The 56,257-nt window shown below is 60.9% G+C and carries 52 protein-coding genes and 4 tRNA genes (2 of these 56 cut by a window edge); 44 read left to right on the plus strand and 12 right to left on the minus strand.

Going from position 1 to position 56,257, the window contains the following annotated elements:
• Window positions 1–573: the start of an isovaleryl-CoA dehydrogenase gene (locus OJHNALOF_RS04320; RefSeq protein ID WP_165661265.1), read on the minus strand. 591 nt of this gene lie to the left of the window's left edge; only the first 573 of its 1,164 coding nucleotides appear in the window; the start codon lies at window positions 571–573; its stop codon lies beyond the left edge, outside the window.
• 111 nt (window positions 574–684) lie between these two features.
• Here OJHNALOF_RS04320 and OJHNALOF_RS04325 point away from each other — a divergent pair, with 111 nt between their 5' ends.
• From OJHNALOF_RS04325 to OJHNALOF_RS04355, 7 genes are all read left to right on the plus strand, one after another.
• Window positions 685–1,872: an acetyl-CoA C-acyltransferase gene (locus OJHNALOF_RS04325; RefSeq protein ID WP_165661266.1), complete on the plus strand. Its 1,188-nt coding sequence runs from the start codon at window positions 685–687 to the stop codon at window positions 1,870–1,872.
• A gap of 8 nt (window positions 1,873–1,880) precedes the next feature.
• Window positions 1,881–3,374 (plus strand): CoA-acylating methylmalonate-semialdehyde dehydrogenase, encoded by a 1,494-nt coding sequence (locus OJHNALOF_RS04330; RefSeq protein WP_165661267.1) that lies wholly within the window; start codon window positions 1,881–1,883, stop codon window positions 3,372–3,374.
• A gap of 435 nt (window positions 3,375–3,809) precedes the next feature.
• A complete protein-coding gene (locus tag OJHNALOF_RS04335) occupies window positions 3,810–4,961 on the plus strand; it encodes an acyl-CoA dehydrogenase family protein (protein WP_165661268.1) in 1,152 nt (383 codons plus the stop codon).
• Window positions 4,962–5,159: 198 nt separating this feature from the next.
• Window positions 5,160–5,939, plus strand: coding sequence for an enoyl-CoA hydratase (locus tag OJHNALOF_RS04340; RefSeq protein WP_165661269.1), 780 nt, complete (start codon window positions 5,160–5,162; stop codon window positions 5,937–5,939).
• A gap of 8 nt (window positions 5,940–5,947) precedes the next feature.
• Window positions 5,948–7,060 (plus strand): enoyl-CoA hydratase/isomerase family protein, encoded by a 1,113-nt coding sequence (locus OJHNALOF_RS04345; RefSeq protein WP_165661270.1) that lies wholly within the window; start codon window positions 5,948–5,950, stop codon window positions 7,058–7,060.
• Between the two features lie 10 nt (window positions 7,061–7,070).
• Complete coding sequence (gene mmsB / locus OJHNALOF_RS04350) at window positions 7,071–7,970, plus strand: 3-hydroxyisobutyrate dehydrogenase (protein WP_094200324.1); 900 nt, start codon at window positions 7,071–7,073, stop codon at window positions 7,968–7,970.
• Window positions 7,971–8,732 (plus strand): SDR family NAD(P)-dependent oxidoreductase, encoded by a 762-nt coding sequence (locus OJHNALOF_RS04355; RefSeq protein ID WP_165661271.1) that lies wholly within the window; start codon window positions 7,971–7,973, stop codon window positions 8,730–8,732.
• Between the two features lie 209 nt (window positions 8,733–8,941).
• Here OJHNALOF_RS04355 and OJHNALOF_RS04360 read toward each other — a convergent pair whose 3' ends face one another.
• On the minus strand, window positions 8,942–10,585 hold the full coding sequence (locus OJHNALOF_RS04360; RefSeq protein ID WP_165661272.1) for an electron transfer flavoprotein-ubiquinone oxidoreductase: 1,644 nt from the start codon (window positions 10,583–10,585) through the stop codon (window positions 8,942–8,944).
• 131 nt (window positions 10,586–10,716) lie between these two features.
• On the opposite strand from OJHNALOF_RS04360, the gene OJHNALOF_RS04365 reads away from it, so the two are divergent.
• Together OJHNALOF_RS04365 and OJHNALOF_RS04370 are read left to right on the plus strand one after the other, a co-directional pair.
• On the plus strand, window positions 10,717–11,469 hold the full coding sequence (locus tag OJHNALOF_RS04365) for an electron transfer flavoprotein subunit beta/FixA family protein (RefSeq protein WP_165661273.1): 753 nt from the start codon (window positions 10,717–10,719) through the stop codon (window positions 11,467–11,469).
• Window positions 11,466–12,395 carry an electron transfer flavoprotein subunit alpha/FixB family protein gene (locus OJHNALOF_RS04370; RefSeq protein WP_165661274.1) on the plus strand — a complete coding sequence of 310 codons (930 nt, stop codon included), beginning with the start codon at window positions 11,466–11,468 and terminating at the stop codon, window positions 12,393–12,395. The genes OJHNALOF_RS04365 and OJHNALOF_RS04370 overlap by 4 nt, the downstream gene beginning before the upstream one ends.
• Window positions 12,396–12,550: 155 nt before the next feature.
• Here OJHNALOF_RS04370 and tenA read toward each other — a convergent pair whose 3' ends face one another.
• Window positions 12,551–13,219 carry a thiaminase II gene (gene tenA / locus OJHNALOF_RS04375; protein WP_094200319.1) on the minus strand — a complete coding sequence of 223 codons (669 nt, stop codon included), beginning with the start codon at window positions 13,217–13,219 and terminating at the stop codon, window positions 12,551–12,553.
• Between the two features lie 307 nt (window positions 13,220–13,526).
• Here tenA and pyrG point away from each other — a divergent pair, with 307 nt between their 5' ends.
• The 11 genes from pyrG to rpoS all read left to right on the plus strand — a co-directional run bounded on the left by pyrG (window position 13,527) and on the right by rpoS (window position 23,286).
• Complete coding sequence (gene pyrG, locus OJHNALOF_RS04380; protein ID WP_094200318.1) at window positions 13,527–15,164, plus strand: glutamine hydrolyzing CTP synthase; 1,638 nt, start codon at window positions 13,527–13,529, stop codon at window positions 15,162–15,164.
• An 87-nt stretch (window positions 15,165–15,251) separates the two neighbouring features.
• Window positions 15,252–16,547: a phosphopyruvate hydratase gene (eno, locus tag OJHNALOF_RS04385; RefSeq protein ID WP_094200317.1), complete on the plus strand. Its 1,296-nt coding sequence runs from the start codon at window positions 15,252–15,254 to the stop codon at window positions 16,545–16,547.
• Window positions 16,548–16,876: 329 nt separating this feature from the next.
• Window positions 16,877–17,161, plus strand: coding sequence for a cell division protein FtsB (gene ftsB / locus OJHNALOF_RS04390; protein ID WP_094200316.1), 285 nt, complete (start codon window positions 16,877–16,879; stop codon window positions 17,159–17,161).
• Entirely contained in the window at window positions 17,158–17,850 is a 693-nt protein-coding gene (gene ispD / locus OJHNALOF_RS04395) for a 2-C-methyl-D-erythritol 4-phosphate cytidylyltransferase (protein WP_165661275.1), read from the plus strand. The genes ftsB and ispD overlap by 4 nt, the downstream gene beginning before the upstream one ends.
• Window positions 17,847–18,323 carry a 2-C-methyl-D-erythritol 2,4-cyclodiphosphate synthase gene (gene ispF / locus OJHNALOF_RS04400; protein ID WP_165661276.1) on the plus strand — a complete coding sequence of 159 codons (477 nt, stop codon included), beginning with the start codon at window positions 17,847–17,849 and terminating at the stop codon, window positions 18,321–18,323. Before ispD ends, ispF begins: the two co-directional genes overlap by 4 nt.
• Complete coding sequence (gene truD / locus OJHNALOF_RS04405; protein ID WP_165661277.1) at window positions 18,320–19,363, plus strand: tRNA pseudouridine(13) synthase TruD; 1,044 nt, start codon at window positions 18,320–18,322, stop codon at window positions 19,361–19,363. The genes ispF and truD overlap by 4 nt, the downstream gene beginning before the upstream one ends.
• Window positions 19,344–20,090, plus strand: a complete 747-nt coding sequence (surE, locus tag OJHNALOF_RS04410) for a 5'/3'-nucleotidase SurE (protein WP_094200312.1) — start codon at window positions 19,344–19,346, stop codon at window positions 20,088–20,090. The genes truD and surE overlap by 20 nt, the downstream gene beginning before the upstream one ends.
• 3 nt (window positions 20,091–20,093) lie before the next feature.
• Window positions 20,094–20,723, plus strand: a complete 630-nt coding sequence (locus OJHNALOF_RS04415) for a protein-L-isoaspartate(D-aspartate) O-methyltransferase (RefSeq protein WP_094200311.1) — start codon at window positions 20,094–20,096, stop codon at window positions 20,721–20,723.
• Window positions 20,720–21,301 (plus strand): YqaA family protein, encoded by a 582-nt coding sequence (locus tag OJHNALOF_RS04420; RefSeq protein WP_094200310.1) that lies wholly within the window; start codon window positions 20,720–20,722, stop codon window positions 21,299–21,301. The genes OJHNALOF_RS04415 and OJHNALOF_RS04420 overlap by 4 nt, the downstream gene beginning before the upstream one ends.
• Complete coding sequence (locus tag OJHNALOF_RS04425) at window positions 21,301–22,284, plus strand: peptidoglycan DD-metalloendopeptidase family protein (RefSeq protein WP_165661278.1); 984 nt, start codon at window positions 21,301–21,303, stop codon at window positions 22,282–22,284. Before OJHNALOF_RS04420 ends, OJHNALOF_RS04425 begins: the two co-directional genes overlap by 1 nt.
• A 42-nt stretch (window positions 22,285–22,326) precedes the next feature.
• Window positions 22,327–23,286, plus strand: coding sequence for an RNA polymerase sigma factor RpoS (rpoS, locus tag OJHNALOF_RS04430; protein ID WP_165661279.1), 960 nt, complete (start codon window positions 22,327–22,329; stop codon window positions 23,284–23,286).
• A 90-nt stretch (window positions 23,287–23,376) separates the two neighbouring features.
• On the opposite strand, the gene mutS is transcribed toward rpoS, so the two are convergent.
• From mutS to OJHNALOF_RS04455, 5 genes are all read right to left on the minus strand, one after another.
• A complete protein-coding gene (mutS, locus tag OJHNALOF_RS04435) occupies window positions 23,377–26,016 on the minus strand; it encodes a DNA mismatch repair protein MutS (RefSeq protein ID WP_370462292.1) in 2,640 nt (879 codons plus the stop codon).
• Between the two features lie 108 nt (window positions 26,017–26,124).
• Window positions 26,125–26,499 (minus strand): RidA family protein, encoded by a 375-nt coding sequence (locus OJHNALOF_RS04440; protein ID WP_094200306.1) that lies wholly within the window; start codon window positions 26,497–26,499, stop codon window positions 26,125–26,127.
• 96 nt (window positions 26,500–26,595) lie between these two features.
• The gene (locus tag OJHNALOF_RS04445; RefSeq protein ID WP_094200305.1) at window positions 26,596–28,158 is read right to left on the minus strand and encodes a BCCT family transporter; all 1,563 of its coding nucleotides are present in this window, start codon (window positions 28,156–28,158) and stop codon (window positions 26,596–26,598) included.
• 54 nt (window positions 28,159–28,212) lie between these two features.
• Entirely contained in the window at window positions 28,213–29,223 is a 1,011-nt protein-coding gene (locus OJHNALOF_RS04450) for a dipeptidase (RefSeq protein WP_206063559.1), read from the minus strand.
• 13 nt (window positions 29,224–29,236) lie between these two features.
• A complete protein-coding gene (locus OJHNALOF_RS04455; protein ID WP_094200304.1) occupies window positions 29,237–30,679 on the minus strand; it encodes an aldehyde dehydrogenase family protein in 1,443 nt (480 codons plus the stop codon).
• Between the two features lie 94 nt (window positions 30,680–30,773).
• Between OJHNALOF_RS04455 and OJHNALOF_RS04460 the strand changes: the two genes are divergently transcribed.
• The 16 genes from OJHNALOF_RS04460 to OJHNALOF_RS04535 all read left to right on the plus strand — a co-directional run bounded on the left by OJHNALOF_RS04460 (window position 30,774) and on the right by OJHNALOF_RS04535 (window position 44,566).
• Entirely contained in the window at window positions 30,774–31,664 is an 891-nt protein-coding gene (locus OJHNALOF_RS04460) for a LysR family transcriptional regulator (protein WP_165661281.1), read from the plus strand.
• Window positions 31,665–32,011: 347 nt separating this feature from the next.
• Window positions 32,012–33,733, plus strand: coding sequence for a hypothetical protein (locus OJHNALOF_RS04465; protein WP_165661282.1), 1,722 nt, complete (start codon window positions 32,012–32,014; stop codon window positions 33,731–33,733).
• Complete coding sequence (locus OJHNALOF_RS04470; RefSeq protein WP_094200301.1) at window positions 33,733–34,482, plus strand: DUF3726 domain-containing protein; 750 nt, start codon at window positions 33,733–33,735, stop codon at window positions 34,480–34,482. The genes OJHNALOF_RS04465 and OJHNALOF_RS04470 overlap by 1 nt, the downstream gene beginning before the upstream one ends.
• A 78-nt stretch (window positions 34,483–34,560) precedes the next feature.
• The gene (locus tag OJHNALOF_RS04475) at window positions 34,561–35,295 is read left to right on the plus strand and encodes a TSUP family transporter (RefSeq protein ID WP_165661283.1); all 735 of its coding nucleotides are present in this window, start codon (window positions 34,561–34,563) and stop codon (window positions 35,293–35,295) included.
• 66 nt (window positions 35,296–35,361) lie between these two features.
• Window positions 35,362–35,856: a CinA family protein gene (locus OJHNALOF_RS04480; protein WP_165661284.1), complete on the plus strand. Its 495-nt coding sequence runs from the start codon at window positions 35,362–35,364 to the stop codon at window positions 35,854–35,856.
• A gap of 74 nt (window positions 35,857–35,930) precedes the next feature.
• The gene (gene recA / locus OJHNALOF_RS04485; protein ID WP_094200298.1) at window positions 35,931–36,998 is read left to right on the plus strand and encodes a recombinase RecA; all 1,068 of its coding nucleotides are present in this window, start codon (window positions 35,931–35,933) and stop codon (window positions 36,996–36,998) included.
• Between the two features lie 46 nt (window positions 36,999–37,044).
• A complete protein-coding gene (locus OJHNALOF_RS04490; protein ID WP_094200297.1) occupies window positions 37,045–37,509 on the plus strand; it encodes a regulatory protein RecX in 465 nt (154 codons plus the stop codon).
• 102 nt (window positions 37,510–37,611) lie between these two features.
• Window positions 37,612–40,239 (plus strand): alanine--tRNA ligase, encoded by a 2,628-nt coding sequence (gene alaS / locus OJHNALOF_RS04495; RefSeq protein ID WP_165661285.1) that lies wholly within the window; start codon window positions 37,612–37,614, stop codon window positions 40,237–40,239.
• Window positions 40,240–40,441: 202 nt separating this feature from the next.
• Window positions 40,442–40,633: a carbon storage regulator CsrA gene (gene csrA, locus OJHNALOF_RS04500; protein WP_094200295.1), complete on the plus strand. Its 192-nt coding sequence runs from the start codon at window positions 40,442–40,444 to the stop codon at window positions 40,631–40,633.
• Between the two features lie 140 nt (window positions 40,634–40,773).
• Window positions 40,774–40,866: transfer RNA gene (locus OJHNALOF_RS04505), tRNA-Ser, on the plus strand.
• A gap of 9 nt (window positions 40,867–40,875) precedes the next feature.
• Window positions 40,876–40,952: transfer RNA gene (locus OJHNALOF_RS04510), tRNA-Arg, on the plus strand.
• 25 nt (window positions 40,953–40,977) lie between these two features.
• Window positions 40,978–41,054 (plus strand) — tRNA-Arg (locus tag OJHNALOF_RS04515).
• A 25-nt stretch (window positions 41,055–41,079) separates the two neighbouring features.
• Window positions 41,080–41,156 (plus strand) — tRNA-Arg (locus OJHNALOF_RS04520).
• A 200-nt stretch (window positions 41,157–41,356) separates the two neighbouring features.
• The gene (locus OJHNALOF_RS04525; RefSeq protein WP_094200294.1) at window positions 41,357–41,602 is read left to right on the plus strand and encodes an OadG family protein; all 246 of its coding nucleotides are present in this window, start codon (window positions 41,357–41,359) and stop codon (window positions 41,600–41,602) included.
• 53 nt (window positions 41,603–41,655) lie between these two features.
• Complete coding sequence (oadA, locus tag OJHNALOF_RS04530) at window positions 41,656–43,425, plus strand: sodium-extruding oxaloacetate decarboxylase subunit alpha (RefSeq protein WP_165661286.1); 1,770 nt, start codon at window positions 41,656–41,658, stop codon at window positions 43,423–43,425.
• 10 nt (window positions 43,426–43,435) lie between these two features.
• Window positions 43,436–44,566 (plus strand): sodium ion-translocating decarboxylase subunit beta, encoded by a 1,131-nt coding sequence (locus OJHNALOF_RS04535; RefSeq protein WP_094200292.1) that lies wholly within the window; start codon window positions 43,436–43,438, stop codon window positions 44,564–44,566.
• Window positions 44,567–44,951: 385 nt separating this feature from the next.
• On the opposite strand, the gene OJHNALOF_RS04540 is transcribed toward OJHNALOF_RS04535, so the two are convergent.
• Window positions 44,952–45,803 (minus strand): Tim44 domain-containing protein, encoded by an 852-nt coding sequence (locus OJHNALOF_RS04540; RefSeq protein WP_165661287.1) that lies wholly within the window; start codon window positions 45,801–45,803, stop codon window positions 44,952–44,954.
• A gap of 168 nt (window positions 45,804–45,971) precedes the next feature.
• Between OJHNALOF_RS04540 and dnaB the strand changes: the two genes are divergently transcribed.
• Both dnaB and alr read left to right on the plus strand, forming a co-directional pair.
• Complete coding sequence (dnaB, locus tag OJHNALOF_RS04545) at window positions 45,972–47,366, plus strand: replicative DNA helicase (protein ID WP_094200290.1); 1,395 nt, start codon at window positions 45,972–45,974, stop codon at window positions 47,364–47,366.
• 9 nt (window positions 47,367–47,375) lie between these two features.
• Window positions 47,376–48,464 carry an alanine racemase gene (gene alr, locus OJHNALOF_RS04550; RefSeq protein ID WP_165661288.1) on the plus strand — a complete coding sequence of 363 codons (1,089 nt, stop codon included), beginning with the start codon at window positions 47,376–47,378 and terminating at the stop codon, window positions 48,462–48,464.
• A gap of 90 nt (window positions 48,465–48,554) precedes the next feature.
• Here alr and OJHNALOF_RS04555 read toward each other — a convergent pair whose 3' ends face one another.
• Together OJHNALOF_RS04555 and zur are read right to left on the minus strand one after the other, a co-directional pair.
• Window positions 48,555–48,767 (minus strand): hypothetical protein, encoded by a 213-nt coding sequence (locus OJHNALOF_RS04555; RefSeq protein ID WP_165661289.1) that lies wholly within the window; start codon window positions 48,765–48,767, stop codon window positions 48,555–48,557.
• Window positions 48,768–48,805: 38 nt separating this feature from the next.
• Window positions 48,806–49,255, minus strand: a complete 450-nt coding sequence (gene zur, locus OJHNALOF_RS04560; RefSeq protein WP_094200287.1) for a zinc uptake transcriptional repressor Zur — start codon at window positions 49,253–49,255, stop codon at window positions 48,806–48,808.
• A 131-nt stretch (window positions 49,256–49,386) separates the two neighbouring features.
• Here zur and dusA point away from each other — a divergent pair, with 131 nt between their 5' ends.
• The 4 genes from dusA (at window position 49,387) to oxyR (ending at window position 52,595) form a co-directional block, all read left to right on the plus strand.
• Window positions 49,387–50,376, plus strand: a complete 990-nt coding sequence (gene dusA / locus OJHNALOF_RS04565) for a tRNA dihydrouridine(20/20a) synthase DusA (protein ID WP_165661290.1) — start codon at window positions 49,387–49,389, stop codon at window positions 50,374–50,376.
• Between the two features lie 30 nt (window positions 50,377–50,406).
• The gene (locus tag OJHNALOF_RS04570) at window positions 50,407–50,643 is read left to right on the plus strand and encodes a YdcH family protein (protein WP_094200268.1); all 237 of its coding nucleotides are present in this window, start codon (window positions 50,407–50,409) and stop codon (window positions 50,641–50,643) included.
• A 147-nt stretch (window positions 50,644–50,790) separates the two neighbouring features.
• On the plus strand, window positions 50,791–51,519 hold the full coding sequence (locus OJHNALOF_RS04575; protein ID WP_165661291.1) for a glutathione peroxidase: 729 nt from the start codon (window positions 50,791–50,793) through the stop codon (window positions 51,517–51,519).
• 182 nt (window positions 51,520–51,701) lie between these two features.
• Window positions 51,702–52,595, plus strand: a complete 894-nt coding sequence (gene oxyR / locus OJHNALOF_RS04580; RefSeq protein WP_094200266.1) for a DNA-binding transcriptional regulator OxyR — start codon at window positions 51,702–51,704, stop codon at window positions 52,593–52,595.
• Window positions 52,596–52,643: 48 nt separating this feature from the next.
• On the opposite strand, the gene OJHNALOF_RS04585 is transcribed toward oxyR, so the two are convergent.
• Window positions 52,644–55,025, minus strand: a complete 2,382-nt coding sequence (locus OJHNALOF_RS04585; protein WP_094200265.1) for a penicillin-binding protein 1A — start codon at window positions 55,023–55,025, stop codon at window positions 52,644–52,646.
• 210 nt (window positions 55,026–55,235) lie between these two features.
• On the opposite strand from OJHNALOF_RS04585, the gene pilM reads away from it, so the two are divergent.
• Entirely contained in the window at window positions 55,236–56,252 is a 1,017-nt protein-coding gene (gene pilM / locus OJHNALOF_RS04590) for a type IV pilus assembly protein PilM (RefSeq protein ID WP_165661292.1), read from the plus strand.
• Window positions 56,240–56,257: the beginning of a PilN domain-containing protein gene (locus OJHNALOF_RS04595; protein ID WP_094200264.1), read on the plus strand. Its footprint extends 537 nt past the window's final position; only the first 18 of its 555 coding nucleotides appear in the window; it begins with the start codon at window positions 56,240–56,242; its stop codon lies off the right edge, out of view. Before pilM ends, OJHNALOF_RS04595 begins: the two co-directional genes overlap by 13 nt.

Raw genomic sequence — 56,257 nt, forward strand, 5'->3', positions numbered from 1 at the left:
AATAAAGGCGCTGATGCCCCTGGCTCCGGCCTGCGGATTGGTCTTGGCATACACCACAAACACTCGGGCATCTGGACCGTTGGTGATCCACATCTTGTTACCGTTCAGCACAAAGTGATCGCCGTCTTGTCTGGCGCTGAGTTTCATGGCCACCACGTCGGAGCCGGCCCCGGGCTCGGACATGGCCAGGGCGCCGATATGTTCTCCGCTGAGCAGGGCGGGCAGGTAGCTGTGTTGCTGCTCCTCACTGCCATGGCGGTGAATTTGATTCACACACAGATTGGAGTGGGCACCGTAAGACAGTCCCACCGAAGCCGAGGCCCGGCTGATCTCTTCCATGGCCAGCACATGAGCCAGATAGCCCATGTTCACGCCGCCCATTTCCTCTGACACGGTAATGCCAAACAGCCCCATGTCGCCCAGCCTGGGCCATAGCTCGGCAGGAAAGCGGTTGTCCCGGTCGATGGCCTCGGCCAGGGGGGCAATTTCCTTACCGGCAAAGGCGGCTACCTGCTCCCTGAGCAAGGTATGCATTCCGCCAAGATCAAGATCCAGGGTGGGGTAAGGGGCCATGTCACCTCCTGAGCGCCAGGCAAGCTGGGGTTCGTTTGAATGCATTAACTATAGTCAGCGGGAGCCAGCTAAGCTTTAACCGACAAAGGCATTTTCAGCAAAGAGGCCAGCATGAGCACAGGAAATCAGATTGTGATTGTTGCCGCCGCCCGTACCCCCATGGGCGGACTGATGGGCGCGCTGGGTAATGAACCCGCCCACCGGCTGGGCGCCGTCGCCATTGGCGCCGCGCTGGCGCGAAGCGGAGTAAATGCCGGGCAAGTGGACGAGGTGGTGATGGGCTGTGTGCTGCCTGCCGGTCAGGGCCAGGCTCCGGCACGACAGGCAGCGCTGGGAGCGGGGCTGCCGGTGTCGGCGCCCTGCACTACGGTCAACAAGATGTGCGGCTCGGGCATGAAGGCGTTGATGCTGGCTTATGACCAGTTAATGGCGGGCTCCGCTTCGGTCATGGTGGCTGGCGGCATGGAGAGCATGAGCCTGGCCCCTTATCTGCTTCCCAAGGCCCGGGCCGGGTTGCGCCTGGGTCACGGTCAGTTGCAGGATCACATGTTTCTCGATGGCCTGGAAGATGCCTTCGAGGGCGACCTGATGGGCTGCTTTGCTCAGCGCACCGCCGACGATTTTGGTATCACCCGGCAACAAATGGATGACTTTGCCATCGCCTCATTGCATCGGGCGCAACGGGCCATTCTCGAGGGAGACTTTCGCGAGGAAATCGCCCCGGTCACCGTGGCTGGGCGCAAAGGCGACACGCTGGTCGACACCGACGAGCAACCAGGCAATGCAGACCTGAAAAAAATACCCACCCTCAAACCCGCCTTTGCCAAAGACGGCACCGTGACCGCCGCCAACTCCAGCTCCATTTCCGACGGTGCCGCCGCCCTGATACTGACCACGAAAGACAAAGCGGAAGAACTGGGCCTGAAGCCGCTGGCTCGCGTGTTGGGCCATGCCACCCACGCACAATTGCCCGCCGAATTTACCCTGGCGCCCATCGGTGCCATTCAGAAGCTACTGAAGCAACAGGGCTGGAATGCGAAGGAAGTGGATCTATTTGAAATCAATGAAGCCTTTGCGGTGGTTACCCTGCTGGCCATGAAGGAGCTGGGCCTGGGGGCGGACAAGGTGAACGTTAACGGCGGTGCCTGCGCCCTCGGTCACCCCATCGGCGCCAGCGGCGCCCGCATTGTGGTAACCCTGCTCCATGCCCTGCGCCGGCGCGGGTTGAGCAAGGGCGTGGCGGCCCTGTGTATTGGCGGTGGCGAAGCCACGGCGCTGGCGATTGAACTGTGTGAATGAGGTGACCCATGGCCTATCAGGTTCCGCTGCTGATAAACGGCAGCATGGTGCAGAGCCAGACTCAAACCTGGTTGGAAGTAACCAACCCGGCCAGCCAGAAGCTGATTGCGCGTCTGCCCTGCGCCACCGACGACGAAGTTATCGAGGCGGTAGCGGCGGCGAAGGCCGCCTTTGCGCAGTGGCGGCGAGTGCCGGTGCCGGAGCGGGCCCGGCTGATGCTGCGCTACCAGGCCCTGCTCAAGGAACGGCATGACGAGCTGGCGCAGTTGCTCAGCCAGGACACGGGTAAAACCCTCGAAGATGCCAAAGGTGATGTCTGGCGGGGTATAGAAGTGGTGGAGCAGGCCGCCAATGTGAGCTCTCTGACCCTGGGGGAAACCCAGGCCGATGTGGCGTCCGGGGTGGACTGTTACAGCTTCAGCCAGCCCCTGGGGGTGTGCCTGGGCATCACTCCCTTTAATTTTCCGGCCATGATCCCGCTGTGGATGTTTCCCCTGGCCATCGCCTGTGGCAATACCTTTGTGCTGAAACCGTCCGAACAGGATCCCTTGGTGCCCATGGAGCTGGCCAAGCTGTTTCGAGAAGCGGGAGCTCCGGATGGCCTGCTCAATATTGTGCATGGCGGCGCCGAGGTGGTGGATCGGCTGCTGACCCATGATGATATTGCCGCCGTGTCTTTTGTGGGCTCGGTGGCGGTGGGCCGGCATGTGTATCGCACCGCCACCGACCGGTTAAAGCGAGCGCAGGTGTTTGCCGGCGCCAAAAACCACATGGTGGTGATGCCTGATGCCAACAAGCAGCAGGCCATCAACAATCTGGTGGGCGCGTCCGTAGGCGCCGCCGGCCAGCGCTGCATGGCCATTTCGGTGGGGGTGCTGGTGGGAGAGGCGCAGGCGTGGATTCCCGACATTAAAGAAGCACTGGCGAAGGTGCAGCCCGGTGCCTGGAATGACCCCGAGGCGGGCTATGGCCCGCTCATCAGCCAGGCTGCCAAAACCCGAGTGCTGGGGCTGATTGAAACGGGCAAGCAGGAAGGGGCCGAGTGTTTGCTGGATGGCAGCCAGTGCTCCTTGAGTGGTTATCCTAACGGCAACTGGGTGGGGCCCACCCTGTTTGCCGGCGTCACCCCCACCATGCGCATTTACACCGAAGAAATCTTTGGTCCCGTGCTGTTGTTAATGACAGCCGACACCTTGAATGAGGCCATTGCCCTGGTCAACGCCAACCCCTATGGCAACGGCACTTCCATTTTTACCGCCTCGGGGGCGGCGGCGCGTAAATACCAGATGGACATACAGGTGGGGCAAGTGGGCATTAACGTACCCATTCCGGTGCCGCTGCCGTTTTTTTCCTTTACCGGCTGGCGCGGCTCCTTTTACGGCGATCTGCACGCCTACGGCAAACAGGCGGTGCGCTTTTACACCGAAACCAAAACCGTGACCGCCCGCTGGTTCGACGACGATGTCGTGGCCGGCCCCAATCTGTCGATCCACCTCAAATGACGAACACGGCGGGAGACTGGCGGAGCGTCTGTTGTCTGCGAGTTCCGCCAAGCGATGAATCAGCAGGGTTACCTGCGCCGACACGCTGCGAGTACATCCATGTAGCGCTCGGCAAATGCCATCCCTGGCATTTGACGGTCGGCTCCGGCAATCCCAGCAGCTTCTTCGCTTCACGCCGGCGCCGCCTGATGAATGCCGTCAGGCAATTCGGCATTTTCCCGAAGGGCAAAGGGTGTCTGCTTCGCCGTACCCTCTGCGCAGGGCCGAAAATTGCTCCTGCATTTTCGGCATTCCCGCCATCCATGGCGGTCAGATGCGCAGCGGAGCCCCCATGGAAGGGTTTACGGCGTGTCGGCGAAGTAGTGCCCTTTGTCCGGAGGCGGGCAGGAACTTACAGTCAACTTTGCAGCTTTTGGTTGTCAGCCAGGAGGGCTCATGGATTTTGAACTGAATGAGGATCAGCGGGCCTTTGTGGCGCTGGCGGGAGACTTTGCCGACAAGGCGCTGGCGCCCAATGCGGCGCAGTGGGACAGAGAGCATCACTTTCCGGTGGACACCCTGCAACAGGCCGGCGAGCTGGGCTTTTGCGCGCTGTATACCCCGGAGGCCGCCGGTGGCCTGGGTCTGTCCCGGCTCGATGCCAGCCTTATTTTTGAACGGCTGGCCATGGGCTGCACCTCTACCACCGCCTTTCTCACCATTCACAATATGGTCACCTGGATGATTGCCAGCACCGCAGAAAAAGCGGCTTGGGAGCCGTGGCGGGAAGGCATGACCAGCGGCCGTTTGCTGGGCTCCTATTGCCTCACCGAACCCAATGCCGGCTCCGATGCGGCGTCCCTTAAAACCCAGGCGAAGAAGGTGGGTGAAGACTATGAACTGACCGGCAGCAAGATGTTTATTTCGGGGGCGGGCAGCACTCAGGTGCTAGTGGTGATGGCCCGCACCGGCGGTGAGGGTCCCGGCGGCATTTCCGCCTTTGCCCTGAATGCCGACAGCCCCGGCATTGAATACGGCCGGCCGGAAGACAAGATGGGCTGGAACAGTCAGCCCACCCGCAGTGTGACCTTTGACGGTGTGCGGGTGTCCGCCCGTCAGCTGCTGGGGCGGGAAGGAGAGGGCTTCAAGCTCGCCATGAAAGGGCTGGACGGTGGCCGCATCAATATCGCCAGCTGCTCATTGGGCACGGCGCAGCAGGCGCTGAACCTGGCGCGCAATTATCTGCAGGAGCGCAGTCAGTTTGGCCGCAAGCTTGCCGAGTTTCAGGCGCTGCAGTTCACCCTGGCCGACATGGCCACCGAGCTGACGGCGGCACGGCAGCTGGTGCGGCTGGCCGCCAGCAGGCTGGATGCCAAGCATGCCGATGCCACTACCTATTGCGCTATGGCCAAACGTTTTGCCACCGATGTGGGCTTTAAGGTCTGTGATCGAGCGCTGCAGCTTTACGGCGGCTATGGCTACATTCGAGAGTACCCGCTGGAGCGCCATGTGCGCGATACCCGGGTGCACCGCATTCTGGAAGGCACCAACGAAATCATGAAGTTGCTGATCGCCCGCCGGCTGCTGGCGGAAGGAGGCGAGTTGTGAGGCTCGCAGGCTCGCAGTGCGAAGCAACAGCAGGGTTATCTCCGCCGACACGCTGCGAGTACATCCATGTAGCGCTCGGCAAATGCCATCCCTGGCATTTGACGGTCGGCTCCGGCAATCCCTGCTGCTGCTTCGTTTTGCTCCGGTGGGGTCGGCAGAGCATATGCAGACCTGGAGCCAGCGGCAGACAGACAAAGAATGGAGGGAGCCGTGATTGATTATCAAAAACAAGGGCGAGTGGCATTGTTGACCATGAATAACCCGCCGGCGAATACCTGGACGGTGGACAGTCTCAACCGGCTGGCGGCGCTGGTGAATGAGCTGAACGGTGACGATGACATTCGCAGCCTGGTGCTCACCGGTGAGGGCGAGAAGTTTTTCTGTGCCGGGGCCGAGCTCAGTGTGTTTGCCGATGGCGACAAGGGCAAGGCTCATGCCATGGCCCAGGCCTTTGGCCGGGCTTTTGAGGCGTTGAGCGAATTTCGCGGGCTGTCGGTGGCGGCCATTAACGGCTATGCCATGGGCGGCGGGCTGGAAGCGGCCCTGGCCTGTGATCTGCGCATTGCCGCCGAGCGGGCGGGGATGGGGCTGCCCGAGGCCCGGGTGGGGCTGCTGCCCTGTGCCGGCGGCACTCAGCTGCTGCCCCATCTGGTAGGAGAGGCCTGGGCCAAGCGGTTGATTTTATGCGGGGAGCGGCTGGGCGCCGACCAGGCGCAGGCCATCGGCCTGGTGGAAGAGGTGGTGTCCAATGGCGAGGTGCTGAGCCGGGCCCTTGCCCTGGCCGAACGGGTTGAAGGGCAAAGCCCGGGTTCGGTGGCCGCCTGCAAACGGCTGATTCAGTCGGCCCGGCGGCGGCCGCTGAACGAAGGCCGCGTACGGGAGCGGGACGCCTTTATGGCGCTGTTCGATACCGAGGATCAGCGGGAAGGGGTAAATGCCTTTTTGAAAAAGCGTGAGCCCCAGTGGCGCAACCGTTAGGAGGTGGCATGAGTGTAATTTCAGGCAAGCAGCCCACTGCCGATGGCCGTTATATCGGTCGGCTGGTGCTGGATCGTGAAGCCCAGTTAAATGCGTTGAACCTGGACATGATTGACGCCATGACGGCGGTGTTGCGGGACTGGCGGCATGACGACAGTGTGGTGGCTGTGGTGCTGGAGGGGGCCGGGTCCCGGGCCTTTTGTGCCGGCGGGGACGTGGTGGGGCTGATCTCGGCCATCGCCACCGTGCGGGCCGGCTGCGGAGAACGTGAACTCGGCACCGTGCCCTCGGCGGCGGCGCGTTTTTTTGAGCGGGAATACCGGCTCGATCATCTGCTGCATACCTTTGGCAAGCCGGTGATCTGTGTGGGAGCCGGTGTTGTCATGGGCGGCGGCATGGGCCTGTTTATGGCGGCCAGCCAGCGCATGGTGACCGAACGCAGTCGTCTGGCCATGCCCGAGGTGACCATAGCGCTCTACCCGGACGTGGGCGGCAGCTGGTTTCTCAACCGGCTGCCGCCGGGACTGGGGGAATTTATTGCCCTGACCGGTTGCTCCCTTAATGCCACCGACAGCCTCTGGTTGGGCCTGGCCAACCGCTTTGTGGCCGAAGAGCGGCTGAATGAGCTGTGGCCCCGATTGCAGCGGGACAGCGGTGGCGCTGCAGAGGTGATAAGGGAGCTGGAAGCGGAATCGGCCGCACAGCTTGCCGGGCTCGATTCGCCCCTGCGCCGGCATCAGGATCTGATTCGAAAGCTGATGGACCAGGACAGCCTGGCCGATAAGGTCTCCGCCATACTGGAGGCTGACACACACGATGCCTGGTTTATTCGGGCTCAGCAAACCCTGGCGGCAGGCAGCCCCCTGGCCATGGCGGTGATCCACCGGCAACTGACCCGTTGCCGGTATTCGTCGCTGGCGCAGGCGTTTCAGGCCGAGCTGGATCTGTCGGTGCAGCTTTGCCGCTTTCGGGAGTTTGCCGAAGGGGTGCGTGCCAGGTTGATCGACAAGGACAACACTCCCGGCTGGACCTTTGCCAGCCTGAGTGAAGTCGATCCGGCGCTGCTGAACACCCTGTTCACTTCACCCTGGGGCCTTAGCCCGCTCGCGGATCTCAAATAGGAGGCACACTATGGCAACCATCGCATTTATCGGCCTCGGCAACATGGGAATCCCCATGACCGCCAATCTGGTCAGGGCCGGGCGCCGCGTGCAGGTATTTGATCTGCAGCCGGAAGCGGTCAGCCGGGCCGCGGCCCTTGGCGCCATTCCTGAGACCACGGCGGTGGCCGCGGTCAAGCACGCGACCGTGGTGATCTCCATGCTGCAAAGTGGTGAACAGGTGGCGGGGCTGTATGGCGGTGACGATGGTCTTTTTGGCCATTTGGCGCCGGGGGCCCTGGTGATCGACTGCTCGACGATAGAAGCCGAGATCGCACAACGCATGGCCAAGGTGGCCGCCGGTCATGGCCTGGATTTTGTGGATGCGCCCGTGTCCGGAGGCGTGGCCGGAGCCGAGGCCGGCACCCTAACCTTTATTGTTGGCGGCAGCGAGGATCAGTTTACCCGGGCCCGGCCCGTGCTGGCGCAAATGGGTAAAAAGGTGCTGCATGCCGGCCCTCACGGCGCCGGCCAGGTGGCCAAGGCCTGCAACAACCTGCTGCTGGCGGCGCAGATGGCGGCCAGCTGCGAGGCCCTTAACCTGGGGCTGAATCATGGCCTGGACGCGGCGGTACTGTCGGAGATTATTCATCAAAGTTCGGGCAACAACTGGGTGATGGAGCACTACAATCCGGTGCCCGGCGTCATGGAAAAGGTCCCTGCCAGCCATGGCTATCAGGGCGGTTTTCAGGTCAACCTGATGTGCAAGGATCTCAACCTGGCCATGGGCCTGAGCCAGGGCAGCGGCTCGCCGGTGCCCATGGGCTCGGCCGCCCGGGCCCTGTTCAGTCTGCACCAGGTCGCGGGTCATGGTGGGCTCGACTTTTCCAGCTTGTTTCGGCTCTATCGCCAGCCCGAAGGAGATGCGTGAATGGACATCAAGAACAAGGTGGTGGTGATTACCGGTGCCGGTCGCGGCCTGGGCCGGGCCATGGCTCATCATCTGGCCCGGCAGGGGGCGGCACTGGCACTGATTGACACTCACGAGCGGGATCTGGCCAAAAGCGGCGAGATGGTGGCGGCCACCGGCGCTCGCGTGGCAGTGCACCTGTGCGACGTGGCCAATGAGCAGCAGGTGACCGACAGCTTTGGCCATATCGTGCGGGAGCTGGGAGGCCTGGATGTGCTGGTCAACAATGCCGGCCTGTTGCGCGATGCCCTGCTGGTCAAGCTGGAAGACGGCAAGGTCAGCCGCAGAATGAGCCTGGTGGACTGGCAGCAGGTGATGGACGTCAACCTGACCGGCAGCTTTCTCTGTGGTCGTGAGGCGGCGGCCATCATGGCCGAGCGCGGCGAAGGCGGGTTGATTGTCAACATTTCCTCGGTGGCTCGGGCCGGCAATGCGGGCCAGAGCAACTATGCCGCCAGCAAGGCTGGGGTGGCGGCGCTGGTGGTATGTTGGGCTGCCGAGCTGTGTCGTTTTGGCATTCGCGTGGCGGGCATAGCGCCCGGGATTATTGCCACCGAAATGACCGCCCAGATGAAGCCCGACGCCATGGAACGGATCACTCGGCGCATTCCGCAGGGGCGGTTGGCGGAGGTGGAGGAGCTGGTGCACAGCCTGCAATATGTGATTGAGAACGACTATTTTCACGGCCGCCTGCTGGAAATGGACGGTGGCTTGCGGTTGTAACACCGCATTTTGTGACCCGTGTCCCCCAGGGTAACACTAAAGTCTATCTTGTGAGCGCAGGGGGAAAGGCGTATTGTTTTTTGCAACGCACAGCAACGGAACGTGCCCCTGCGTTAACAGAGCCAAACTACAATATAACCATAATACTGCCATACCCCTGAACGCATTGGTCCCTTACGAGGGAGCACTGCATTCAGGGTTTTTTTGCATTACATGCCCGAATAATTGGGCCCGCTGCCTCCTTCCGGTGGCACCCAGGTAATGTTCTGGGCCGGATCCTTGATGTCGCAGGTTTTGCAGTGCACACAGTTGGCGGCGTTAATGCGAAACACCGGCTTGCCCGCCTGCTGCACCACTTCATAGACGCCGGCGGGGCAGTAGCGCTGGGCCGGCTCATCAAAGCGGGGCAGGTTGTCCCGCAGCGGCAGGGCCCTGTCGGCCAGATGCAGGTGACAGGGCTGATCCTCGTCGTGGCCGGTACTGGCCAGGTGCACCGATGACATGCGATCAAAGGCCAGCACGCCATCGGCTTTCGGATAGGCGATGGAAGGGCAGGCCGCCGCCGGCTTCAGCGTGGCGTGATCCGGAATGGAGTCATGGGGGGCAAACGGCAGCCGGCCCCTTAGCAGTGTTTGGCTCAGCCAGTTCAGCGCGCCTCCGGCCCAGGGCCCGAATTTGTGCAGTGCGGGAACGAAGTGCCGGGCGCGCTGCAGCTCGGTTTGAAGCCAGCTTTCTTCCATCAGTTGCGTAAACTCCGTGAGCTTGTCGCCGCCACGGCCCGCCACCAGTGCCGGCAGCAGTGCTTCGGCGGCCAGCAGGCCCGACTTCATGGCGGTGTGAATGCCCTTGACGCGGGCGCCGTTAAGGGTGCCCGCATCGCAGCCCAGCAGCAGGGCGCCGGGCAGGATCATTTGCGGCAGGGAGTTGAGCCCGCCCTTGGTTAACGCCCGGGCCCCCCAGGCCTGACGTTCGCCGCCCCACAAGTGCCGGGCCAGCAGCGGGTGATGCTTGAGCCTCTGGCATTCCTTGAATGGATCCAGGTGCGGATTGTCATAGTTGAGATCGACAATCATCCCCACCGCGGCCAGGCCGTCGTCGCCGTGATAGAGAAAAAAGCCACCGCCGTTTCGACCCAGCGGCCAGCCGCCACCGTGCACCACCAGCCCGGGATGATGGCGCTCCGGCGCCAGCCGCCACAATTCCTTGAAGCCGATGGCGTAATGCTGGGGATCCCTGCCTCGATCCAGGGCAAAGCGGTCAATCAGGGTCTTGCCGATATGGCCCCGACTGCCTTCGGCGAACAGGGTGTAGCGGGCGCGAAGCTCCATGCCCGGCACATGGCCGGCCTTGGGAATGCCGTTCGCCCCCACCCCCATGTCGCCGGTAAGCACGCCGCACACGGCACCCGCGTCGTCGAACAGCGCCTCACTGGCGGCAAAGCCGGGAAATACCGCCACGCCCAGGCCCTCCGCCTGCTTCGCCAGCCAGCGGCACAGTTTGCCCAGGCTGACGATATAGCTGCCGGTGTTATGCAGTGAAGCCGGCGTCATCCAGGCGGGTAGCTCCAGTCCGCCCTGAGGGCTGCTCAGCATGTAGAAATGCTCCTGAGTGACCGCTGTGGTGATCGGTGCACCCCGCTCTCGCCAGTCGGGAAACAGCTCGTTCAGGGCTTGAGTGTCAAGCAGGGCGCCGGAGAGCAGATGCGCGCCCACCTCGGCGCCCTTTTCCACCACGCATACGTTCAGCTCCAGCCCGGCCTGCTGCGCACGTTGCATCAGGCTGCAGGCCGCGGCCAGCCCCGCCGGACCGGCCCCCACGATGACCACATCAAACTCCATTGACTCCCGTTTCATGCCGCGTCTCCCGCTGCTTGCCATGGCTAAAGTATTGTATTGGCGGCGATATTTAACAAACCGCCGTGGCCCATGGCGGCGCGGTGAAATCGACTAGTATTAAGTCGAATTCACCAATTCCGGGAGCGGCCATGAAAGTACTGGTGACGGTTAAACGGGTGATTGACTATCACGTTCGGGTTCGCGTGCGCGCCGACGGCAGCGACGTGGATCTGGGCAACGTCAAGATGGCGGCCAACCCCTTTTGCGAGATCGCGGTGGAAGAGGCGGTGCGCATGAAGGAAAAGGGGTGGGTGTCGGAAATCGTGGCGGTCAGCATAGGGAGCACCGAGGCCAGTGAACAGCTGCGCGCGGCCCTGGCACTGGGTGCCGACCGGGCCATTCTGGTGGAAAGCAGCGAGCCGGCCGAGCCGCTGACCGTGGCTCACTTGCTGGCGGCGCTGTGCGAACGGGAACACCCCGAACTGGTGTTGATGGGCAAGCAATCCATCGACACCGATCACAACCAGGCCGGGCAGATGCTGGCGGCCCTCAATGGCTGGCCCCAGGCCACTTTTGCCTCGGCCATCGAGCGGGACGGCGACGAGCTGCTGGTCACCCGTGAGGTCGATGGCGGCCTGCGTACACAAGGGCTGACGCCGCCGGCGGTGATCACCACGGATCTGCGCCTGAATGAGCCGCGCTTTGCCTCCCTGCCCAATATCATGAAGGCCCGGCAAAAACCGCTGGAAACGTTGACCCCGGACGAACTGGGCGTGACCTTTGAACAGCATGTGCGCCTGCTGGGAGTGACTGAGCCGCCGGCACGCAAGGCCGGGATTCGGGTGGCCAATGTGGACGAGCTGGTGGACAAACTGAAGAATGAAGCCAAGGTGATTTCATGAGCATACTGGTGATAGCCGAACACGATAACCTCACCCTGAGCGCCAACACCGCCAAGGTGCTGGGGGCGGCCAGCCGGCTGAATGCCGAGGTGCACCTGCTGGTGATGGGGCACGACTGCGCCGTCGTGAGTGAACAGGGCAGGGTGCTGGCGGGTGTGAACAAGGTGCTGCTGGCCGATGATGCACTTTACCGCCAACAGCTGGCCGAGCCCTGCGCGGCCCTGGTGTCACGCCTGGCCACCCATTATCGCCATGTGCTGGCGCCGGCATCCACTTTTGGCAAGGATGTGCTGCCTCGGGCGGCCGCCTTGCTGGGGGTGGGGGTGGTGGCGGACGTAGTGGATATTGAAAGTGAGGATACCTTTACCCGGCCCATTTACGCCGGCAATGCCCTGGCCCGGGTACAGTCGCTGGATCCGGTGACCCTGCTGACCATTCGCGCCACCGCCTTTGATCCCGTTGCCGAGGGCAGTGAGCCGGCTCCGGTGGAAACCCTGTCTGCGGTGGCAGTGGAAAACACCAGCCGCTTTGTCCGCGATGAGCTGAGCGTGAGTGAACGCCCAGAGCTGACCTCGGCCCGAGTGGTGGTGTCAGGTGGCCGAGGCCTGGGCAGCAAGGAGCAGTTCGCCCTGCTGGAGCAACTGGCCGACAAGCTGGGGGCGGCGGTAGGCGCCAGCCGGGCGGCGGTGGACGCGGGCCTGGCCGACAACGATCAGCAGGTGGGGCAGACCGGCAAGATAGTGGCACCGGAGTTGTATATCGCCGTGGGTATTTCCGGTGCCATTCAGCATCTTGCCGGCATCAAGGACGCGAAAATCATCGTCGCCATCAACAAGGACGAAGAGGCCCCCATCTTTGAGGTGGCCGACTACGGCCTGGTGGCGGATTTATTTGAGGCACTGCCGGAGCTGATTGAGAAGCTGTAAACAGCAGGGATTAGGGATTGATGAATAGGGACCGGGTAGGTTGTGAATGAGCGCAGCGAATTCCAACACGAAGTCGACTGTGAAATGTTGGGATTCGCTGCGCTCATCGCCAACCTACGTCTCTGCTATTTTCCTAGTCCCTAGTCCCTTAACAATTACATTCTTTGTTCTAATCCCATGTCCCAGAAGTCGATTTCCAGCCGGGTAGCGTCGTCAAAGATGCGGCACAGCTGCCTGAAGCGGGACGGGGAGACTTCCGCTAGGCGCTGGTTCAGCCAGGCGATTTCGGCCTGGGCGGCGGCCTGAAACTCGGCGCTTTCATACATGGCAATCCAGGGCTCATAGGGGTTCGCCTCACCGCGCACGGTGGCGGGCTGCTCCACCAGCCAGCGGGCGATGTCGGCATAGCCCACCAGGCAGGGCGCCAGGGCCACGTGCAGATCCAGCAGATCCCCCCGGTTGCCGGTGTCCAGCACATAACGGGTGTAGGCCAGGGTGGCGCGGGCTTCCGGCAACTCGGCCAGCTCCTGCTCGCTGATGCCCCACTGAGTGCAGTAGTCGATATGCAGGCCCAGTTCCAGATCGATAATGGCGTCCAGGCCGGCCTTGGCATGGCGCAGATCGGCCAGGGTCGGGCTCTTGTAGGCGGCTAGGGCAAAGGCACGGCCAAACTGAATAAGAAAGAGGTAATCCTGTTTCAGGTAATGGCGAAAGGCTTCCGGCGCCAGCCGGCCTTCACCCAGCTGGCGCACAAAGTCGTGTTCCAGGTAGGCACGCCAGTTGTTTCCGTTGTCGTTCTTCAAGTCACTGAAAGTAAAACTCATTTCATATCCTTATTGGTGAGAATAATGGGGGCCGGCATACCGCTAGGCCGGCTGTTGCTATTCTGGCCTGTCGGACGACAATGGCAAGCCGAAAGGGAATGTTATTCTGTTGTAATAAAACTACGGTAAAGGGTATAGTCATCGCCATTAACGGAACGAATGACGATGATTCACCACAAGCGGGCAGTGATCGGCGGCCGGCCCGAGGCCGGTATTGTTTCATTGTCGTAATCGGCCTTCTTGCGTATAATGTGACCCCGTCTTGAATTCCACATTCCATTCGTTCCCAAGCTTTTTCAGGTTCAGCATGACGACTAAATATATTTTTGTTACTGGCGGGGTGGTCTCCTCCCTGGGCAAAGGCATTGCAGCCGCCTCATTGGCCGCCATCCTCGAAGCCCGTGGTCTTAACGTGACCATCATGAAGCTGGATCCCTACATCAACGTGGATCCGGGCACCATGAGCCCCACCCAGCACGGTGAAGTCTTCGTGACCGACGACGGCGCCGAAACCGACCTGGACCTGGGCCACTACGAGCGTTTCATTCGTACCAAAATGACTCGCCGCAACAACTTCACCTCCGGCCGGGTATACGCGGATGTGCTGCGCAAGGAACGACGCGGCGACTATCTGGGTGCCACCATTCAGGTGATTCCGCACATTACCAACGCCATCAAGGACAGGGTGATCGCCGGTGCCGAGGGCCATCAGGTGGCCATCGTGGAAATCGGCGGCACCGTGGGCGACATCGAGTCGCTGCCGTTCCTGGAAGCCATTCGCCAGCTGGCGGTGGAAGTGGGCCGGGAAAACACCTTGTTCATGCACCTGACCCTGGTGCCCTACATGGCCGCCGCCGGCGAGGTGAAAACCAAACCGACCCAGCACTCGGTGAAAGAGCTGCTGTCCATCGGCATTCAGCCCGACATTCTTATCTGCCGCTCCGACCGGGTCATTCCAGCCAACGAGCGCGGCAAGATTGCCCTGTTCTGCAACGTGTCCGACAAGGCGGTCATCTCCCTGAAGGACGTAGATTCCATCTACAAGATTCCGGCCCTGCTCAAGTCCCAGGGCCTGGACGAGCTGGTGGTCAAGCGTTTTGGCCTGAGCTGCCCGGCGGCGGATCTGTCCGAATGGGAACAGGTGATTTACGAAGAAGCCAACCCGGTGGGTGAAGTCACCATCGGCATGGTGGGCAAATACGTTGAGCTGCCAGACGCCTACAAGTCGGTGAACGAGGCGCTCAAGCACGGCGGCCTGAAGAGCCGGTTGACCGTCAATATCAAGTACATCGACTCCCAGGACCTGGAAAGCAAGGGCGTTTCCCTGCTGGAAGGACTGGACGCCATCCTGGTGCCCGGTGGCTTTGGCGAGCGCGGCGTGGAAGGCAAGATCATGGCCGCCCGTTATGCTCGGGAAAACCGCGTGCCCTACCTGGGCATCTGTCTGGGCATGCAGGTGGCGCTGATCGAATACGCCCGCAACGTGGCCGGCCTGGAAGGCGCCCACTCCACCGAGTTTGACCCCAAGAGCCCTTACCCGGTCGTGGGTCTGATCACCGAGTGGGTCGACGAGGAAGGCAACGTTGAAGTGCGTGACGAAGAGTCCGATCTGGGCGGTACCATGCGTCTGGGTGCCCAGCTTTGTCATCTGACTCCGGGCTCCAAGGTGCATGCCCTCTATGGCTCCGACACCATTTACGAGCGTCATCGTCACCGTTATGAAGTAAACAACCGTCTGCTGCCCAAAATCGAGGCGGCGGGCCTGAAGGTGACCGGTCTCTCCGCCGACAAGAAGCTGGTGGAGATCATCGAGAACCCGGATCACCCCTGGTTCGTGGCGGCTCAGTTCCACCCCGAATTCACCTCCACCCCCCGCGACGGCCACGGCCTGTTCGCCGGTTTCGTGAAGGCGGCCGGCCAGCACCAGCAGGGAGAGCTGGAGTAACCAGTACCAGCGGCTGAACCTCAGGGTTCGGCCGTATTTTTTCGTGCGTTAGTTAGGTTTTACGTTCAACTCAAGAGGAAACTGAGAATGGCTAAGATCGTTAAAGTGATCGGTCGTGAGATCATCGATTCCCGTGGCAACCCCACCGTGGAAGCCGACGTTTACCTGGAAGGTGGCTTCATGGGCCGTGCCGCCGCGCCGTCCGGTGCGTCTACCGGCTCTCGCGAGGCGCTGGAACTGCGTGACGGTGACAAGTCCCGCTTCCTGGGCAAGGGCGTACAGACCGCCGTGGCCAACATCAACGATCGCATTGCCGCCGCTCTGGTAGGCAAGGACGCAACTCAGCAGGCCGAAATTGACCAGATCATGATCGATCTGGACGGCACCGACAACAAGGCCACCCTGGGCGCCAACGCCATTCTGGCCGTGTCCCTGGCCAATGCCAAGGCCGCCGCCGCTGCCAAGGGCCAGCCCCTGTACGCCTGGATCGCCGAGCTGAACGGCACCCCGGGCCAGTACTCCATGCCGCTGCCGATGATGAACATCATCAACGGTGGTGAGCACGCCGACAACAACGTCGACATTCAGGAGTTCATGATTCAGCCGGTGGGCGCCAAGAACATCAAGGAAGCCCTGCGCATCGGTGCCGAGGTATTCCACAACCTGGCCAAGGTACTGAAGGCCAAGGGCCTGTCCACCGCCGTGGGCGACGAAGGTGGCTTCGCGCCCAACCTGGAATCCAACGCTGCCGCCCTGGCCGCCATCAAGGAAGCCGTGGAAAAAGCCGGCTACACCCTGGGCAAGGACATCACCCTGGCCCTGGACTGCGCCTCTTCCGAATTCTATGAAGACGGCAAGTACAACATGAAGGGCGAAGGCAAGGTGTTCACCTCCGAGCAGTTCTCCGACTACCTGGCCGAGCTGTGCGAGCAGTACCCGATCGTTTCCATCGAAGACGGTCAGGACGAGTCCGACTGGGACGGTTTCGCCTACCAGACCAAGATTCTGGGCGACAAGGTACAGCTGGTGGGTGACGATCTGTTCGTCACCAACACCCGTATCCTGAAAGAAGGTATCGACAAGGGCATTGCCAACTCCATCCTGATCAAGTTCAACCAGATCGGCTCCCTGACCGAAACCCTGAACGCCATCAAGATGGCCAAGGATGCCGGTTACACCGCCGTTATCTCGCACCGTTCCGGCGAGACCGAAGACGCCACCATCGCCGATCTGGCCGTGGGCACCTGCGCCGGTCAGATCAAGACCGGTTCCATGAGCCGCTCCGACCGTATCGCCAAGTACAACCAGCTGATCCGTATTGAGGAAGAGCTGGGTGCCAAGGCTCCTTACCGTGGCCTGGCCGAGGTAAAAGGCCAGGCGTAATGCCTGCCTTGCACTGAACCAAAAGCCCCGCCCTGTGCGGGGCTTTTTTGTTTATGGTGCGAGTGAATGCAGCCAGAGTGGCGAACCATGGCTTGGTGAGAAGGATGGCGAATTCACCATGTTTTACCGCCACCTGCGGGTTGGAATTAGTGGAACTCATTCGCAACCTGCAGGGAAGCTTGCGGCCTTTCACCGGCGCACTTTCTTTACCCGCCCCATGGCCGTGATGACAAACCATGCTGGTTGTCTTTCTGACGCCCCGCCTCGTGCGGGGTTTCTTTTGTTCGGCCGGGGAATATGGGAAACTAGCCGCTTACTTAGGAGGATAAATGCGCACCCTGACGCTGATACTGCTGGCCCTGTTGGGAACCCTGCAATACCACCTGTGGTGGGGAAAAAACGGTCTCGGCGAATACCATGAGGCCGCCGCCAATGTGTCCCGGCAGCTGGAAGATAATCAGCGCCTGGCCGACAGGAACGCCTTGCTCTATCGGGATATCGAGGATCTCAACAACGGGCTGGCGGCGGTGGAAGAACTGGCGCGCAACGATCTGGGCATGATCAAGCCGGGTGAAACCTTCTACCGGTTACTGCTGAGCCAGGACAAGCCATGAGCGTACTGAGCTGCACCGCCGTGGTGCCGGCCGCGGGGGCCGGCAAACGCATGGCCAGCGCCATTCCCAAACAATACCTGACCCTGGCCGGTAAAACGGTGCTGGAGCACACTATTGAGCGCTTGCTGGCGCACGGCGCCATCGAGCGGGTGGTGGTGGCGGTCAGCCCGGAAGATCAGTGGTTCTACAGCCTGCCCCTGGTCCGGGATGAACGCGTGGTACGGGTACAGGGCGGCCGGGAGCGGGCCGACTCGGTGCTTAATGCCCTGGCGGCGGTGTCCAGCGAATACGTGCTGGTGCACGACGCCGCCCGGCCCTGTCTGGCCATGCAGGATCTTGATGCCCTGCTGGCGGCGGCCTCACAGCCTCGGGGCGCCATTCTGGCCTGCCGGGTGCGGGACACCATGAAACGAGGGGATGGCCGTGGTGCCATTGCCGCCAGTGTGCCCCGGGACGAGCTCTGGCACGCCCTGACTCCGCAATGTTTTGACACCCAGGCCCTGCGCCGGGCCCTTGCCGAGGCGCTGGCCCAAGGACAGACGGTCACCGACGAGGCTTCGGCCATGGAGCTGACCGGCGTTCACCCCCTGCTGGTGGAGGGCCGGGCCGACAATATCAAGATAACCCGGCCGGAAGATCTGGCGCTGGCCGGCTTTTTTCTGCAGCAGCTGAACGAGAACAATCAATGATGCGAATCGGGCACGGTTTTGACGTGCATAAATTTGGCGGGGATGGTCCCTGCATTCTGGGTGGGGTGGCGGTACCCCATGACCAGGGCCTGCTGGCCCATTCCGACGGCGACGTGGTGCTGCACGCCCTGAGCGATGCCCTGCTGGGCGCCATTGGCGTCGGTGATATCGGCCGCCACTTTCCCGATACCGACGCCGCCTTCAAGGGGGTCGACAGCCGCCTGCTGCTGCGGGAGGTGTTTGCCAAGGTGCGGGCCGCCGGCTACGTGCTGGGCAACGCCGATCTGACCATCATGGCGCAGGCCCCCCGGCTGGCGCCCTTTGTGGACGCCATGGCGGCCACCATTGCCGAGGATCTGCAGACCACGGTTTCCCATATCAATGTCAAGGCCACTACCACCGAGAAACTCGGCTTCGTGGGCCGCAAGGAAGGCATAGCGGCGGAAGCCGTGGTGCTGCTGGTGAAAGCATGAGTGAACAACAGCATTACCTGCACGGCAAACCCGGCGTCAGCGGCCTGCTCAAGGCCGCGCCGGAACACTTTATCGTGCGCGAGGATCTGGGTTTTGAGCCCAGTGGTGAAGGCGAGCATATTTTTCTGCACATTCGCAAGCGCGGCCAGAATACCCAGTGGGTGGCGCGGGATCTGGCGCGGCTGGCGGGCGTAGCCCAACGCGATGTGACCTGGGCCGGGCTCAAGGACCGCCATGCGGTCACCGAGCAGTGGTTTGGCGTGCACCTGCCGGGCAAGGACATGCCCGACTTCTCACCCCTGGAAAGCGACGACGTGCAGATCCTGGCCATTGCCCGGCACCACAAAAAGCTGAAAACCGGTGCCCTCAAGGGTAACTGGTTCGAGCTGGTGTTGGCCGAGCTGGAGGGGGAAGACGATCTCGACGCCCGGCTGGCGGCCATTGGCGAACGGGGCGTGCCCAACTATTTCGGTGAGCAGCGTTTCGGCCACAACGGTGGCAATATTGATCAGGCCAGGGCCATATTTGGCGGCAAGCGCATCAAGGATCGCAATAAACGGTCGATGTATCTGTCGGCGGCCCGCAGCCAGCTGTTTAACCTGGCGGTCAGCCACCGGCTGGCGCAGGGCCTGGGCGAGCAGCTGCTGCACGGCGACTGTGTCATGCTGGCAGGCAGTCAGTCATTCTTTACCATCAATGAAGACAATCCCCTCGACGACGCCCTGCGTGCGCGGTTTGCCGAGGGCGACATTCGCCTGAGCGCGCCGCTGTGGGGGCGGGGCCGGCTGCCGGCCGAAGACGAAGCGGCAACACTGGAGCTGGCGGCGCTGGCCGGACAGCAGGATCTGATGGACGGGCTGGAGGCCAACGGCCTCAAGCAGGAGCGCCGGGCGCTGCTGCTGAAGCCGGGGCAACTCAGCTGGCAGCAAAACGGCGATTGCCTCACGCTGTCTTTCTGGCTGCCGGCGGGCAGTTATGCCACCAGCCTGGTCAGGGAAATCATTCAGGAAAAGGACAGCCATGAAAATACTGGTGAGTAACGACGATGGTGTGAACGCCGCCGGCATTCGCACCCTGAGCCGGGCGTTGGCGGAATTTGCCGAGGTGGTCACGGTGGCGCCGGATCGCAACCGCAGCGGTGCCAGTCATTCGCTGACGCTGGAAGTACCCCTGCGGGCCGACAAGCTGGATGATACCGGTTTTTATTCGGTCAAGGGCACGCCCACCGACTGTGTGCACTGGGCGGTAAATCACCTGCTGGATCCGGATCCGGATCTGGTGGTGGCGGGCATCAACCACGGTGCCAACCTGGGCGACGACGTGCTTTATTCGGGCACGGTGGCGGCGGCCACCGAGGGCCGCCACCTGGGCTTGCCGTCCCTGGCCATTTCCCTGTGCGGCGACCGGCATTTTGACACCGCGGCCCATTTTGCCTGCATGCTGGTTCAGGGCCTGCTGCGGGCGCCGCTTTATTCCAACCAGATTCTGAATGTGAACGTGCCCGACTTGCCCCTGAACGAGATTCAGGGTATCAAAGTGACTCGTTTGGGTAATCGTCATCGTTCCGAGGCGGTGCTGAAAGAATTCGATCCGCGAGGCCGCGCCATTTACTGGATTGGCCCTCCCGGTGCCATTCAGGATGCGGGCGAGGGCACCGACTTTGATGCCGTCGAACGGGGCTTTGTGTCGATCACGCCGCTGACCATAGATCTCACGGCCTACGATCAAATGTCGGCATTGTCCCGTTGGATTCAGGATGTGGAGTAAGGCGTGCACAGGTTAGCAGGAGAGCAGCTTTACCGCCTGCTGCGACAGCAGGGCATTCGTAACGAGCGGGTGCTGCGTGCCATTACCGAACTGCCGCGCGCCGATTTCGTGGATGAGGCCATGGCGCACAAGGCCTGGGACAACAGCGCCCTGCCCATCGGTTTTGGCCAGACCATCTCCCAGCCCTATATAGTGGCGCGCATGACCGAGGCCCTGCTGGATGGGCCGCCCCTTCGGCGTGTGCTGGAGGTGGGCACCGGCTCCGGGTTTCAGACTGCGGTGCTGGCCCAGCTGGTGGAGCAGGTGTTTACTGTGGAGCGGATAAAGGCACTGCAATACCAGGCCCGGCGCCGGTTGCAACGGCTGGATCTGCACAATGTGTCCACCAAGCACGGCGACGGCTGGCAGGGCTGGGCCAGTAAGGCACCCTTCGATGCCATTATGGTGACCGCGGCGGCCAGCACCACGCCCACGGCGCTGCTGGAACAGCTGGCCGATGGCGGGCGCATGGTCATTCCGGTGGGCGGGCTCAGCCAGACCTTGTGGCTGTATCGGCGCCGGGGAGATGATTTTGTGCGCACCGAACTTGAAGCGGTGCGGTTTGTTCCTTTGATTCAGGGTGATCTTGAGTGAAGCTGTTTTCCCGTTTGTATCGGCTGGTGATGATGTGGGCGGTGCACCGCCATGCGCCGGTGTACTTGTCCATGAACAGTTTTGTGGAGTCTATTTTCTGGCCGGTACCGGTAGACGTAATGTTGGCCCCCATGGCCCTGGCCAAGCCGGACCGGGCCTGGCATTACGCCGCCCTGGCCACGGTGTTTTCGGTGCTGGGGGCGGCCTTTGGCTACCTGCTGGGTTACGCCATGTGGGAGCCGCTGGTGGAGCCCTTTATTCAGGCCATGGGCTATCAGGACAAGATCGCCGTGGCCCGGCAGTGGTTTGATGACTGGGGCATCTGGGTGATCTTTATTGCCAGCTTTACGCCCATTCCCTACAAGGTGTTCACGGTCACCGCCGGTCTGCTGCAAATGGCGTTTTTGCCGTTTATTCTGGTGTCGCTGATCGGCCGGGGGTTGCGCTTTTTCCTGGTGTCCGGGCTGATGGTATGGGGCGGCGTGCGTATGGAAAGCAGGCTGATCCGCTATATCGATCTGCTCGGCTGGGCCTGTGTGGCGGCGGCCGTGGTGGCCTATTTGTTGCTGAGGCCCTGATGAAGAGCCGGAGTCAGACCGTCGGCATTGGCAGCCTCGGCATTGCGCTGAGTCTGTTGCTGACGGCCTGCTCCGTGGCGCCACCGGCCCCGGTGGCGGGAGTGGGCGCTCATGCCCAGGGGCAGGTCAAGGCCAATGGCCGTCAGTATGTGGTGGTGCGGGGGGATACCCTCTATTCCATCGCCTGGCAGGCCGGCACCGATGTGCCCACCCTGGCCCGGCACAACGGTTTGCGCCCTCCCTATCATATTTATCCCGGTCAGACCCTGCGGCTGGATGTGCCCGGCCGTAAGCAGGTGGCCTATCGCGTGCGCCGGGGGGATACCCTGAACGGCATCGCCCGTCGCACCGGCCATTCGGTGGCCGATCTGGCCAGCCTCAACGGCCTGCGTCCGCCTTACCGCATTTATGTGGGCCAGGCACTGGCGCTGCATTCCATCGGCGCCGCTGCGGCGCCCTCCGCCCCGGCCTCGGCGACGCCGGCCTCTGCGTCGGCGAGCAAGCCTGCGGCCAAACCGGCGCCTGCAGTCAAATCCTCCCGACCTCTTGCACCGGCGAAAGGAAAAGCATACGCTGGTAGCGGAGTTCAAAAAAACGCCGTTGTCAATGGGCCCATTGCCTGGCAATGGCCGGTAAAGGGGCCGGTGATTTCCGGCTTCTCGCTGGCCGAAACCGGCAACAAGGGCATCGACATACGCGGAAGCAGGGGTGAGGCCGTCAAGGCCGCCGCTGCAGGAAAGGTAGTTTACGCAGGGAACGCGCTACGTGGTTATGGCAATTTGATCATCATCAAGCACAACGATGATTATTTGTCGGCCTATGCTCACAACGAGGTACTGCGGGTCAAGGAGCAGGACTCGGTGCAGGCGGGCCAGCACATAGCGGATATGGGAAGCAGTGATGCCACTGATGTCCGGCTGCATTTTGAAATCCGGCATCAGGGCAAATCGGTTGATCCGAGAAAGTATCTGCCAAAGCGATAGTCACCGGGAGTCGGGTAGTACCCGGTTTTAGGGAGAACTGCCATGAGCCAGAAAAAGAACAGGAACCAGGACGCAGACGTAGAATTGGATCGGGATGCGGACGTGGAAACCGTGGAGCAGGAAAGCCCTCAGGAAGAGGAAATTCTCTCCGCGCCAAGCCAACGCAGCCTGGATGTAACCCAGCTTTACCTGGGAGAAATCGGCTTTTCTCCCTTGCTGACCGCAGAAGAAGAAGTTCATTACGCCCGCCGCGCCCTGCGTGGCGATCTCGCCGCCCGTAAACGCATGATTGAGTCCAATCTGCGCCTGGTGGTCAAAATATCCCGCCGCTACAACAATCGGGGCCTGGCCCTGCTTGATCTGATCGAGGAAGGCAACCTGGGCCTGATCCGCGCGGTGGAAAAGTTTGATCCCGAACGCGGGTTTCGTTTCTCCACCTATGCCACCTGGTGGATTCGCCAGACCATAGAGCGGGCCATCATGAACCAGACCCGCACCATTCGGCTGCCCATTCATGTGGTGAAAGAGCTCAATGTCTACCTGCGTACCGCCCGCGAGCTGGCCCACCGGCTGGATCACGAGCCTACCGCCGACGAAATTGCCGAAGCCCTCGACAAACCGGTGGAAGACGTCTCGCGCATGCTCAAGCTGAACGAGAAAATCAGCTCGGTTGACACCCCCATTGGCGGTGACGGCGACAAGGCGCTGCTGGATGTGCTGGCCGACGAGAACGACAAGGATCCGGAGATGGAAACCCAGGATGACGACATGAATGTCAGCCTGGTGCGCTGGCTGGAAGAGCTCAATCCCAAGCAGCGGGAAGTGCTGGCCCGGCGCTTTGGCCTGCTGGGCTATGAAGCGTCCACCCTGGAAGACGTGGGCCGGGAAATCGGCCTGACCCGGGAGCGGGTGCGCCAGATCCAGGTGGAAGCCCTGCGCAGACTGAAGGAAATCCTCACCCAGCAGGGGCTGAATATCGACACCCTGTTTCACAGCGAGTAATACTAAGCTGGCCTCATGAAAAAGCCCCGGTAAAGCGGGGGCTTTTTCATCTTTGTAGGGAATGGTTCGAACTGCCCTCACTCCTTACGTTTACCCTTCACTTCTGGCCTGTTTCAGCCGGTACAACTGCTCCAGTGCCTGGCGTGGGGTAAGGTCGTCCGGGTTCAGCCCGTCCAGCAATTCCAGCGCCGGATTCACCGGCTCATCAAACAACGGCAGCGAGCCCTGAGGTTCGGCGGCGGGCTTGGGCGCACTCACATTCCGGCCGCTTTCCAGCTCTGCCAGTTTTTGCCGGGCCAGGGTCAGCACCGGTCTGGGTACGCCCGCCAGTGCCGCCACCTGCAGGCCGTAGGAGCGGCTGGCGGCCCCTTCCTGAACGGCATGCATAAAGGCAATGGTGTCGCCGTGCTCGACCGCATCCAGGTGCACGTTGGCCACCGCCGGCCACAGCGCCGCCAGCCCGGTCAGCTCAAAATAATGGGTGGCAAACAGGGTATAGGCATGCAGCCGGTTGGCCAGGGCGTCGGCACAGGCCCAGGCCAGGGCCAGGCCGTCGTAAGTGCTGGTGCCCCGGCCGATTTCGTCCATCAGCACCAGGCTGTGACGGCTGGCGTTGTTGAGGATATTGGCGGTTTCGGTCATTTCCACCATAAAGGTGGAGCGGCCCGAGGCCAGATCGTCGGACGCACCGATACGGGTAAAGATGCGATCCACCCGGCCGATGCGGGCCGATTGAGCCGGCACAAAGGAGCCCATGTAGGCCAGCAGCACGATCAGCGCCGTTTGCCGCATATAGGTGGACTTACCTCCCATGTTGGGGCCGGTGATCACCAGCATTTTTCGTTCATCAGACAGCGACAGCGGGTTGGCGATAAAGGGATCCGTCATGACCTGCTCCACCACCGGATGGCGGCCTTCCTCAATGTCGATCACCTCGTCGTCGGTCAGCTCGGGCCGGCAGTAATTCAGGCTTTCGGCCCGCTCCGCCAGGTTGGCGAGCACATCCAGCCGGGCCAGGGCGGCGGCGCTTTGCTGCAGGGGGGCAAGGTGTTCCAGCAAGCGGTCGAGCAGTGCTTCGTACAGGCGCTTTTCCAGCGCCAGGCCCTTGCTCTGAGCGTTGAGCACCTTGTCTTCGTATTCCTTCAGCTCGGGAATAATGTAGCGTTCGTTGTTTTTCAGGGTCTGACGGCGCACATAGTGCACCGGCACCAGGTGGGAGTTGGCCCGGCTGACGTCGATATAAAAACCGTGCACCTTGTTGTAGGCCACCTTCAGGGTGCTGATGCCGGTGGCGGCCCGTTCCCGGGCTTCAAGCTCTTCCAGATAACGGTGGGCGCCGGCGGCCAGCTCGCGTAGTTCGTCCAGTTCGGCGTTGTAGCCGTCGCGGATGACGCCGCCGTCCCGAATGACCACCGGCGGGGTGTCGACCATCGCCGCTTCCAGCAACTCGGCCAGCTCGGGAAAGTCACTGATTTGTTGAGCCAGGGGCATCAGGCACTCGGCCTGGGCGTTAGTCAGCACCGCCTGAATGTCCGGCTGGGCCTGCAGTGCTGCGCGCAGCCGGCTTAAGTCTCTTGGCCGGGCCGAGCGCAATGCCAGCCGCGCCAGCACCCGCTCCACGTCGCCTACCTGGCGCAGCAGCGGGTGCAGCTCTTCATGGTGGCCGCCTTCCATCAAGGTGGCGATAATGTCCTGACGCTGGCTCAGCTCGTCCTTGTTGCGGCTGGGCTGATGGATCCAGCGCTTGAGCAGCCGGCTGCCCATGGGAGTGGCGGTGCCGTCCAGCACCTCGGCCAGGGTGTTTTCCACCGTGCCCGAGAGATTCAAGGTCAGCTCCAGGTTGCGGCGGGTGGCGGCGTCCATGATCACCATGTCCTGACGGCGCTCCAGCCGGACGCTGTTAATATGGGGCAGGGCGGTACGCTGGGTATCCTTCACGTATTGCAGCAGGCAGCCGGCGGCGCACAGAGCGGTGGTGGACTGCTCTACGCCAAAGCCAACCAGATCCCGGGTGCCGAACTGCTGGCACAGCAGGTGGCGGGCGGTACCCAGATCAAACTCCCACTCGGGCCGGCGGCGCAGGCCCTTGCGCTGCTCGATAAGCCCAAACCAGTCAAAGCCTTCCGGATACAGCAGCTCGGCGGGCTGGGTGCGCTGCAGCTCGGCGATCAGGGTTTCTTCCTGCTCGAACTGGTTGATTACAAAGCGGCCGGTGCTCACATCCAGAATGCCAAAGCCGAACCGCTCGCCGTCGTGATATACCGCCGCCAGGCAGTTGTCCTGGCGCTCATTCAGCAGGGCCTCGTCGGACAGGGTGCCGGGGGTGACGATGCGCACCACCTGGCGCTCCACCGGCCCCTTGCTGGTGGCGGGGTCGCCAATCTGCTCGCAGATGGCCACCGATTCCCCCATCTGCACCAGCCGTGCCAGGTAGTTTTCCGCCGCGTGATAGGGTACACCGGCCATGGGAATGGCGGTGCCCGCCGACTTGCCGCGTTTGGTCAGGGAGATGTCCAGCAACCGCGATGCCTTTTTGGCGTCGTCGTAGAACAGCTCGTAAAAATCCCCCATGCGGTAAAACAGCAGAATGTCCGGATGCTGGGCCTTCAGGGCCAGGTATTGCTGCATCATGGGCGTATGCGGGGAATTTTCCTGATTCATAATGAAATCAATGCCTTTTTGTCTGGTGGAAGCGTGACGAAACAAAACAGGCGAGCATGATACCAGCATCGGGGAGTCGAGGATAAGCGGGCAAAGCGCAAACAAAGAAGGCAGACCGGCGGCCCCTGTAATCGCACGGGCCGCCGGGGTTATCGTGAGCGGAACAGCATGGCGGGGTCAGGGCTGGGCGGCGTAGGCCACGATTTCGCAGAGCATCTCTTCCCGGGCCAGGCCGGCCACGATCATGGCGGCGCGGTTGGGGTAGGGGGCCTCGAAATACTCGGCATAGACCTTGTTGAACACCGGCAGCTGATCCCGGGCGGTGACGTAGATCAGCACCTGGGTGACGTCGGCCATGGTCAGGCCGGCGGCTTCCACCGTGTGCCTGAAGTTGTCCATGGTTTGGCGGGCCTGGGCCTCAATGCCACCGTCCACTACCTGACCGTCGGCATCGATGGGGATCTGGGCGGTATAGAACTGGCCGTTGGCCATGACGGCCCATTCCAGCGGCGCTTTGGAGGCGAAAAGGTCGGTTTTTACGGCGGTTTTCATAAGTGGTTCCTTGATGGACAAAAGTGAAAAAAGAGCGGCTGTCGCCGCTCAAAAGTCGTGCTCCGGCGATACAGACCGGGAGCGTGCCATGGCGGCTTAAAGCCCCTGTTCAGCTGCCATGCGCTTAATGATTTGTGGCGCCGTCCACAGGGTGGGCAGTAACACCAGAGATACCGGCACGGCGGTGACCACAATAAAGGACTGCAGGGCACTGATGCCGCCGGAGCCGATGGAGATCAGAATGGCGGCCACCACCCCCATCATGATGCCCCAGAACACCCGCACGCTGGCGTGGGGGTGATCGGTGCCGGTCATCACCATGGAGACCGCATAGGTCATGGAGTCGCCGGTGGTGGCCACGAAAATGGTGGTCAGCACCAGGAACAGTACCGAGATCACAAAGCCCAGGGGCAGCTGTTCGGTGATCGCCAGCAGGGCGGCGGGCAGGTTAAAGCCGGTAAAGGGCTCGGACACGCTGCCGGGCGTGGCCAGTTCAAAGGCCAGGCCGCTGCCTCCCATGATGGTGAACCAGAAACAGGTGATCATGGGCGCAATGATGGAAATCAGCATGATCACCTGGCGCACCGTGCGGCCCCGGGAAATGCGTGCCACAAACATCGCCATCAGTGGCCCGTAACCCAGGAACCAGCCCCAGAAGAACACCGTCCACCAGTCCAGCCAGGCCGGATCGGCACGGAAGGTGGCCATGGGAATGAAGTTGTCCAGGTACAGACCAAAGGCGTTCAGAAAGGTATCGACGATAAAAGAGGTCGGGCCGAACAGAAAGATAAACAGCATCAGGAAGGCGGCCAGTACCACATTGGCATTGCTCAGAATTTGAATGCCCCGGGTCACACCGCTCACGGCGGACAGGGTATAGATGACAATCAGGCCTATCAGAATGGCGACCTGGGTGCTGTAGACATCGGGAATGCCGAACAGTTTTTCCAGGCCAAAGCTGACCTGCAGACCGAGAAAGCCGATGGGGCCCACGGTGCCGGCCACCACTGCCAGTACGCAGCTGGCATCCACCAGGGCGCCGAGCCAGCCTTTCATGACTCTGTCACCAAACACCGGATACAGCAGGGTACGGGGTTTCAGCGGCAGGCCCTTGTCGTAGTGCAGATGCATAAACACCACGCCGGTCAGGCTGCCGAGAATGGCCCAGGCCAGAAAGCCCCAGTGCATAAAGCTTTGAGCCAGTGCGTTGATTGCCATGTTCATTTTGTCGGTTTCACCGGCATACAGCGGCGGTGGCGACATAAAGTGAGCCATGGGCTCGGCGGCGGCCCAGAACACACCGCCGCCGGCGAGCAGGGTACACATGATGATCGACATCCACTGAAAGGTGGACATTTCGGGCGTGCTCAGATTGCCAAGGCGCACGCGACCGCCACGGCCTGCGGCCATGACCAGTCCGATCAGAAAGGTCAGCAGCAGCAGCACCTGCCAGTAGGCACCAAACAGCCGGGTGGAAGTAGCAAAAGCGCTGTTAACCAGCCGGGAAACCAGCTCGATATCGTACAGGGCGGCGGCCACGAACAGCAGCAGGGCGCCGCCACTGATCAGAAACACCGGTAAATCGAGACTGGAAAGCAGGGTGGGCTTGCCGTTGATATCCTTATTCATGGCCAGGGTTGCCTCGGTTGAGTTGCTCATGTTCGCCTCCATAGCGGTACATCATGCGAAGGGGAGCGGGGGCTCCCCTGATCCTTATCGAGCAGCGGCCTGCGGTTGCAGGGCCTCGTCCAGAAAGTTGAGCCAGTTCAGGCCCATGATTTTGGCCACGTCTTCCTTGCCAAAGCCCCGGGCCAGCAGCCCTTGAGTCAGGTTGGGGAAATCGCGGCTATCGCGGAACCAGGACAGCGGGCGGGGCCAGTCGGCATTGGATTTGGAACCTTCACCGTAATCCATGGTTTTGGACCAGCGGCCGTTGCGCATCCACTCCAGCACCGACAGCGGCTGGTTCTGACACAAATCGGTACCGATGCCCAGTCGCTCTACCCCCATCAGATCGGCGGTGCGGGCAATCATGTCGCAGTAGTCTTCCAGGGTGCAGTCCGGGCCGTTTTTCAGGTGGAACGGGTAGGCGCTGAAACCCAGCAGGCCCCCTGACTCGGCCAGCGCCTTGAGCACGGTGTCCGACTTGTTGCGCTTGGCGGCGTGAAAGCTCAGCGGGTTGGCATGGGAGATCACGATGGGACGTTCCGAGATCTCGATGGCTTCAAGGGTGCTGCGCTCGGCGCTGTGGCTCATGTCCACCACCATGCCGACCCGGTTCATTTCCCGAATTACCTGACGGCCAAAGCGGGTCACACCGCTGTCTTCTGCCTCGTAGCAACCACAGGCCAGCAGGCTCTGGTTGTTGTAGGTCAGCTGCATGATCATCAGGTTCAGATTCCGCATCACCTCCACCATGCCGATGTCGTCCTCGATCGGTGAGCAGTTTTGTGCACCGAACATGATGCCAACCTTGCCCTCGGCCTTGGCGCGGCGAATGTCATCGGCACCGCGCACCGGCATGATCAGGTCACCGTGTTGTTCGAACTGACGATTCCATTCGGCAATGCGCATCAGGGTTTCACGGATCTGCTCGTGATAGACAATGGTGGCATGCACCATGGTCACACCGCCTTCGCGCAGCTGTTCGAAGATCTCCCGGCTCCAGTTGGAATACTGCAGCCCGTCGATCACGATCATTTCGTTATGCAACTCTCTGCTCATGATTCCGCCTCCGTTATGCGCGGATGTAGGTGGTTTTCACGACGGTGTAGAATTCCCGGGCGTAGGTACCCTGCTCGCGGGGACCAAAGCTGGAATCCTTGCGACCGCCGAACGGCACATGGTAATCGGTGCCCGCGGTGGGCAGGTTGACCATCACGCAACCGGTCTTGGCATTGCGCTTGAAGTCGGTGGCGTATTTCAGCGACTGGGTGCAGATACCGCCGGTCAGGCCGAAGTTGGTGTCGTTCAGGGTGGCCAGCGCTTCGGCGTAATCCTTCACCTTGATCACACAGGCGATGGGGGCAAAGGCTTCTTCCCGGTTGATGGTCATGTCATTGGTGGTGTTCACAAACAGTGCGGGCTGCATGTAGTAGCCGTCGGTGTCTTCGTTAATCACTTCACCGCCGAACACCAGCTTGCCGCCTTCGTTTTTGGCCAGCTCCAGGTACTTGAGGTTGGACTCCATCTGGCGGCCGTCGGCGACGGCACCGATATGTACGCCTTCCTTCAGCGGGTGACCGATGACCAGTTTCTTCATGCGCTCGACCACGGCGTCCACAAAGCGATCGTGAATGCCTTCGGTCACGATCAGCCGTGACGAGGCGGTGCACTTCTGGCCGGTGCCGCCAAAGGCACCGTTCACGGCACACTCCACGGCGTTGTCCAGATCGGCGTCATCCAGCACCACCAGGGCGTTTTTGCTGCCCATTTCCAGCTGACACTTGACCAGGTTGCCGGCGGTGGCGGCGGCTACCCGACGGCCGGTTTCCAGTGAGCCGGTAAAGGTCAGGGCATTGACCTGACGGGAGTTGATCAGTACGTCGCCCACTTCGGCGCCCGGGCCCATCACCAGGTTAAAGGTGCCGGCGGGCAGGTTCTGGCGGGAGATGATCTCGGTCAGCGCCCAGGCGGAGGCGGGAACCTGGTTGGCGGGTTTCCACACCACGGCGTTGCCAAAGGCCAGGGCCGGAGCGATTTTCCAGGCACCGGTGGCGGTGGGGAAGTTCCAGGGGGTGATGATGCCCACGACGCCCACCGGCTCGCGGCGGGTTTCAATTTCAATACCGGGGCGCACCGAGTCGGCGGTTTCGCCCATCTGGCGCAGCACTTCGGCGGCGTAGTAATGAAAGAACTGACCGGAGCGGTAGACTTCACCGGCGCCTTCGGCCAGGGTCTTGCCTTCTTCCCGGGCCAGCAGCCGGCCCAGCTCGTCCTTGCGGGCGATCAGCTCGTCACCAATGGCCATCAGCACGCCATAGCGCTGCTCCAGGCCGCTTTTGGCCCACTCCTGCTGACCCTGCTCGGCGGCTTCGATGGCGGCCTGGGTTTGGGCGGCGTCGGCCTGGGCGTAATGACCAATCACGTCGCTCAGATCGGCGGGGCTGATGTTGGCAATGGTCTTCGGGCCTTCAACCCACTCACCGGCGATATAGTTACGAAATACGGAATCAGACATGAGGGACCTCCTTTACTTGGTTGGAGTCATGATAGGAGCTGTGTTTTAATAATAAAAATTAATTAATGATATTAGCCGATAAGGAAGACTTATCATGTTGCCGGAGTTCAAGGTGGCGCAGCTGCGTCATTTCGTCTGGGTGGCCGAACTGAAGGGCTTTCACTTGGCGGCGGAAAAGGCCCATCGCACTCAGCCCGCCATTTCGCTGTCGATTCGCGACCTGGAGAGCAAGCTGGGCGAGGCCCTGTTTGAAAAGCGCAACAGCCGCACCGCCAAGACCGAACTGACCCCCTTTGGTCGGGCGTTTCTGCCTCGGGCCAAGGAGCTGTTGTCCCATCATGATCGCATTGCCGAAGACATGGCGCTGCTGGCCGAGCATAAAACCGGCCATTTGCGGTTGGTCTCGGTGCCCTCCATTGCCAGCCGCTTTCTGCCCGGCCTGTTGCTCGACTTTATCGGTGACAGCGAGCTGCATGTGAGCGTGTTCGATGACAACTCCCGCGCCGTGCTGAAGATGGTGGAAAACCAGCAGGTGGATTTCGGCATCGCCAGCCTGTTCGATGATCAGGACCAAAGCGAGAAACGCTATATACCGGTGTGGGAGGATAAGCTGGGCGTGGTGTGTCTCAAGGAACATCCGCTGGCGGCCAGCCAGGAGCTGCACTGGCGCGAGCTGAAACCCTACCGGTTGATTCGCAACGGCACCTCCAGCCTGCTGAAGGGCAGCGCGGCCGAGTCACTGCTGGCTCACTCCCAGTACTATATTTCCAACATGATTTCCCTGGTCGCCATGCTGGAAGCGGGGTTTGGCATTACCACTCTGCCCTGGTATGCCTTTCCCGAAGGTAATACCCGGCTGACTTTTATTCCCCTGCATGCCCCGGTGATCACGCGTCAGGTCGGCATTATTCAGCTCAACAACAAGTCGTTGACTCCGCCGGCCCAGGCGCTGGTGGATTTTATTCTGGCCAGTCGCCAGGACTGAGCCGTCGATGGTTGCCGGCCGAAGTCGGCAGCCGATCCATCCCACCTAGCTGCGCGATCTCTCATTTTTTGTTGTTTTTTTGTTTCTGTATTCTGGGTTTGTTTTTACATGGAAAACAGTATTTATGTGGTCTTGCAGCATTCTGATAAACTTTTCTTATCAAGTGATATAGCCATTTAACTTGTCGGGTTTTATTGCCCTGATTGAAGATGCACACCATGAGCCAGAAAGAAGGCGGGCAAGCACACCGGTAACGGCTGTGTTGCGCTTTCGGGCACTGCGCCGTCCCGAACGTTTGTTTCGGTTCAAGGCGCACAGGAATGGAATCATCAATCGAGGGTAGAAACATGATGAGGTTGGCTGCGATCAAGGCCTCGCTGCGGGGGCCAAATGCATTACCGCTGCGCCCGGCAGATCAGGTGATGGATCTGGAGCGGCTGGGTGCCATGCATCAAAGCCGGTTGAGCTTTATGCGTACCCTGGTACGCCGCATTATGCTGGAACGCTGGCAGGTGAATATTGCTCGTCAGGAGCTGTGTGCCGAAGGCTATGGCGCCCTTATCTACGAAATCAACACGCCCCAGGGCCTGTTCAGTTTTGTTATTTTTTCCGATTATCTGAGCCCGGAAGAACGCAACGACAGGGTCATTGCCAGCAAGTGGGATCTGACCATGGCGCTGGTGGAAGGGCGGATTGAAGACGAATATCTGGCCTTCCTGCGCCAGAATGTTCCCCTGCAGGAAGCCGGCCGGGTCGACTCCCGGGTGTTTGTATTGTCCCGCGCCAACCGCAGCGCCCGCAACTTTGATTATGTGGTGGCGCAACTGAGCAAGGGGGAGCAACCCGACGTCGCCCGTATTGCCGAAGTCGGTTACCTCTATCGCACCACCGCGGTCTACGGCAGCGGCAAGCTGGGCATGGCCGATTGGGACAAGGTCTGCAGCCGTTTCCCGGATTTTGCCCGCCCGTTTGCGGCCGAGATGTTTGCCTGTTTTATGCTGCGTAACTTTAGTCTGCTGCAGGTCGAGCACATTGCCCGGCAGCGGGACCCGCAGCAGTTCACGCCCATGAAGCTCGAGCTCAAGCGCTATTTCGGCATCGGCAATTCCACCGGCCTGGGCATGGCGCCTTACCTTATTAACCACCCCATCTTGATCAACCGATGGATCGAAATGCGCGAGCTGGCCCTGGCCCAGGTTCGTGCCCTCGGGCATATCGATGAAGGAGTACGCTGGCGCCTGGATGAATTGCTGGGCCGCTGTTCACAGCATATTGCCGAAACCGTGACGGAAGACGCCTGGCAGAGCAATAACAATCGCCGAGTGATCGAGGATCTCGCGAAGTTGCGGGAGCAGGCGGGCGTGGGGTTGGAGAGCTGGAATGACCTGCTGGCCTGGAGCGAACAACACTGCTCGTTGCAGGGACAGGAGCTGCTGGTGTCGGTCATGCTGGAGCTTTACCCGCAACTGGTGGATGGCCTGGATGAATATTATTGTGCGGAAGAGTTTCTCGACCTGGATCCATTGATGCCGCTGCAGCAGCTCAAGGCAGTGATTGAACAACGCTATGCCTGGACGCTGAAAATCGACTTCAGCGATCCGAAAAACCGGGATATTTTCTGGTACCGCTCGGAAGACAAAATGGAGCCCCGCCTGGGCAAATGCGAGCTGGATGATGGCCGGGAAAAGCAAATGGCTTTGGGCGTGGGCTATGCCGTGTTCCGCTGTTACCAGCTGCTGTGCCAGTATATTGAAGAGTTCCCGGAGCACACCACGGCCCGCTTTATGGTGGCCCGGCCCAAACTGCGTGGCATAGTCCGCCGCATCCAGAGCATGAATCGCTGTGTATACGGTGACATTCAGGCCAACCTGCTGGCCCATGACATATTGCCCATGCACCTGCTGCGCTGCAAGCTGTCGTTTTTTGGGGTGAGCAAGTTCGATCCGCGCTCCCGACTGTGGGTGCGCAATACCATGTATCAGGGGGCTCCGCTGCTGGAAGACATCGGCAAAACCTATAACGATGACTGGTTTATGCCCCTGGCACCGACCGTGGGAGGGAACGACTGATGCAGGTTTCAATGAATGAGCTGAAGGCGGCTCTGCGCCGCTGCTTTGAAGCATGCGGATACTTTGTGGGCAACTATGAAGATGCTGCCAACATGGTGCTGTGGCTGGAAAAGCACGGCCTGGGCGGGCTGGCGGAGCTGGAGCGGGCGTTGCCCTATCTGACCCTGGACGCCGACAAGCCGTTGAGCACGGTCGTGTATGAAGACAGCACCTCGGCCATTATCGACAGCAACGGCCGCAGTGCCCTGAACTGCATTGCCGCCTCGGTGGATTTGGCCCATGCCAAGGCGCTGGAAAGCGGCATTGCCACCATTACCGTACACAACTGCCACAACCGCATGTTTGCCCTCAAGGCGCTGACCGATTGCGGCCGGCGCGGCATCAGTGTGACCGCCTACTGGCAGAATGGCAGCCGCACGGTGAAGGAATATGCCGCGGCCATCAAGGCGGGAGAGCGCTACCCCAGTTTCAGCCAGGCTTCCACCAATCTGGTGACCACGCCGGAAGAGCAACAGGCGCTGACCATCGTCTGCAGCTCCCGGGTGGATCTGGCCGGGTCACTGCAGCGCTCCAAGGGAAACCGCCATGCGCGCTATTTGAGCCCGGAGGATCTGGCGGAGAACAAGGAATACGTGATCGATAACGGTATCGAGATCGACGAAGCCCTGTGGGCCGAGATCAACCGTATCGGCGCCGGTATTCTGGTGGAAAACAGCGAACGTTCCCGCCTGGGGGCGGGGGCACAATAACGCACACTGATCACCTGTCGGTTTTCCGATAGGTGACTATCCCCTTTGCTTGCCATCGACTTCGTGCCAACAACATTCATGCTGTATTCCTCCCCCGAGTTGCTGGCGTTGCTGATTGTGACCGGTGGCATTCTGGTGCAGGCCTGGGTGGGCATCGGTTTTGGGCTGCTGGCCGCGCCCCTGCTGTATCTGCTCGATCCTGCCTATGTACCGGGACCGGTGCTGGTGCTGGGCTGGGGGCTGTCGCTGCTGGTGGTGCTGAAGCAGCGCCACCGGCTGAACTGGCGACGAGTGTGGCCGGCCATACTCGCTCGCTTGCCCGGCTCCTGGTGCGGTGCCCTGCTGCTGGTCACCCTGACCGGCTGGCAGCTCAGCCTGCTGTTTGGCGGCGCCCTGTTGCTGGCGGTCTGGCTGAGTGGACGCCGTTACCCGATTGCGCCTACGCCGGTGGGCCTGACCGTGGCCGGCTTTTGTTCGGGCCTGTTGGGTACCGCCACCTCGGTGGGCGGTCCGCCCATGGCGTTGCTTTATCAGTATCAACCCCGACTGACCACCCGTGACGAGCTCGCCGTCTTTTTTCTGGTGGGCACACCGCTGTCGCTGCTGATGCTGCTCGCCAAGGGGGGGCCGGCCTTGCTTGCCCTGCCGCTGGTGGTGAAGTTGCTTCCCGGTGTGGCGCTGGGCTTCTGGCTGTCCCGATGGCTTGAACGCAGGGTCCATAGAGACAGCGTCCGGCCGGCCATTCTGCTGATTTCCGTGCTGTCGGCGCTGGGAGTATTGTGGCAGGGCATTCGGGCAGGACTTGTCGGTTAGCCATTGGCGTTCCCCCTCTGCCCCGGCATAATACCGATACGAGTATTTGGCGAACGAGGGAAAGCGATGGACACGGAGACACTGGCGCGGCAACTGGGTGAGGCCTTGCTCGCCCGTGGCATCATGATGACCACCGCCGAATCCTGCACCGGCGGTGGTATTGCCGCCGCCGTCACCGACATTGCCGGCAGCTCGGCCTGGTTTGACCGGGGCTTTGTCACCTACTCCAATGCCGCTAAAACCACCATGTTGGGCGTGGATGCCGCCATGATTGAGCGCCATGGCGCGGTCAGCCGGGAAGTGGCCGAGGCCATGGTGCGCGGCGCTTGCGCCGTGTCGGGCTGCGGCCTCGGGGTTGCGGTCACCGGCGTGGCCGGCCCCGGTGGCGGCAGTCCCGACAAGCCCGTGGGCACCGTTTGGCTGGCCTGTTATGCGGCCGTCGGCGATCGGCTCGACTGCCGGCTGTTGCGGCTGGATGGTGATCGGGCCGCCGTACGTCGGCAGACCGTAACGGAAGCATTGCAGGCCTGCCTGACACTGCTTGAGCAAAACCCCACTTGATACTGTACGAATAAACAGTATACTCATCCTCAGTTTCCTGCATTACGCACCAGCCAATTTCAGCGGAGCATTTTATGGATCAGAACAAAGAAAAAGCCTTGGCCGCCGCCCTGGGCCAGATTGAAAAACAGTTTGGCAAGGGCTCCATCATGCGTTTGGGCGACAACAAGGCTTTGAATGTTGAAGCCATTTCCACCGGCTCCCTGTCTCTGGACATTGCCCTGGGCATCGGTGGCTTGCCTACCGGCCGTATCGTGGAAATCTACGGTCCCGAGTCATCCGGTAAAACCACCCTGACCCTGCAGGTCATTGCCGAAGCCCAGCGCGCCGGCAAGGTCTGTGCTTTTGTGGATGCGGAACACGCCCTGGATCCCGTCTATGCCGGCAAACTGGGCGTTAACGTGGACGACCTGCTGGTCTCCCAGCCCGATACCGGTGAGCAGGCGTTGGAAATCTGCGACATGCTGGTGCGCTCCGGTGCGGTGGACGTCATCATCGTCGACTCGGTGGCGGCGTTGACCCCCCGCGCCGAAATTGAAGGCGAGATGGGTGACTCCCACGTGGGCCTGCAGGCCCGCCTGATGTCCCAGGCGCTGCGCAAGCTTACCGCCAACATCAAGAGCGCCAACTGCCTGTGCATTTTCATCAACCAGATCCGCATGAAAATCGGTGTGATGTTCGGCAGCCCGGAAACCACTACCGGTGGTAATGCCCTCAAGTTCTACGCCTCCGTGCGTCTCGACATTCGTCGTATCGGTTCCATCAAGGAAGGCGACGAGGTGGTCGGCAACGAAACCCGGGTCAAGGTGGTCAAGAACAAGGTGGCGCCTCCGTTCAAGCAGGCCGAGTTCCAGATTATGTACGGCGCCGGCATCTCCAAGGAAGGCGAGCTGATTGAGCTGGGCGTGAAAAACAAGCTGATTGAAAAGGCCGGAGCCTGGTACAGCTACAAGGGGGACAAAATTGGCCAGGGCAAGGCCAACTCCATCAAGTATCTGCTGGAACACAAGAATATTTCCGACGAAATCGAGCAACAACTGCGTCAGATGCTGCTGCTGGCGCCGGGAGCGGCTACCGAAGGCAACGGCAAGGGCGAGGCCCTGGCCGAGCTGGATGGCCCCGACGGCGACCAGGAGTTCTGATAAACAGGCCGGGCAATGCCCGGCCTTCGTGTTTTAAGGGACGAGCATGTTATTTGAGTCATCCAATCCGGATCAGGCGGTATGGGATTGCGCCTTGCGGTTGTTGTCGCGGCGGGATCACAGCCGGCGGGAGCTGGAGCAAAAGCTGCGCCAGCGCCAGTTTGGCGAAGACGAGATTACGCGTACGCTCGATCGGCTGGAGCAGCAGCAATGGCTGCAGGATGCGCGCTTTGCCCATACTCAGGTGCGCCAGCACGTGTATAAAAAGCATGGCCCCTCGCGCATTCGTGCCGAGCTGCAGCGTAAGGGGGTGAGCGCAGACGAGATTGCCGCGGCGCTGGATGAGCAGGACACCGACTGGTTCGAGCTGGCCCGGGAATGCCACCGGGCCCGCTTCGGCGACGCGCCCATCGCCGATTTCAAGGAACGCGCCAGACGCATGCGCTACCTGCAGGCGCGGGGCTTTGGCCCGGATCACATTCGTTATGCCCTGGAAAGTGACGACGAATAGCTCCTTTCCGCCTGCACCCGCCCGATGGCGCGTTTTACATTGCCGCCCATTCCTTTTAAATTATGCGTGTAAACGCCTACCAAGCTATCAACAGGATTTTCCATGCGAATGACCACGTCTGAGTTACGCAATGCGTTTCTCGAGTATTTCCGCCAGCAAGGACACCAGGTGGTGGCGTCCAGCTCGCTGGTGCCCCACAACGACCCGACCCTGCTGTTTACCAATGCCGGCATGAACCAGTTCAAGGATCTGTTCCTGGGTCTGGAACAGCGGGCCTATAACCGGGCCGTCAGCTCCCAGCGTTGCGTGCGTGCTGGTGGCAAGCACAACGATCTGGAAAACGTGGGTTACACCGCCCGTCACCATACCTTCTTTGAAATGCTGGGCAACTTCAGCTTTGGTGACTACTTCAAGCAGGATGCCATTCGCTTCGCCTGGGAATTCCTGACCGGTGTGGTCAAGCTGCCCAAGGAAAAACTCTGGGTCACCGTGTATGAAACCGACGACGAGGCCTTTGATATCTGGTCCCAGGAAATCGGCGTACCGGTGGATCGCATTGTACGTATCGGCGACAACAAGGGCGCCCAGTACGCCTCCGACAACTTCTGGACCATGGGCGACACCGGCCCCTGTGGCCCCTGTACCGAGATCTTTTACGATCACGGCGAGCATATCTGGGGTGGGCCTCCCGGCAGTCCGGAAGAGGACGGTGATCGCTACATCGAAATCTGGAACCTGGTATTCATGCAGTTCAACCGTCATGCCGACGGCACCATGGAGCCGCTGCCCAAGCCTTCGGTAGACACCGGCATGGGCCTGGAACGTATCGCCACCATTTTGCAGGGCGTGCATTCCAACTACGAAATCGATCTGTTCCAGGCGCTGATCAAGGCCGCCGCCGACGCGGTGGGCACCAGCGATCTCGACAACAAGTCACTGCGGGTTATCGCCGACCATATTCGCTCCTGCTCCTTCCTCATTGCCGATGGTGTCATGCCGTCCAATGAAGGCCGGGGTTACGTACTGCGTCGTATTATTCGCCGCGCCGTGCGCCATGGCCGCAAGCTGGGCGCCGACAAGACCTTCTTCCACACCCTGGTGGCTGCCTTGTGCGAGCAGATGGGGGAAGCCTATCCCGAACTCAACACTCAGCGCCCGATCATCGAGAAGGTGCTGCGGCTGGAAGAAGAGCAGTTTGCCCGCACCCTGGACCGGGGCCTGCAGCTGCTGGAAGACGCCATTGCCGAACTGGGCGAGGGCACTGTGCTGCCCGGCGAGGTGGTGTTCAAGCTGTACGACACTTACGGCTTTCCGGCGGATCTCACCGCCGACGTGCTGCGGGATCGGGATATCAGCATTGATGAGGCCGGCTTTGAGACCCTGATGCAGCAGCAGCGGGAACGGGCCAAGGAAGCCTCCAACTTTGGTGTGGATTACTCCAAAACCATCAAAGTGGACGGTGCAACCGCCTTTACCGGCTACGAGCACCTGGCCCAGCCGGGCAAGGTGACCGCGCTGTTCAAGGACGGTGAGCCGGTGAACGCGCTGATCGCCGGCGAAGAGGGCGCCGTGGTGCTCGACACCACGCCTTTCTATGCCGAGTCCGGCGGTCAGGTGGGCGATGCGGGTGTGATCCGCATGGATGACGGCCTGTTCGTGGTGAAAGACACCCAGAAGGCCGGCAGTGGCATTCTGCACCTGGGTTTCATGGAGCTGGGTACCCTCGAAGTGGGCGAGGAGGTTTCTGCCGCGGTCGATGGCGCTCGTCGTCAGGCCACCGCCCTCAACCACTCGGTGACCCACCTGCTGCACGCCAGCCTGCGCAAGCTGCTGGGCGAGCACGTGACCCAGAAAGGCTCGCTGGTCGAGCCCGAGCGGCTGCGCTTTGACTTCTCCCACCTGGAGGCCATGAGTGCCCAGGAACTGCGGGAAGTGGAAGACATGGTCAACCGTGACATTCGCGCCAACCTGCCGGTCTCCACTCGGTTGATGGATCTGGAAGGCGCCAAGCAGGCCGGCGCCACCGCCCTGTTCGGCGAGAAGTACGATGAAAACGAAGTGCGGGTGGTGGCCATGGGCGAGGTGTCTACCGAGCTGTGTGGCGGTACTCACGTCGGCCGTACCGGCGACATCGGTCTGTTTAAGATCCTCTCGGAAAGCGGCATTGCCGCCGGTGTGCGCCGTATTGAGGCGGTGACCGGCGAGGCCGCGCTGGCCTATCTGCACCAGCTTGACCATGAAATTGCCCAGGCCGCTAGCCTGGTAAAGGGCGACACCTTCTCGGTGTCGGCCAAGGTGCGCCAGGTGCTGGATCGCAGCCGCCAGCTGGAAAAGGAAATCGAACAGCTCAAGGGCAAGCTGGCGGCTCAGGCCGGTGCCTCTCTGCTGGAGCAGGTGCGTGATATCAACGGCAACAAGGTGCTGGTGGCCAACCTGGCAGGGGTGGATGCCAAGTCTCTGCGTGGCACCCTGGACGATCTCAAGTCCAAGCTGCAGTCCGGCGTGGTGGTGTTGGGCACCGTCAGCGGTGACAAGGTCAGCCTGATTGCCGGTGTCACCAAGGATCTTACCGGCAAGGTCAAGGCCGGCGAGCTGGTCAACATGGTGGCCCAGCAGGTGGGCGGCAAGGGCGGTGGCCGTCCCGACATGGCTCAGGCCGGTGGCAGCGAGCCGGCGGCCCTGCCGGCGGCGCTGGACTCGGTCACGTCCTGGCTCAGCGAGCGCCTCTAAGGCCGCAGTCCAAGGCAAGCCGTCTATAATTTGATTCGGCAGCGTTAAGCCGAGTGGTATAAAGAGGCCTGTCATCGACAGGCCTCTTGATTTTGGCATCGGCTCACCCCATTTCAGGCCATGGGAAGGCTGGGTTTTTCGTCGCCTTTATCGGATAATAACCAACATATTTTCTAATCATTGCAATTACAGGAGCAGCCATATGCTGATTTTGACTCGTCGAGTAGGGGAAACCCTGATGATCGGTGACGAAGTAACCGTGACCGTGCTGGGTGTGAAGGGTAACCAGGTGCGTATTGGTGTGAATGCACCGAAAGAAGTGTCCGTTCACCGTGAAGAAATCTACATGCGTATACAGGCCGAGAAGGGCACCGGCGAAGACAGCCAGTATTAATTAACGGGTTTTTGGGGCGTTTTTTATTCTTTTTGGTGGCTTTGGCAGCGAAATGCTTAAAGTCTGTTCGAACGAAAAAATCGGGTTGGAAAAGTGTTTGACTTATTTTGGCCCGGCGGTAATATACGCCCCGCAAACACGGTGAGGTGGCCGAGAGGCTGAAGGCGCTCCCCTGCTAAGGGAGTATGCGGCTTATACCCGCATCGAGGGTTCGAATCCCTCCTTCACCGCCATTTTACAGCGCATCCGTAGCTCAGCTGGATAGAGTACTCGGCTACGAACCGAGCGGTCGGAGGTTCGAATCCTCCCGGATGCGCCACTTTTAAAAAGCGTTTTTCAGAAAAGCATCCGTAGCTCAGCTGGATAGAGTACTCGGCTACGAACCGAGCGGTCGGAGGTTCGAATCCTCCCGGATGCGCCATCTGAAAATAAACGCAACATAACATGCATCCGTAGCTCAGCTGGATAGAGTACTCGGCTACGAACCGAGCGGTCGGAGGTTCGAATCCTCCCGGATGCGCCATCTAAAAAAGCCGGCCTTGTGCCGGCTTTTTTCTTTTGTGTTTTTCACTTCCTGCTTTCTTCGGGTCCTGTGACCCCACTCACCTTGTGATGACTTTTTTTTAATCTTTACGACACTTTTGACAATGCGGCGTTGTCATTACCCGGGTTGGCTCAGTATGCTCGTGGCCCTGGACAAACCACAGCAAGGACAACGCTGATATGAATAACCTCTCTGCACAACTGCTGGAGGCCGCCAGCCTGATGGGGCTGGGCATGGCCTTCGTTTTTGCCTTTCTTTCTCTGGCCATTGTGGCCGTCAAGCTGTTGGCCCGCCTGGCGGGTGAAGCGGCGCCCGCGCCTGCGGTCCCGGTTGCGCCTGCAACCGCCGACCAGGGACCGGGTCCGCAAACACTTGCCGCCATCTCTGCGGCCATTGCCCAATATAAAAAAAACCACAAGCCCTGAGCGGCACATAACGGAAACTCCCTTAAACGGAAACATGAACGGAGCTCTTACTCATGACCAAATCTCTGGCCATCACTGACGTCGTGCTGCGCGACGCGCACCAATCCCTGCTGGCAACCCGCCTGCGCCTGGAAGACATGCTGCCCATCGCCGAAAAGCTCGATGCCATCGGTTACTGGTCCCTGGAAACCTGGGGCGGTGCCACTTTTGACGCCTGTATTCGTTATCTGGGCGAAGACCCCTGGGAACGCCTGCGTGCCCTGAAAAAGGCCATGCCCAACACCCGTCAGCAAATGCTGCTGCGGGGTCAAAACCTGCTGGGCTACCGCCATTATGCCGACGATCTGGTATTCAAGTTTGTGGAGCGGGCCCGGGCCAACGGCATGGACGTATTCCGCATCTTTGATGCCATGAATGACGTACGCAACCTGCAAAGTGCCATTCAGGCCACGGTGGAAATGGACGGCCATGCCCAGGGCACCATTTCCTACACCACCTCGCCGGTTCATACCCTGGATACCTGGGTAGACATGGCCAAGCGGCTGCAGGATCTCGGCTGTCACTCCATCTGCATCAAGGACATGGCGGGGCTGCTCAAGCCCTACGAGGCCGAGACGCTGATCAAGCGCATCAAGGCCGAAGTCTCGCTGCCGCTGGCGCTGCACTGCCACGCCACCACCGGCCTGAGTCTGGCAACCCACATGAAGGCCATCGACGCCGGCATCGATATTCTCGACACCGCCATTTCCTCCATGAGCATGACCTACGGCCATTCGCCCACCGAGACCCTGGTGGCCATGGTGCAGAACAGTGAGCGTGACACCGGCCTGGATCTGACCAAGCTGGAAGAGATTGCCGCCTACTTCCGTGAGGTGCGCAAGAAATACGCCAAGTTCGAGGGCAGCCTCAAGGGCGTGGACTCCCGTATTCTGCTGGCCCAGGTGCCCGGTGGCATGCTCACCAACATGGAAAGCCAGCTCAAGGAGCAGAATGCCGCGGATCGCATGGACGAGGTGCTGGAAGAGATTCCGCGCGTACGGGAAGATCTGGGCTTTATTCCGCTGGTGACCCCCACCTCTCAGATAGTGGGCACCCAGGCGGTGATCAACGTGCTCACCGGCGAGCGCTACAAGAGCATCACCAAGGAAACCGCCGGTATTCTCAAGGGGGAATACGGTGCGGCCCCGGCGCCGGTTAATGCCGAGCTGCAACAGCGGGTGCTGGATGGTGGCGAGGCTATCACCTGCCGGCCGGCGGATCTGCTCTCCGATGAACTGGAGCGGCTTACCGGCGAGTTCAAGACGCTGGCCAAAGATGAGCAGCTGCGGGTGGCGAGCGATGAGGTGGACGACGTGCTCACCTACGCCTTGTTCCCGCAAATCGGCCTCAAGTTCCTGCGCAACCGCGACAACCCGGGTGCCTTTGAGCCGGCTCCGGCCGCCTCGCCTGTAGCCGCCCCTGCGGGCGCTCCCGAGACTTATGCGGTCAAGGTGGACGGTCGTGTCTATGAGGTGGAAGTGGGCCCGGCGGGCAGCATCAGCGCCGTGCGTGATGCCAGTGCGCCGGCTGCGGCTCCTGTCGCCGCGCCGGCACCTGCATCCGCGGGTGCCGGTGAGCCGGTGGCTGCGCCGCTGGCGGGCAATATCTTCAAGATCCTGGCCAAGCAAGGCACCCAGGTCGCCGCCGGTGACGTGCTGCTGATCATGGAAGCCATGAAGATGGAAACCGAGGTGCGCGCCGCCCGGGACGGCCAGGTGGTGGACGTGCTGGTCAAGGAAGGCGACGCCGTGTCTGTGGGCGATGTCCTGGTCACCCTGGCATAAGGAGCACGGAATGGACTCTTTGTTGACCCTGTGGCAGGAAACCGGCATCGCCAACTTCCACTGGAAACAGCTGGTAATGATCGCGGTCGGCCTGCTGTTGCTGTATCTGGCCATCGCCCGGGGCTTTGAGCCCCTGCTGCTGCTGCCCATCGGCTTTGGCGGCGTGCTGGCCAATATTCCCAATGCCGGCATGGCCGAGCCCGGCGGTCTGCTCTATTACGTCTATGAAGTAGGCATCGGCAGCGGGGTGTTTCCGCTGCTGATCTTCATGGGGGTCGGAGCCATGACCGACTTTGGGGCGCTGATTGCCAACCCCAAAACCCTGCTGCTGGGGGCGGCGGCCCAGTTTGGTATTTTCGCTACCCTGTTCGGCGCCATTGCCCTCAATGCACTGCCCGGTTTTGATTTTACCCTGGCGGACGCCTCGGCCATCGCCATCATCGGCGGTGCCGACGGCCCCACCGCCATCTTCCTGGCCTCCCGGCTGGCACCGGATTTGCTGGGGGCCATTGCCGTGGCGGCCTATTCCTACATGGCGCTGGTGCCGATCATTCAACCGCCCATCATGAAGCTGCTGACCACCCCGGAAGAGCGGGCCATCAAGATGGATCAGCTGCGTCATGTGAGCAAGCGCGAGAAGGTGATCTTTCCGCTGATGATCCTCACCCTGACTCTGCTGTTCCTGCCGTCGGCGGTGCCCCTGGTAGGCATGTTCTGCCTGGGTAACCTGATGAAGGAATCGGGCGTGGTGGACCGGCTGTCAAAGACCGCCCAGAACGAGCTGATCAACGTGGTCACCATCTTTCTGGGACTGGCGGTGGGCTCCAAGCTGTCGGCTGAACAGTTCCTGACCCTGGATACGCTTGGGATCCTCGGCCTGGGTGCGGTGGCCTTCTCCATCGGCACCGCAGCGGGTGTGCTCATGGCCAAGCTGATGAGCCGGCTCACCGGTGGCAAGGTTAACCCGCTGATCGGCGCCGCCGGCGTATCGGCGGTGCCCATGGCGGCCCGGGTAGTGAACAAGGTGGGACTGGAAGCCAACCATCAGAACTTCCTGCTGATGCATGCCATGGGCCCCAACGTGGCCGGTGTGCTCGGCTCGGCGGTGGCTGCCGGTGTGCTGCTGGCCCTGGTGGGCTGACGACTGTCAAACTGGATGACAAGGCGCCTGCGGGCGCCTTTTTATTTTGGGGAGTAGGAGGGAGCTGGGAATGGGGATACGGGGTTTCTCGCTCCCACGCTCCTGCGTGGGAGTGTATATCGGATGGTCAGTCGGGGCTGCGGTTCAGTACTTTGCTCGGTTCGGTAGGTTGAAATGAGCGCAGCGAATTACCACATTTCACCGTCGCCTGCCTTGTTGCGATTTCGCTCATCACAACCTACAGCGTGCTGTCGTTCCTTCGCAGTGTGAGTACGTTGTGGGCAGGCCGCCCCTATTCATCAGGGACAAGATCCGCGCTCGAAAGGGGGGCGTAAATAAAAAGGGCTGCCCATGGCAGCCCTTTGATTTGGCAAACAGGAAGTTATCAGGCCAGATCTTCCAGGCCGACAATCAGCCAGGGGGCGTTGGCCTGGGTCAGGTCCCGCTCCAGGTGCCAGATTTCATTGATGTCCTGCTCCACGTTTTCCACGCTGTCGCGGTAGCGGCCACTGAACTTCAGGCTGACCTGAGCCTGGTAGGAAGTATGGTCGGCACGCACCAGCTCGGCATCCACGAACATTACCTCGGTGTGCTGATCGCCGCTCAGGCTGGCCCGCTCGCGGCTCAGCTCGGCAAACAGCTCGGGAGACATGTATTCCCGCATTTTTTCCAGGTCGTTCTGGTTCCAGGCCTGCTGCAGGGTGCGATAGTGCTCGCGGGAGCCCTGCAGGAAGGCCTGCATGTCAAAGCCCGGGGGCAGGCTGAAGGGCACATCGGTCTGGCCAAAACCGCCGGTGGCACCGGTGGCCGGGGCGGACTGTGGCGCTTCAAAGCGCTGGGGGCCATTGTAGGCCGGCTGCTGCGGTTGTTGCCGTGCCTTGCTGCCCTTGAGGGCGCGCAGCAGGAACACGGCACCGATGGCCAGGCCGGCGATCAGCAGAAAGTCCATAAACTGGAAACCTTCAAAAGCGCCGGAGCCCAGCAGCCAGGCGAACAGGCCGCCGGCCAGCAGGCCGCCGAGAATGCCGCCCATCAGGCCGGACTTCTTGGCCTTGGGCTGGGCCTGGCTGCCGGCGGTGTTGTTGATGTTCTGCTGGGCCGGTTGCGCCGGCGCGGTCTTGTAGGACTTGCCGACAGAGCGGCTGCCGCCGCCCATCTTGCGGGCTTCGGCGTCAAAGGCGGTGGCGGTCAGGCCCACCGCAAAGACGAGGGTAAACAGGGCAAGCAATTTGCGCATGGTGATTTCCTTGGGTTACAGACTGGCAACATCGTAAAGCAGGGACATGTTATGTCAACTGCTGTTTAATCATTCGCCATCGACTTTTACGGTTAGGGCAAGATTGAACCTTTCAGTGGCGGGCAAAAATTCCGATAATGGCGTTTTGGTCACGCAGTGAGAGTTCCGATGACAGACAAATCCGCCGCCAGGCCCGATCAGGCCGTGGCCCAGCTGAAGATGCCGCCCCATTCCTTTGAAGCGGAGCAGTCCGTGCTGGGCGGCCTGCTGCTGGACAACAACGCCTGGGATCGGGTGGCGGAAAAGGTCTCGGATACCGACTTTTACAGCCGGCCGCACCGGCTGATTTTTCAGGCCATGCAACGCCTCAGCCAGACCGGCAATCCCATCGATTTGATCACGGTGCAGGAAGAGCTGGAGCGGCACGAGGCGCTGGAAACCGTGGGCGGTTTTTCTTATCTGGTGGAAATCGCCAAGAATACTCCCAGTGCCGCCAATATCGGTGCCTATGCCGATATCGTGCGGGAGCGGGCGGTGGTGCGCGAGATGATTTCCGTGGCCAACGAGATTGCCGAGGCCGGTTTTGACCCTCAGGGGCGCAATTCGTCCGACCTGCTGGATCTGGCCGAAAGCAAGGTGTTCAAGATAGCCGAAAGCCGCACCAGCGCCAATGAAGGCCCGCAACCCCTGCGCAATCTGCTCGAAAAGACGATCGATCGCATAGAAGATCTATTCAAAAATCCCCATCAGGGCATAACCGGAGTCTCGACGGGATACAATGATCTAGATAAAAAAACTGCCGGACTACAGCCTTCCGATCTGATTATAGTGGCGGCCAGACCCTCTATGGGTAAAACCACTTTTGCAATGAATCTTTGCGAGCATGCTGCACTAACAAATGACAAACCTGTGCTCATATTCTCCTTGGAAATGCCATCTGAGCAGATTATTATGCGGATGCTTGCTTCCCTGGGACGAATCGATCAAACCCGCATTCGTACCGGGCAACTGGATGATGAAGACTGGGGCAGGTTGTCTTCCACCATGGGCATGCTGCTGGAAAAGGGTCAGCTCTATATTGACGACTCCTCCGGTCTGACTCCCACCGAAGTACGCTCCCGGGCCCGGCGTGTGGCCCGCGAGCACGGCGGCGTCAGCATGATCATGATCGACTATCTGCAGCTGATGACGGTGCCGAGTCTGGCCGATAACCGGACCCTGGAGATCGCCGAGATATCCCGCTCGCTCAAGGCCCTGGCCAAGGAGCTGGAAGTGCCCGTGGTGGCGCTGTCCCAGCTGAACCGAAGCCTGGAACAACGGGCCGACAAGCGGCCGGTAAACTCGGATCTGCGGGAATCGGGATCCATCGAGCAGGACGCCGACCTCATCATGTTTATCTATCGGGACGAGGTCTATCACGACGACAGCCCCGACAAGGGTATCGCCGAAATCATCATCGGCAAGCAACGTAACGGACCCATAGGCAAGGTGCGGCTGACGTTCCAGGGGCAGTTTTCCCGCTTTGACAACTACGCCGGACCGGATTTCGATGATGATTATTGAGGAGCGAACATGGATGCACGGGGAGCGGTGGCCCGCATCAGTCTGGCGGCGATTCGGCACAACCTGAAGGTGGCCAAACAACAGGCACCTAATGCCAAGGCCGTGGCGGTGGTCAAGGCCAATGCCTATGGGCACGGTGACCTGCGGGTAGCGGCGGCGCTGGAGGCGGATGCGGATCTGTTTGCGGTAGCCCGCTTTGAAGAGGCGCAGCGCCTGCGTGCCGGCGGCATTCGCCTTCCCATCCTGTTGCTGGAAGGTTTTTTCAATCTCGAGCAGCTGCATTATGCCGCGCGCCACGACTTTCACCTGTGCATTCACGGTCACGCCCAGCTCGATGCCCTGGAGCGTACTCCGCTGGCCGCCCCGGTGACCGTCTGGGTCAAAATCGACTCGGGCATGCATCGAGTGGGCTTTGCCCCGGAAGAGGCCGAAGGGGTGTTTACCCGCCTGGCGAAACTGCCTCAGGTGGTGCAGCCGGTGAACGCCATGACCCACTTCGCCCGGGCCGACGAGCCCGAGCAGCGCACCGTGACCGAGGCCCAGGTTGCCCGTTTCAAGGCCGTCACCGATGGCAAAGTGGCGGCCACCGCCCTGTGCAACTCCGCCGGCGTAATGGCCTTTCCCGAGGCCCATGCCGACTATATTCGGCCCGGCATCATGCTCTATGGCATCACCCCCTTTGGCGATCGGCAGGGCACCGACTTTGGCCTGCGCCCGGCGATGAATTTTACCACCACCCTGATCGCGGTACGTGAGCACAAGGCCGGCGAGCCGGTGGGTTATGCCGGCAGCTGGGTCAGTCCTCGTGACACTCGCATTGGCGTCATTGCCGTGGGCTACGGTGATGGCTATCCGCGCATGGCGCCGGCAGGCACCCCGGTGCTGGTCAACGGCCGCCGGGCCACCCTGGCGGGCCGGGTCTCGATGGACATGGCCACGGTGGATCTGGGGCCGGACGCCACCGATCAGGTGGGGGATGAAGTGCTGCTGTGGGGTGATGGGCTGGCGGCGGAAGAAGTGGCCCGCCATGTGGGCACCATTGCCTATGAGCTGGTGACCCGCATGACCGCCCGCCCGAGACTGGAATACGTGGATTAACGGGGATATTCCTCAGGCAACCCGGTGATCAGCCATCGGGTTGCCTTATACTGCTTCACGCTTCACGCTTCACGCTTCACGCTTCACGCTTCACGCTTCACGCTCAGGTATTCCCAGTTTCTGCTCAAACTCCTGCTTTGCCGGGTTCCACTTCATGTAATACCAGGGGTTATCGGTCTGCCAGACCGGAAAGGTCAGTTCAATCTCGTTTTCTTCGTAGTGATACAGCGAGGTACTCAGTTTCACCTCGCTGGCCAGGTAAAACACGGCCAGCAGCAGAAACAGCTTGAAAAAGGCGCCCATCCTCAGCATTCCTTGTGGCTGGTGGTTACCTAACTATATCAGCTGTCGGCGGTTTCGCTCCGGCATCGGCGGCAGCGGCCATGGGCCTCGATAGACTGGCTGGTGATGGCAAAGCCGTGCTGCTCGGCCTGATGTTCAAAAGCCCGGTTGATGGCCTGATCGTGCAACTCGATGACGTCGCCGCACTGGGTGCAGATCAGCAACTGCATGGGGTGGTGCTCGGCGAAGTGGTCGCAAAACAGAAAGGCATTGAGGGACTCTACCTTGTGCACAAAGCCCTGGGCCAGCAGAAAATCCAGCGCCCGGTACACGGTTGGCGGCTTGGCATTGGGCTCCAGCTCCCTGAGCCGGTCCAGCAGCTCATAGGCGCTGACCGCGCCCTTCTGGCCCGCCAGCAGCGAAAACACGTGGCGCCGGGTGGGGGTAAAACGAACCCCACGCTGCTCGCACAATCGCTCGGCACGTTCAAGTTGTTGTTGAATGGACATAAATCAGGCTCACGCTAAGGCTTCTGGGCGCATCTTAGCACAGCTGGGATGCCCGTCCTGCGTTCAAGGTTGGGTCTGTGAGCCTGCTTGGGTATAATGCGCGCCCTGTTGTTCAAAAAGTCGTCATACACATGAGTCATTACCCCAGCGCCCGCTTTTCCGTTGCCCCCATGCTCGATTGGACCGATCGACACTGTCGTTATTTTCATCGGCTGATGAGCCGTCATGCCCAGCTCTATACCGAAATGGTGACCACCGGCGCCATTATTCACGGCAAGGGTGACTACCTGGCGTATAACGACGAGGAGCATCCCCTGGTGCTGCAGCTGGGTGGCAATGACCCGCAGGCGCTCGCACACTGCGCCCGTCTGGCGGAGCAGCGCGGCTATGACGAAATCAACCTGAATGTGGGGTGCCCGTCCGATCGAGTTCAGAATGGCCTGTTCGGCGCCTGCCTGATGGCCCAGCCGAAAACCGTGGCCGAGGGGGTGGCGGCGATGAAGGCGGCGGTGTCCATTCCGGTGACGGTCAAAACCCGTATCGGCATTGATGAGCAGGACAGCTACGAATTTCTCTGCGCGCTGGTGGACGGGGTGGCCGAGGCCGGTGCCGATGCCCTTGTCGTGCACGCTCGCAAGGCCTGGCTGCAGGGGCTGAGTCCCAAGGAAAACCGCGAAATTCCGCCGCTGGACTATGAGCGGGTATACCGGCTCAAGCGGGATTACCCCGGGCTGACCGTGGCCATTAATGGCGGCATCAAGACCCTGGAAGAGGCTCACACCCACCTGCAGCATCTGGACGGCGTCATGCTGGGGCGGGAAGCCTATCAGAACCCCTATCTGCTGGCCCGAGTGGACGCCGAGCTGTTTGAGGATACGCGCGAGGTGCCGAGCCGCCATCAGGTGATTCGCAACCTGCTGCCTTATATCGAGCGGGAGCTGACCCAGGGTACCTATCTGGGCAACATTACCCGCCATACCCTCGGCATTTTTCAGGGCATGCCCGGAGCCCGGGCCTGGCGCCGCCACCTCAGTGAAAATGCCCACAAGCGTGGGGCCGGCCCGGAAGTGGTGGAGGCCGCCATGGCGCGAGTACCCGAGGAGTCTGTCGTCTATAGTTAAATCATCCCCTGTTGCCGAGGAGGTTGATTCATGACACACACGCTTGCCGAAGAGTTTCCCGAGCATGCCGAGCGCATCAGCGAGCTCAAGCTGAACGACGAAGAGTTCGCACAACTGGCCCGGGAGTATCACAAGGTGAACCACGAGATTGAAGGCCTGGAGGCCTGCAACCTGCCCATTTCCGATGCCGAGTTTGAGGGATTGAAACTGCGCCGGCATCAACTCAAGGAGCAGATTTACAAGGGATGGTTCAACGGCCGGGGCTGACGAACAACAACAGACGGGCAGTGGCGAGGCCATTGCCCATTTTGATTGCTAAAAGCTATCAACTTGATGCAATTAAACGATTTAATCTTTCTCTCTCGTCGGGTAATACTGAGTCCAACAGCAAGCAGCTAACACAAGGACTCGAACATGATGACAGACAAAACCGGCCAGCGTGTGCCCCAGGTGACCTTTCGTACCCGCATTCAGGATCAGTGGAGCGATGTGACCACCGACGAGCTGTTCAGCGGTAAAACCGTGGTGGTATTTTCGCTGCCCGGCGCCTTTACACCCACCTGTTCTTCCACTCACTTGCCCCGCTTTAACGAGCTGGCACCGGCATTGTTTGAAAACGGCGTCGACGACATTATCTGTCTGAGTGTGAACGATACCTTTGTGATGAACGCCTGGTTGGCGGACCAGGAGGCCGAGCACATTCGTGTGATCCCCGATGGTAATGGTGAGTTCACCGAGGGCATGGGCATGCTGGTGGACAAGCGGGAGCTGGGCTTTGGCAAGCGCTCCTGGCGTTACTCCATGCTGGTGAAGGACGGCGTGATTGAAAAAATGTTCATCGAGCCGCAAAAGCCTGGTGATCCTTTTGAGGTTTCCGATGCCGACACCATGCTGGCCTGGATCAACCCCAATGCGGCCAAGCCGTCTGCCATCACCCTGTTTACCAAGCCGGGTTGCCCCTATTGTGCCCGTGCCAAGCAAATGCTGCTGGATCGCAACCTGCGTTACGAAGAGGTGATTATCGGTCAGGACGCCACCAGCATCAGCCTGAAGGCGGTGTCCGGCCGCAGTACCGTGCCTCAGGTATTTATCGACGGTCGTCATATCGGCGGCAGCGATGAACTGGCCGCCCACCTGGGCTGACTACGGATGACGCGAAAAGCAGTAACAGGAATTACCTGAGCCGCTCTGTTCACATGCCATGGATGGCAGTGAACAGAGCGGCATTGAAGCTATACCGACCCTATGGCCGCTTCTCCTGTCTTCCCATTCTCATCCAAATCGAGGATCATGCCGTTAAAGGAATTGATAACCATGGTGAAACGGTGAATTTACGGGATCTTGAATACCTGGTGGCGCTTGCCGAAGAGCGCCACTTTCGCAAGGCGGCGGAAAAGTGCTTCGTCAGCCAGCCTACCCTGAGCGGTCAGTTGCGCAAGCTGGAGGATGAGCTCGGGGTTTTGCTGATGGAGCGCACGTCCCGCAAGGTGCTGTTCACCCCGGCGGGGGATGCCATCACCGCGCAGGCCCGGCGCGTGCTGGCCGCAACCAAGGATCTGCGCGACATTGCCCGCACCTTTACCGAGCCCATGTCGGGGGAGCTGCATATTGGCCTGATCCCCACCGTTGGCCCCTATTTGCTGCCCCATATCATTCCGGCGCTGAAACGGCATTTTCCCGAGCTGCATATCTTTCTCTACGAAGCCCAGACCCAGGTGTTGCTCAAGCAGCTGGCGGATGGCGAACTGGACTGCCTTATCCTGGCGCAGCTCGACAATATGGACCAGTTTGGGTCACTTGCCCTTTACGATGAGCCCATGTTGCTGGCGCTGCCGGCGGAGCATGCCTGGGCTGGACGGGAGCAGATTCGGCTCGACGAGCTCAAGGGGGAAAAACTGCTGATGCTGGAAGACGGCCACTGCCTGCGGGAACAGGCCATGGGCTTCTGCTTTGCCGCCGGCATCGGTGAAGACAATCATTTCAAGGCCACCAGCCTGGAAACCCTGCGCAACATGGTGGCGGCGGGCTCGGGGCTGACCCTGATCCCGCAGCTGGCGGTGGGGGAGCACAATGGGGAAAGCGGAGTGAGCTACCTCAAGGTAACCGACCCCGAGCCCAGCCGCACCATTGCCCTGTTGCATCGGGCCCATTCGGTGCGTCGGCCCTGTTTCAATGAAATGGCCCGAGTGATCAGCAAGTTGCTGAAGGAATTGATGTAATAAAAAAGGGCGCTGCATAGGCAGCGCCCTTTTGGATCATCAACGGTGTTAAAACAGCTCGTCGGTCACGCTGGTGCCGCCGAAGCGCTGATGGCTGTCGGGGCGGCTGTAGCGGTTGGGTTCGCTGCCTTTTACAAAATACTCGGTACGTCCCTTGCCGTTGCTGAGCAGCCCGGTGCTGGTGTCTATGGTGGCGGTCACCAGGCCTTCGGGTTGAGGCCTGGCCTGTTCGGGAAAGTGCGACAGCGCTACCTTCATGTAATCGGCCCATACCGGCAAGGCGGTGCTGCCGCCAAATTCACCGCCGGCCACCTGATTCCGACCCAGGTTTGGGTTGTAGGCGGTACGGCCCAATGGGCGGCCGAAGTCGTCAAAACCGATCCAGGCGGTGGCTACCCGGGCCGTGCTGAAGCCCGAGAACCAGGCATCACGGGAGTCGTTGGTGGTTCCGGTCTTGCCGGCGATGTCGCCGCGACCCAGGGCACGCCCCGCTCGCCAGCCGGTACCGTTCCAGCGTCGGTCGCCGCTGGCCCCACCCTGAATCGCCGAGCTCAGTGCCGAGCTCACCAGAAAGGCGTTTTCCTCGCTGATAATGCGCTCCCGTGACGGCTCGGACTGATACAGCACCACACCCTGGGCATCTTCTATGCGTTCCACCACAAAGGGGGTGACCTTGTAGCCGCCATTGGCAAAGGCGGCGTAGCCGGTGGCCATTTGCAACGGTGTGGCCGAGGGGGAGCCCAGCGCCAGGCTCTCGGTGGCCGGAATACTGTCGGTGTCAAAGCCAAAGGCGTTGAGCCGCTGCATGGCGTTGGCGATGCCGCTATCCCGCAATAGGCGAATGGACACTACGTTCTTGGAGCGGGCCAGGGCCTCGCGCACACGAATGGGGCCATCATACACGTTGGGTGAGTTGCGCGGTTTCCAGGCACTGCCGCTGCCGACGTCCCAATGGTTGATGGGGGCATCGTTCACCAGGCTGGCCAGGGTAAAGCCGTGATCCAGCGCGGTGGAGTAGATAAAGGGCTTGATATTGGAGCCCATCTGGCGTTCTGCCTGCTCCACCCGGTTGAACTTGTTGAGGGTAAAATTGAAGCCGCCCACCAGGGCGGTTACGGCGCCGCTGCCCGGCTCCAGCGCCACCAGGGCACCGTTGATCTCGGGCACCTGGGCCAGCATCCAGCCTTCACCCTGAGGGCGCACCCAAACCTGCTCGCCGGCCTTGAGAATCTCTTTGGCCTGGCGAGGGGCGCGGCCCTGACGATTGTCGGCGATGTAGGGGCGTGCCCACTTGAGACCGTCCCAGTCCAGCGTGGCTTCGCCCTTGTCCTTGATCATCAGGACCGCACTGCGCTCACCGACCGCGGTTACCACCGCCGGCTTCAAGGGCCAGTAAGCGGGCAGCTCGTGCAGGTGTTCGGCAATGCGCTCGGTGCTCCAGGGCTGACCGCCCTGCCACAGGGTGGCGGCGGGCCCCCGGTAGCCGTGACGCAGGTCGTAGGCGAGCAGGCCGTTGATCAGGGCCTGGTTGGCCGCCTGCTGCTCGTCGGCCTGCACCGTGGTGTAGATGTTGAGGCCGCGGGTGTAGGCTTCCTCACCAAACATGGACAGGGCGAACTGGTGTGCCATCTCTGCCAGGTAGGGAGCGTTCAGGCTGATTTCGGCACCGTGATAGCGGGCCGCCACCGGGGCGGCCATGGCCTCATCATACTGGGCCTGGGTGATTTTGCCGGTCTCCAGCATGCGCCCCAGCACCACCGCTCTGCGCTCGCCGGCGCGCAGCGGGTTGCTGATGGGGTTAAGGGTGGACGGGGCCTTGGGCAAGCCGGCGATCATGGCCATTTCCGCCAGGGTCAGGTCGGCCAGCTCCTTGCCGTAATACACCTGTGCGGCGGCCCCCACACCGTGGGCGCGATGGCCGAGGGGGATTTTATTGAGGTAGAGCTCCAGAATTTCGTCCTTGCTCAGCTGACTCTCAATGTGCAGCGCCAGAAAGATTTCCTTGACCTTGCGCACCACGGTTTTTTCCCGGCTGAGGAAAAAGTTGCGCGCCACCTGCTGGGTAATGGTGCTGGCGCCCTGGCGTTTTTCGCCTGTGGTCAGCCAGACCAGGGCGGCGCGGGCAATACCCACCGGATCGATGCCCGGGTGTTCGTAAAAGCGGGCGTCTTCGGTCGCGAGAAAGGCATCGATCAACAGTGGCGGCATTTGTCCGACCGATACCGGGGTGCGCCGTTGCTCCCCGTATTGGGAGATCAGCTCGCCGTCCTGGCTGTAGATGCGCATCGGGGTTTCCAGGCGCACGTCCTTGAGGGTGGAAACATCGGGCAGATCGCTGCTGAGCTGCTGATAAAACACCACCACGGCAATCACGCCTGAGAGACCAAGAAAGAGCGCCAGAACAATCAGGCGCACGAGCCATTTCAACATGGAAGAAACTCACATATCATTTTTTAACCAACAATCGGCAAGTATATCCTGTGCCCCTTGTCGGATTCGAGTGCTTTGTTGAGACCTGTACCAAATCATGAATAAGTACATTTGAGTCTTCCTGAACTAGGCTAAGCTAAATCGGGCCAACAAAAACAACAGCATGGATGCCTTATGTGGAACCTTTTCAAAAAAAAGGATGCGCAGTGGATGGTGGGAATCGATTTCGGCTCCAACTGCCTCAAGGCGGTGGCCCTGCGGGGCACGCCGGAACACATTCGGCTGGAAGCCATGGCCTCGGTCCCCTTGCCCAAAAACAGCATTGTTGATCACCAGTTGCAGGATGTGGAGGTGGTCGGCGAAGCGCTCAAGCGCCTGCGGCTGCGGCTTGATACTCGTATCAGCCAGGTGGCGACCGTGGTCACCGGCAGCAATGTCGCCACCAAAATCATTCTGTTGCCCCGCGGCCTGTCTGCCGATGATCTGGAAAACCAGGTGCTGCTGGAAGCGGAGCAGCATATTCCCTTTCCGCTGGAAGAAATCAGCCTGGACTACGAAAACCTCGGCCCCAGCCGCACTCGTCCGGATCGGGACAGCATTCTGCTGAGCGCCGCTCGCACCGACAGCATTTCCACCCGTCTGGCAGCGCTGAACCAGGCGGGCTGGGAGGCAAAGGTGGTGGACATTGGCGTACATGCCCTGGCCCGGGCCGCTCAGGCACTGCTTCAGGCTCAGGGAGTACACACGGAGGTGATGGCGCTGGTCGATCTGGGGGCGGAATGCCTGAGTTTTGCGGTGCTGGATCAGGGAGAAGTGATCTACGGCCGGCTGCAGAACTTCGGCGGGGCTCATTTTACCCGCGACCTGAGCCAGATGAACAATATTCCCGAAGATCAGGCGGAGCGCGCCAAGCTGGATCCGGCTCAGGCGGTGCCGTTACGGGAAGAAGTGGAGCAGCAACACATCACCGACATACTGCAGCATATACGTCGTAATCTTCAGCTGTTTTCCAGCAGTTCCGGCGGGCAGACGCCAAAGGCCCTGTTTCTGAGCGGAGGCGGCAGCCAGTTGCCGGGATTGGCGTCGATACTGGAGCAGGAGCTGGGCATGCCGGTACTTCAACCCCATTTCGAGCACCTGCTGGGGGAGGGGCAGTATGCCAATACCGCCGCTTATACTACGGCTCTGGGGCTGGCACTGAGGAGCTTCACGCCATGTCCAGAATAAACCTG

Origin of the sequence: Oceanimonas sp. MB9, assembly GCF_011319775.1 — a bacterium.
Classification (GTDB): Bacteria; Pseudomonadota; Gammaproteobacteria; order Enterobacterales; family Aeromonadaceae; genus Oceanimonas; species Oceanimonas doudoroffii.

Coding starts and splice junctions, on each gene's coding strand:
- pyrG (WP_094200318.1), top strand. CDS start 13,527: ATGACGACTAAATATATTTTTGTTACTGGCGGGGTGGTCTCCTCCCTG.
- zur (WP_094200287.1), bottom strand. CDS start 49,255: ATGTCCATTCAACAACAACTTGAACGTGCCGAGCGATTGTGCGAGCAG.
- ftsB (WP_094200316.1), top strand. CDS start 16,877: ATGCGCACCCTGACGCTGATACTGCTGGCCCTGTTGGGAACCCTGCAA.
- OJHNALOF_RS04325 (WP_165661266.1), top strand. CDS start 685: ATGAGCACAGGAAATCAGATTGTGATTGTTGCCGCCGCCCGTACCCCC.
- OJHNALOF_RS04585 (WP_094200265.1), bottom strand. CDS start 55,025: ATGTTGAAATGGCTCGTGCGCCTGATTGTTCTGGCGCTCTTTCTTGGT.
- OJHNALOF_RS04575 (WP_165661291.1), top strand. CDS start 50,791: ATGATGACAGACAAAACCGGCCAGCGTGTGCCCCAGGTGACCTTTCGT.
- OJHNALOF_RS04535 (WP_094200292.1), top strand. CDS start 43,436: ATGGACTCTTTGTTGACCCTGTGGCAGGAAACCGGCATCGCCAACTTC.
- surE (WP_094200312.1), top strand. CDS start 19,344: ATGAAAATACTGGTGAGTAACGACGATGGTGTGAACGCCGCCGGCATT.
- OJHNALOF_RS04490 (WP_094200297.1), top strand. CDS start 37,045: ATGTTATTTGAGTCATCCAATCCGGATCAGGCGGTATGGGATTGCGCC.
- OJHNALOF_RS04455 (WP_094200304.1), bottom strand. CDS start 30,679: ATGTCTGATTCCGTATTTCGTAACTATATCGCCGGTGAGTGGGTTGAA.
- OJHNALOF_RS04470 (WP_094200301.1), top strand. CDS start 33,733: ATGCAGGTTTCAATGAATGAGCTGAAGGCGGCTCTGCGCCGCTGCTTT.
- OJHNALOF_RS04445 (WP_094200305.1), bottom strand. CDS start 28,158: ATGAGCAACTCAACCGAGGCAACCCTGGCCATGAATAAGGATATCAAC.
- OJHNALOF_RS04465 (WP_165661282.1), top strand. CDS start 32,012: ATGATGAGGTTGGCTGCGATCAAGGCCTCGCTGCGGGGGCCAAATGCA.
- OJHNALOF_RS04450 (WP_206063559.1), bottom strand. CDS start 29,223: ATGAGCAGAGAGTTGCATAACGAAATGATCGTGATCGACGGGCTGCAG.
- OJHNALOF_RS04460 (WP_165661281.1), top strand. CDS start 30,774: ATGTTGCCGGAGTTCAAGGTGGCGCAGCTGCGTCATTTCGTCTGGGTG.
- OJHNALOF_RS04480 (WP_165661284.1), top strand. CDS start 35,362: ATGGACACGGAGACACTGGCGCGGCAACTGGGTGAGGCCTTGCTCGCC.
- OJHNALOF_RS04555 (WP_165661289.1), bottom strand. CDS start 48,767: ATGGGCGCCTTTTTCAAGCTGTTTCTGCTGCTGGCCGTGTTTTACCTG.
- tenA (WP_094200319.1), bottom strand. CDS start 13,219: ATGAGTTTTACTTTCAGTGACTTGAAGAACGACAACGGAAACAACTGG.
- mutS (WP_370462292.1), bottom strand. CDS start 26,016: ATGCTGGTATCATGCTCGCCTGTTTTGTTTCGTCACGCTTCCACCAGA.
- alr (WP_165661288.1), top strand. CDS start 47,376: ATGGATGCACGGGGAGCGGTGGCCCGCATCAGTCTGGCGGCGATTCGG.
- OJHNALOF_RS04525 (WP_094200294.1), top strand. CDS start 41,357: ATGAATAACCTCTCTGCACAACTGCTGGAGGCCGCCAGCCTGATGGGG.
- dnaB (WP_094200290.1), top strand. CDS start 45,972: ATGACAGACAAATCCGCCGCCAGGCCCGATCAGGCCGTGGCCCAGCTG.
- pilM (WP_165661292.1), top strand. CDS start 55,236: ATGGTGGGAATCGATTTCGGCTCCAACTGCCTCAAGGCGGTGGCCCTG.
- OJHNALOF_RS04440 (WP_094200306.1), bottom strand. CDS start 26,499: ATGAAAACCGCCGTAAAAACCGACCTTTTCGCCTCCAAAGCGCCGCTG.
- OJHNALOF_RS04370 (WP_165661274.1), top strand. CDS start 11,466: ATGAGCATACTGGTGATAGCCGAACACGATAACCTCACCCTGAGCGCC.
- dusA (WP_165661290.1), top strand. CDS start 49,387: ATGAGTCATTACCCCAGCGCCCGCTTTTCCGTTGCCCCCATGCTCGAT.
- truD (WP_165661277.1), top strand. CDS start 18,320: ATGAGTGAACAACAGCATTACCTGCACGGCAAACCCGGCGTCAGCGGC.
- rpoS (WP_165661279.1), top strand. CDS start 22,327: ATGAGCCAGAAAAAGAACAGGAACCAGGACGCAGACGTAGAATTGGAT.
- OJHNALOF_RS04335 (WP_165661268.1), top strand. CDS start 3,810: ATGGATTTTGAACTGAATGAGGATCAGCGGGCCTTTGTGGCGCTGGCG.
- ispF (WP_165661276.1), top strand. CDS start 17,847: ATGATGCGAATCGGGCACGGTTTTGACGTGCATAAATTTGGCGGGGAT.
- OJHNALOF_RS04345 (WP_165661270.1), top strand. CDS start 5,948: ATGAGTGTAATTTCAGGCAAGCAGCCCACTGCCGATGGCCGTTATATC.
- csrA (WP_094200295.1), top strand. CDS start 40,442: ATGCTGATTTTGACTCGTCGAGTAGGGGAAACCCTGATGATCGGTGAC.
- OJHNALOF_RS04540 (WP_165661287.1), bottom strand. CDS start 45,803: ATGCGCAAATTGCTTGCCCTGTTTACCCTCGTCTTTGCGGTGGGCCTG.
- recA (WP_094200298.1), top strand. CDS start 35,931: ATGGATCAGAACAAAGAAAAAGCCTTGGCCGCCGCCCTGGGCCAGATT.
- OJHNALOF_RS04425 (WP_165661278.1), top strand. CDS start 21,301: ATGAAGAGCCGGAGTCAGACCGTCGGCATTGGCAGCCTCGGCATTGCG.
- OJHNALOF_RS04340 (WP_165661269.1), top strand. CDS start 5,160: ATGGAGGGAGCCGTGATTGATTATCAAAAACAAGGGCGAGTGGCATTG.
- oadA (WP_165661286.1), top strand. CDS start 41,656: ATGACCAAATCTCTGGCCATCACTGACGTCGTGCTGCGCGACGCGCAC.
- OJHNALOF_RS04475 (WP_165661283.1), top strand. CDS start 34,561: ATGCTGTATTCCTCCCCCGAGTTGCTGGCGTTGCTGATTGTGACCGGT.
- OJHNALOF_RS04365 (WP_165661273.1), top strand. CDS start 10,717: ATGAAAGTACTGGTGACGGTTAAACGGGTGATTGACTATCACGTTCGG.
- OJHNALOF_RS04360 (WP_165661272.1), bottom strand. CDS start 10,585: ATGAAACGGGAGTCAATGGAGTTTGATGTGGTCATCGTGGGGGCCGGT.
- eno (WP_094200317.1), top strand. CDS start 15,252: ATGGCTAAGATCGTTAAAGTGATCGGTCGTGAGATCATCGATTCCCGT.
- mmsB (WP_094200324.1), top strand. CDS start 7,071: ATGGCAACCATCGCATTTATCGGCCTCGGCAACATGGGAATCCCCATG.
- OJHNALOF_RS04355 (WP_165661271.1), top strand. CDS start 7,971: ATGGACATCAAGAACAAGGTGGTGGTGATTACCGGTGCCGGTCGCGGC.
- OJHNALOF_RS04570 (WP_094200268.1), top strand. CDS start 50,407: ATGACACACACGCTTGCCGAAGAGTTTCCCGAGCATGCCGAGCGCATC.
- ispD (WP_165661275.1), top strand. CDS start 17,158: ATGAGCGTACTGAGCTGCACCGCCGTGGTGCCGGCCGCGGGGGCCGGC.
- OJHNALOF_RS04330 (WP_165661267.1), top strand. CDS start 1,881: ATGGCCTATCAGGTTCCGCTGCTGATAAACGGCAGCATGGTGCAGAGC.
- alaS (WP_165661285.1), top strand. CDS start 37,612: ATGCGAATGACCACGTCTGAGTTACGCAATGCGTTTCTCGAGTATTTC.